At 59.0% G+C, this 57,671-nt stretch carries 50 protein-coding genes (2 of these 50 only partly in view); 22 read left to right on the top strand and 28 right to left on the bottom strand.

The genetic code is table 11. The features are described 5' to 3' along the window. Together UM93_RS03125 and UM93_RS03120 are read left to right on the top strand one after the other, a co-directional pair. A protein-coding gene (locus tag UM93_RS03125) for a M56 family metallopeptidase (protein WP_045073604.1) crosses the window boundary here: on the top strand, positions 1-816 show its 3' portion. 177 nt of this gene lie to the left of the window's left edge; only the last 816 of its 993 coding nucleotides appear in the window; the start codon falls outside the window, past its left edge; the stop codon is at positions 814-816. Positions 817-1,062: 246 nt separating this feature from the next. After that, the gene (locus tag UM93_RS03120; protein WP_045073603.1) at positions 1,063-1,785 is read left to right on the top strand and encodes a class I SAM-dependent methyltransferase; all 723 of its coding nucleotides are present in this window, start codon (positions 1,063-1,065) and stop codon (positions 1,783-1,785) included. 50 nt (positions 1,786-1,835) lie between these two features. Here the strand turns inward: UM93_RS03120 and UM93_RS03115 are convergent, their stop codons facing one another. Next, positions 1,836-3,947 (bottom strand): DNA gyrase/topoisomerase IV subunit B, encoded by a 2,112-nt coding sequence (locus UM93_RS03115; protein WP_045073601.1) that lies wholly within the window; start codon positions 3,945-3,947, stop codon positions 1,836-1,838. Between the two features lie 397 nt (positions 3,948-4,344). On the opposite strand from UM93_RS03115, the gene UM93_RS03110 reads away from it, so the two are divergent. Continuing rightward, complete coding sequence (locus tag UM93_RS03110) at positions 4,345-4,569, top strand: DUF7455 domain-containing protein (protein WP_045073599.1); 225 nt, start codon at positions 4,345-4,347, stop codon at positions 4,567-4,569. Between the two features lie 169 nt (positions 4,570-4,738). On the opposite strand, the gene UM93_RS03105 is transcribed toward UM93_RS03110, so the two are convergent. The 3 genes from UM93_RS03105 to UM93_RS03095 form a co-directional block, all read right to left on the bottom strand. Continuing rightward, on the bottom strand, positions 4,739-6,115 hold the full coding sequence (locus UM93_RS03105; RefSeq protein WP_045073598.1) for an RNA polymerase sigma factor: 1,377 nt from the start codon (positions 6,113-6,115) through the stop codon (positions 4,739-4,741). Between the two features lie 274 nt (positions 6,116-6,389). Then, the gene (locus UM93_RS03100) at positions 6,390-7,622 is read right to left on the bottom strand and encodes a DUF4192 domain-containing protein (RefSeq protein ID WP_045073596.1); all 1,233 of its coding nucleotides are present in this window, start codon (positions 7,620-7,622) and stop codon (positions 6,390-6,392) included. A 183-nt stretch (positions 7,623-7,805) separates the two neighbouring features. Beyond that, positions 7,806-8,750: a proteasome assembly chaperone family protein gene (locus UM93_RS03095; RefSeq protein WP_045073595.1), complete on the bottom strand. Its 945-nt coding sequence runs from the start codon at positions 8,748-8,750 to the stop codon at positions 7,806-7,808. Between the two features lie 204 nt (positions 8,751-8,954). On the opposite strand from UM93_RS03095, the gene UM93_RS03090 reads away from it, so the two are divergent. The 5 genes from UM93_RS03090 (at position 8,955) to UM93_RS03070 (ending at position 16,558) form a co-directional block, all read left to right on the top strand. Further along, entirely contained in the window at positions 8,955-10,493 is a 1,539-nt protein-coding gene (locus tag UM93_RS03090; RefSeq protein ID WP_045073593.1) for a leucyl aminopeptidase, read from the top strand. 259 nt (positions 10,494-10,752) lie between these two features. Continuing rightward, positions 10,753-12,168, top strand: a complete 1,416-nt coding sequence (gene lpdA / locus UM93_RS03085) for a dihydrolipoyl dehydrogenase (RefSeq protein WP_045073591.1) — start codon at positions 10,753-10,755, stop codon at positions 12,166-12,168. Positions 12,169-12,246: 78 nt separating this feature from the next. Further along, positions 12,247-14,058, top strand: coding sequence for a 2-oxoglutarate dehydrogenase, E2 component, dihydrolipoamide succinyltransferase (gene sucB / locus UM93_RS03080; RefSeq protein ID WP_045073590.1), 1,812 nt, complete (start codon positions 12,247-12,249; stop codon positions 14,056-14,058). Positions 14,059-14,268: 210 nt separating this feature from the next. After that, positions 14,269-16,044, top strand: coding sequence for a M14 family zinc carboxypeptidase (locus UM93_RS03075; RefSeq protein WP_045073588.1), 1,776 nt, complete (start codon positions 14,269-14,271; stop codon positions 16,042-16,044). Between the two features lie 163 nt (positions 16,045-16,207). Next, complete coding sequence (locus tag UM93_RS03070; RefSeq protein ID WP_045073587.1) at positions 16,208-16,558, top strand: hypothetical protein; 351 nt, start codon at positions 16,208-16,210, stop codon at positions 16,556-16,558. Between the two features lie 37 nt (positions 16,559-16,595). Here the strand turns inward: UM93_RS03070 and UM93_RS03065 are convergent, their stop codons facing one another. Further along, positions 16,596-16,940 (bottom strand): VOC family protein, encoded by a 345-nt coding sequence (locus tag UM93_RS03065; protein ID WP_045073585.1) that lies wholly within the window; start codon positions 16,938-16,940, stop codon positions 16,596-16,598. Positions 16,941-17,017: 77 nt separating this feature from the next. Here UM93_RS03065 and UM93_RS03060 point away from each other — a divergent pair, with 77 nt between their 5' ends. Further along, positions 17,018-17,446: an OsmC family protein gene (locus UM93_RS03060; protein ID WP_045073583.1), complete on the top strand. Its 429-nt coding sequence runs from the start codon at positions 17,018-17,020 to the stop codon at positions 17,444-17,446. Positions 17,447-17,550: 104 nt separating this feature from the next. Here UM93_RS03060 and UM93_RS03055 read toward each other — a convergent pair whose 3' ends face one another. Further along, entirely contained in the window at positions 17,551-21,075 is a 3,525-nt protein-coding gene (locus UM93_RS03055; RefSeq protein WP_045073582.1) for a S41 family peptidase, read from the bottom strand. A gap of 60 nt (positions 21,076-21,135) precedes the next feature. Here UM93_RS03055 and UM93_RS03050 point away from each other — a divergent pair, with 60 nt between their 5' ends. After that, positions 21,136-22,038: a TIGR01777 family oxidoreductase gene (locus UM93_RS03050; RefSeq protein WP_045073581.1), complete on the top strand. Its 903-nt coding sequence runs from the start codon at positions 21,136-21,138 to the stop codon at positions 22,036-22,038. A gap of 4 nt (positions 22,039-22,042) precedes the next feature. Here the strand turns inward: UM93_RS03050 and UM93_RS03045 are convergent, their stop codons facing one another. Continuing rightward, positions 22,043-23,638, bottom strand: coding sequence for a serine/threonine protein kinase (locus tag UM93_RS03045; RefSeq protein ID WP_045073579.1), 1,596 nt, complete (start codon positions 23,636-23,638; stop codon positions 22,043-22,045). Positions 23,639-23,730: 92 nt separating this feature from the next. Here UM93_RS03045 and lipB point away from each other — a divergent pair, with 92 nt between their 5' ends. The 3 genes from lipB to UM93_RS03030 all read left to right on the top strand — a co-directional run bounded on the left by lipB (position 23,731) and on the right by UM93_RS03030 (position 26,391). Further along, on the top strand, positions 23,731-24,432 hold the full coding sequence (lipB, locus tag UM93_RS03040; RefSeq protein WP_045073578.1) for a lipoyl(octanoyl) transferase LipB: 702 nt from the start codon (positions 23,731-23,733) through the stop codon (positions 24,430-24,432). Further along, a complete protein-coding gene (lipA, locus tag UM93_RS03035) occupies positions 24,429-25,439 on the top strand; it encodes a lipoyl synthase (protein ID WP_045073576.1) in 1,011 nt (336 codons plus the stop codon). Before lipB ends, lipA begins: the two co-directional genes overlap by 4 nt. Positions 25,440-25,629: 190 nt before the next feature. Then, a complete protein-coding gene (locus UM93_RS03030) occupies positions 25,630-26,391 on the top strand; it encodes a DUF4191 domain-containing protein (protein ID WP_045073575.1) in 762 nt (253 codons plus the stop codon). A gap of 138 nt (positions 26,392-26,529) precedes the next feature. On the opposite strand, the gene UM93_RS03025 is transcribed toward UM93_RS03030, so the two are convergent. Further along, the gene (locus tag UM93_RS03025) at positions 26,530-26,988 is read right to left on the bottom strand and encodes an RDD family protein (protein ID WP_045073573.1); all 459 of its coding nucleotides are present in this window, start codon (positions 26,986-26,988) and stop codon (positions 26,530-26,532) included. A 210-nt stretch (positions 26,989-27,198) separates the two neighbouring features. Between UM93_RS03025 and glnA the strand changes: the two genes are divergently transcribed. Then, positions 27,199-28,623, top strand: a complete 1,425-nt coding sequence (gene glnA / locus UM93_RS03020; protein ID WP_045073572.1) for a type I glutamate--ammonia ligase — start codon at positions 27,199-27,201, stop codon at positions 28,621-28,623. A 108-nt stretch (positions 28,624-28,731) separates the two neighbouring features. Here glnA and UM93_RS03015 read toward each other — a convergent pair whose 3' ends face one another. Continuing rightward, complete coding sequence (locus tag UM93_RS03015) at positions 28,732-29,781, bottom strand: hypothetical protein (protein WP_052663566.1); 1,050 nt, start codon at positions 29,779-29,781, stop codon at positions 28,732-28,734. Positions 29,782-29,998: 217 nt separating this feature from the next. After that, positions 29,999-30,961, bottom strand: a complete 963-nt coding sequence (locus UM93_RS03010; RefSeq protein ID WP_157874082.1) for a MetQ/NlpA family ABC transporter substrate-binding protein — start codon at positions 30,959-30,961, stop codon at positions 29,999-30,001. Between the two features lie 223 nt (positions 30,962-31,184). On the opposite strand from UM93_RS03010, the gene UM93_RS03005 reads away from it, so the two are divergent. The 4 genes from UM93_RS03005 (at position 31,185) to UM93_RS02990 (ending at position 35,963) form a co-directional block, all read left to right on the top strand. After that, the gene (locus tag UM93_RS03005; protein WP_045073569.1) at positions 31,185-32,207 is read left to right on the top strand and encodes a methionine ABC transporter ATP-binding protein; all 1,023 of its coding nucleotides are present in this window, start codon (positions 31,185-31,187) and stop codon (positions 32,205-32,207) included. After that, entirely contained in the window at positions 32,204-32,866 is a 663-nt protein-coding gene (locus UM93_RS03000) for a methionine ABC transporter permease (protein ID WP_045073568.1), read from the top strand. Before UM93_RS03005 ends, UM93_RS03000 begins: the two co-directional genes overlap by 4 nt. A gap of 226 nt (positions 32,867-33,092) precedes the next feature. After that, the gene (locus UM93_RS17385; protein ID WP_082056999.1) at positions 33,093-35,483 is read left to right on the top strand and encodes a glycoside hydrolase family 84 protein; all 2,391 of its coding nucleotides are present in this window, start codon (positions 33,093-33,095) and stop codon (positions 35,481-35,483) included. Between the two features lie 36 nt (positions 35,484-35,519). Beyond that, positions 35,520-35,963 (top strand): SRPBCC family protein, encoded by a 444-nt coding sequence (locus UM93_RS02990; protein ID WP_045073566.1) that lies wholly within the window; start codon positions 35,520-35,522, stop codon positions 35,961-35,963. Here the strand turns inward: UM93_RS02990 and UM93_RS02985 are convergent. From UM93_RS02985 to UM93_RS02970, 4 genes are all read right to left on the bottom strand, one after another. After that, positions 35,960-36,367 carry a VOC family protein gene (locus UM93_RS02985; RefSeq protein ID WP_045073565.1) on the bottom strand — a complete coding sequence of 136 codons (408 nt, stop codon included), beginning with the start codon at positions 36,365-36,367 and terminating at the stop codon, positions 35,960-35,962. The two genes, UM93_RS02990 and UM93_RS02985, sit on opposite strands and share 4 nt — an antisense overlap. Before the next feature lie 32 nt (positions 36,368-36,399). Then, entirely contained in the window at positions 36,400-36,615 is a 216-nt protein-coding gene (locus UM93_RS02980) for a hypothetical protein (RefSeq protein WP_045073563.1), read from the bottom strand. Between the two features lie 65 nt (positions 36,616-36,680). Next, positions 36,681-39,707, bottom strand: coding sequence for a bifunctional [glutamine synthetase] adenylyltransferase/[glutamine synthetase]-adenylyl-L-tyrosine phosphorylase (locus UM93_RS02975; protein ID WP_045073562.1), 3,027 nt, complete (start codon positions 39,705-39,707; stop codon positions 36,681-36,683). Positions 39,708-39,731: 24 nt separating this feature from the next. Continuing rightward, the gene (locus UM93_RS02970; protein ID WP_045073560.1) at positions 39,732-41,072 is read right to left on the bottom strand and encodes a glutamine synthetase family protein; all 1,341 of its coding nucleotides are present in this window, start codon (positions 41,070-41,072) and stop codon (positions 39,732-39,734) included. Between the two features lie 121 nt (positions 41,073-41,193). Here UM93_RS02970 and panB point away from each other — a divergent pair, with 121 nt between their 5' ends. Beyond that, positions 41,194-42,060, top strand: a complete 867-nt coding sequence (panB, locus tag UM93_RS02965) for a 3-methyl-2-oxobutanoate hydroxymethyltransferase (protein ID WP_045073559.1) — start codon at positions 41,194-41,196, stop codon at positions 42,058-42,060. A 29-nt stretch (positions 42,061-42,089) separates the two neighbouring features. On the opposite strand, the gene UM93_RS02960 is transcribed toward panB, so the two are convergent. Further along, on the bottom strand, positions 42,090-43,178 hold the full coding sequence (locus tag UM93_RS02960) for a DUF4185 domain-containing protein (protein WP_045073557.1): 1,089 nt from the start codon (positions 43,176-43,178) through the stop codon (positions 42,090-42,092). A 164-nt stretch (positions 43,179-43,342) separates the two neighbouring features. Next, entirely contained in the window at positions 43,343-43,507 is a 165-nt protein-coding gene (locus UM93_RS17635; protein ID WP_157874081.1) for an SPOR domain-containing protein, read from the bottom strand. A gap of 138 nt (positions 43,508-43,645) precedes the next feature. Here UM93_RS17635 and map point away from each other — a divergent pair, with 138 nt between their 5' ends. From map to UM93_RS02945, 3 genes are read left to right on the top strand one after another with little or no spacing between them, the layout of a single operon-like run. Next, positions 43,646-44,512: a type I methionyl aminopeptidase gene (gene map / locus UM93_RS02955; protein WP_045073555.1), complete on the top strand. Its 867-nt coding sequence runs from the start codon at positions 43,646-43,648 to the stop codon at positions 44,510-44,512. 42 nt (positions 44,513-44,554) lie between these two features. After that, positions 44,555-45,346, top strand: a complete 792-nt coding sequence (gene ppgK / locus UM93_RS02950) for a polyphosphate--glucose phosphotransferase (RefSeq protein ID WP_045073554.1) — start codon at positions 44,555-44,557, stop codon at positions 45,344-45,346. Next, positions 45,343-46,104 carry an SDR family NAD(P)-dependent oxidoreductase gene (locus UM93_RS02945; RefSeq protein WP_045073552.1) on the top strand — a complete coding sequence of 254 codons (762 nt, stop codon included), beginning with the start codon at positions 45,343-45,345 and terminating at the stop codon, positions 46,102-46,104. The genes ppgK and UM93_RS02945 overlap by 4 nt, the downstream gene beginning before the upstream one ends. Before the next feature lie 76 nt (positions 46,105-46,180). Here the strand turns inward: UM93_RS02945 and nrdR are convergent, their stop codons facing one another. The 12 genes from nrdR to UM93_RS02885 form a co-directional block, all read right to left on the bottom strand. Beyond that, the gene (gene nrdR / locus UM93_RS02940; protein WP_045073550.1) at positions 46,181-46,660 is read right to left on the bottom strand and encodes a transcriptional regulator NrdR; all 480 of its coding nucleotides are present in this window, start codon (positions 46,658-46,660) and stop codon (positions 46,181-46,183) included. A gap of 82 nt (positions 46,661-46,742) precedes the next feature. After that, on the bottom strand, positions 46,743-48,062 hold the full coding sequence (gene hisD, locus UM93_RS02935) for a histidinol dehydrogenase (RefSeq protein ID WP_045073549.1): 1,320 nt from the start codon (positions 48,060-48,062) through the stop codon (positions 46,743-46,745). A 24-nt stretch (positions 48,063-48,086) separates the two neighbouring features. Then, positions 48,087-48,653, bottom strand: a complete 567-nt coding sequence (locus tag UM93_RS02930) for a hypothetical protein (protein WP_052663562.1) — start codon at positions 48,651-48,653, stop codon at positions 48,087-48,089. Next, on the bottom strand, positions 48,654-52,130 hold the full coding sequence (dnaE, locus tag UM93_RS02925) for a DNA polymerase III subunit alpha (RefSeq protein WP_045076779.1): 3,477 nt from the start codon (positions 52,128-52,130) through the stop codon (positions 48,654-48,656). It abuts the gene before it with no gap. A gap of 101 nt (positions 52,131-52,231) precedes the next feature. After that, complete coding sequence (locus tag UM93_RS02920) at positions 52,232-53,323, bottom strand: M48 family metalloprotease (RefSeq protein ID WP_045073548.1); 1,092 nt, start codon at positions 53,321-53,323, stop codon at positions 52,232-52,234. Between the two features lie 100 nt (positions 53,324-53,423). Next, positions 53,424-54,365, bottom strand: coding sequence for an RluA family pseudouridine synthase (locus UM93_RS02915; protein WP_045073546.1), 942 nt, complete (start codon positions 54,363-54,365; stop codon positions 53,424-53,426). After that, complete coding sequence (gene lspA / locus UM93_RS02910; RefSeq protein WP_045073545.1) at positions 54,358-54,963, bottom strand: signal peptidase II; 606 nt, start codon at positions 54,961-54,963, stop codon at positions 54,358-54,360. The genes UM93_RS02915 and lspA overlap by 8 nt, the downstream gene beginning before the upstream one ends. Positions 54,964-55,041: 78 nt before the next feature. Continuing rightward, on the bottom strand, positions 55,042-55,776 hold the full coding sequence (locus tag UM93_RS02905) for a DivIVA domain-containing protein (protein ID WP_045073543.1): 735 nt from the start codon (positions 55,774-55,776) through the stop codon (positions 55,042-55,044). Between the two features lie 146 nt (positions 55,777-55,922). Then, complete coding sequence (locus UM93_RS02900; protein WP_045073542.1) at positions 55,923-56,213, bottom strand: YggT family protein; 291 nt, start codon at positions 56,211-56,213, stop codon at positions 55,923-55,925. Positions 56,214-56,230: 17 nt separating this feature from the next. Then, complete coding sequence (locus UM93_RS02895) at positions 56,231-56,755, bottom strand: cell division protein SepF (protein WP_045073540.1); 525 nt, start codon at positions 56,753-56,755, stop codon at positions 56,231-56,233. Between the two features lie 40 nt (positions 56,756-56,795). Continuing rightward, positions 56,796-57,527: a YggS family pyridoxal phosphate-dependent enzyme gene (locus tag UM93_RS02890; protein ID WP_045073539.1), complete on the bottom strand. Its 732-nt coding sequence runs from the start codon at positions 57,525-57,527 to the stop codon at positions 56,796-56,798. A gap of 7 nt (positions 57,528-57,534) precedes the next feature. Then, positions 57,535-57,671 carry the 3' end of a purine nucleoside phosphorylase YfiH/LACC1 family protein gene (locus tag UM93_RS02885; RefSeq protein WP_045073537.1) on the bottom strand. The gene runs 565 nt beyond the window's last position, so only the last 137 of its 702 coding nucleotides appear in the window; its start codon lies beyond the right edge, outside the window; it ends in the stop codon at positions 57,535-57,537.

Here is a 57,671-nt window from a genome sequence, read left to right as displayed (position 1 = left end):
ATGCTGACGTGGGGACTGGCTCCTTTAGGAGACAATCTGCTGTCCGCACTGGAGCGACTGTTTCGGATCGTTTTTCTCAATGGCTCCGTTGAGGGCCTCTTGTTCTGGCATGCTTTCGCGCTCAGTGCGGCCGCACTGCTTGGAGCCCATCTGCTTTTCACCCTGGCCCTAACCTATTTCAGAATCGCCCGGCAACGTCGCCGCCACCGAGAACTATTGCTGCTGCTTTCCTCCCCCGCAGAACAACCCGGCACGGTGGTGATTAATCACGCAGCGCCGGTGGCCTACTGCCTGCCTGGCGGCGCACGCTCGGTGACAGTGCTTTCGGACGGGCTTCTAAACTTGCTTTCATCCCAGGAACTGCAAGCGGTACTCACCCACGAGAACACCCATCTTTTACAACGCCACCACCTGTTGCTCTGGGCCTTTGCAGCCTGGAAATCCGCATTGCCGTGGCTCCCCACCTCAAAGCTGGCGCAACGCTCAGTCAATGAACTGATCGAAATGCTGGCCGATGATGCGGCACTTCGGGTGGTCGCGGAACCAACTTTGGTTCGTTCCATCGCCTTGGTCGCCTCGGGCACCACCAGCTTAGATACCGAACCGCCTCTTGCAGGAAAGGCTGGTCTAACTCCGTCTAACGCCACCCCGGACAATGTGCTACCGGCCCCCGAGGACGCAACCGCGGCACGACTTGAGCGCTTACTGCATCCGCAACCCCCACTGGGCCAAATCGGCCGGGCTGGGATCTTACTCCTTTCGGCCCTGCTACTGGCCGCACCCACCGCACTCTTAGTGCTGCCGACACTCTGGTAAAAATATTCAAATGCGGTAGATTTACTCTCTCAAATTAATTTGAGATTTCTTATCACTTTAGCCTAGGGGCATGAGTGTTTATTCTTCGTAAAGTGTTCAGTTCTCTGCTCACGCTTCCGCTTCTTGCCGGTTTTTTGCTCGTTAGCACGCCGTCAGTGGCGAATCACTAAGTCAGCTACCGAACAATAAAGTAACCCGGGTCAATAGTCAGCGGAGACTCAACCCACTGCTGCTTAGACTGGTCAGATGGCAACCAACGACGAACAACTCGCTGAACTCTATGACGCCCAGAACCTGTGGGCTGCGGACGATGACTTCTTTCTCGAGTTCGTCAATCAGCAGTCGGCCAGCCGAGTACTCGACCTCGGCTGCGGGACCGGACGTTTGACGCTGGCACTGGCCGCGGCTGGCCACCAAGTGTACGGTGTCGATCCGGATAGCGGAGCTTTGGCCGCCGCACGCCGGAAGCCCGGGGCTGAGCAGGTGACCTGGATCGAAGGCACTTCGGCGCAAATCCCTGAGCTAGCCTTCGATAGCGCTGTAATGACTGCGCATGTCGCACAGCACATCACTGACCAGGCCGGCTGGCAGCAAACCCTGCGTGACCTGCATCGCGCGCTACGCCCCGGCGGGCGACTCGCCTTCGACTCGAGGAACCCGGAGGCCAGAGCGTGGGAAACCTGGAACCCAGAACAGACCAGGGAAACCCAACAACTCTCCGATGGCTACCTGCTGGAATCCTGGCTGGAATCCGAACCGGTCGCCGATGGCTTGGTAAACCTCACCGAGTACCGCATTCTGCCCGACGGTTCCACCGAAACCCAGAGCAGCGCTTTAGTCTTCCGCAGCGCGGAACGATTGACCGCCGATCTAGAAGCCGCTGGTTTCAGCGTTGAACAGATCTATGGCGGCTGGCAGCGAGAGCCGGTGGCCGGGAACCGCGAGCTGATCGTACTGGCCCGAAGCTAGCAACGACGTCTGGACTGCTGTCTGCCCCGGCTGGCTCGCAGCTCTCGACCTCACGCGTCGATACGTTCGGGATCCAGATCGGCAGCACCGGCAATGATGAACTCCTTGCGCGGCGCGACATCCGAACCCATCAATAGTTCGAAAGTGGTTTCCGCCATCGCGGCGTTTTCAGCGGTAACCCGTCGCAAGGTGCGATGCCGCGGGTCCATCGTGGTTTCGGCTAGCTGATCCGCGTCCATCTCGCCCAGGCCCTTATACCGCTGAATAGGCTCCTTGTAGCGTTTGCCATTCTTCTGTAATCCGGCCAGCAGGGTTTTTAATTCCTGCTCGGAGTAGGTGTAAATCAGTTCGTTAGCCTTCTGACCCGGGTTGATCACCTCGACCCGGTGCAGTGGCGGCACCGCGGCGAAAACCCGCCCCGCGTCAATCATCGGTCGCATATAGCGGAAGAACAGAGTAAGCAGCAGGGTGCGGATGTGCGCGCCGTCGACGTCGGCATCGGTCATCAGGATCACCTTGCCGTAACGGGCAGCTTCTAGGTCAAAGGACCGGCCCGAACCGGCACCCACCACCTGGATTAAGGCCGCGCATTCGGCGTTGGAGAGCATGTCCCCCACCGAGGCCTTTTGCACATTCAGAATTTTGCCGCGAATCGGCAACAGCGCCTGAAAATCCGAGGAACGGGCTAGCCGTGCCGTGCCCAGGGCACTATCACCCTCGACGATGAATAGTTCGGTGCGTGCCACATCATCGGAACGGCAGTCGGCCAGTTTAGCGGGCAGTGACGAGGTCTCCAGCGCATTCTTACGACGCTGAGTTTCCTTATGCACCCGGGCGGAGATTCGCGATTTCATCTCCGAAACAACTTTTTCTAGCAGCAGGGCGGACTGCGCTTTGTCATTTCGATTGCTCGAAGTGAGTTTCGCGGTGATTTCCTGCTCCACCACCTTGGCGACGATGGCACGCACCGCGGGCGTGCCGAGCACCTCTTTGGTCTGTCCCTCAAACTGAGGTTCCGCCAGACGCACGGTTAGCACCGCGGTGAGACCAGCCAGAACGTCATCTTTCTCGATTTTGTCATTACCGGCCTTGAGCTTTCGAGCATTTGCTTCAACGACCTTGCGGAAGGTTTTTAGCAGCGCTTGCTCGAAGCCTTCTTGGTGTCGGCCGCCTTTGGGGGTGGCAATAATGTTCACGAAGCTGCGCATCGTGGTGTCGTAGCCAATCCCCCAGCGCAAGGCAATATCTACTTCACAGTCACGCTGCACTTCGGTGGAGGCCATATGACCGTTGGCATCCAGCATCGGCACGGTTTCTTTGAAACTGGAGGTGCCGTGCAGGCGCCAAATATCTGTCACCGGCGCATCAGCAGCGAGGAAATCGACGAACTCCGAAATACCACCATCATGGTGGAAAACCTCTTCGTGCGGGCCGCTTTCACCGGGAGTGCCGGCCAAACCTCGTTCATCGCGGATGGTGATTTTAAGTCCGGGCACCAAAAACGAGGTCTGTCGAGCTCGGGAGATCAAATCGTCATAGGAGAATTTGGCGTCAGCGGTAAAGATCTGGCGGTCCGCCCAGTATCGGGTCCTGGTGCCGGTGACGCCGCGCTTTGTGCTGCCAACAACCTCGAGCACCGATTTCGACACAAAAGGTTCAAAGACCGCGGTCGGGCTGAGGTTCTTTCCAGCGTCCTTGAAAATGCCTGGCTCGCCGCGCCGAAAAGACATTTGGTAGGTTTTGCCGCCGCGATCTACCTGCACGTCCAGTCGGGACGATAGTGCATTGACCACCGAGGCGCCGACGCCATGCAGACCACCAGAGGCAGCGTAGGAAGAACCGCCGAACTTACCGCCGGCATGCAGTTTGGTCATCACCACTTCGAGGCCGCTCAAGCCGGTCTTAGGTTCGATATCGACCGGAATGCCACGACCGTCGTCATGCACCTCGACTGAATTGTCCTTGTGCAGGATTACCTTAATGTTCTGTCCGAAGCCAGCCAAGGCCTCATCAACCGAGTTATCGATGATCTCCCAAAGACAGTGCATTAAGCCCCGGGAGTCGGTGGAGCCGATATACATGCCAGGCCGCTTGCGGACCGCTTCTAAGCCTTCGAGGACAGAAAGGTGCCGCGCGTTATAGTCCGAATTCTGCTGAGCCACCGCATAAGTCTATCTTCCGAGGGCCCCGAACTTCGGGAGGTACGACCGGAGTTCGGGAGGAAGATAGACGCTATCCCCACGTTCTCCCCACAGCTCGTGCCTCGCCGCGGGTCCCCTGAACGCGTGGCCCCATTCCGAGGGCCCCGAACTTCGGGCCCCACGCTGAGGGCCCCAGCAGAGCCCGGCGAATGAGGTGTTTCGATGGGCAGGGACAGTTTGCCCCATCGAGAGCCCTGTTTCACCGGGGAGGGCCATCGAATACTCCTCTGACGCTCAAGAGGGTTATCAAATTGCAATACGCGCAGAGCGAAAGGATGGCCAGCCTGGGACGGTTTTGCCACGAATAATGGTTGTATTGGTATATCGCACCACATGAAGAGTTAAGAGGAGGACAATCATGACAACCGCAACCGTAAGTCGTGAACTCAATGCACTAGACCGATGCGACCGCTGTGGCGCTCAGGCCTACGTCCGAGTTGTATTGGAATCCTCCGGTGGGGAATTACTTTTCTGCGGACACCACGCCCGCGCCGTGGAAGCAACGCTCAAGCCACTTTCCTCGGAATGGCATGATGAGACCTCCCGGCTGCTGGAAAAGGATCCAGTGCTAGTAGACGACTAGAGCTTAAATGGCTGAGGCCCACACCGCTTGGTGTGGGCCTCAGCCATTTAAGACGTTCCCGTTGAGTTCGGCGTTCCCTCTCGGATTCGCTAGTAATTACTAGCGAATCCGAGACTAAACCGCGAACTCAGGCACCGGGGCGGCGAAGTAGGACGGAAACCTTTTCGCTTTAGTCGAGGTAGTCGCGCAGTACCTGCGAACGCGAAGGATGCCGTAGCTTCGACATGGTCTTCGATTCGATCTGTCGGATTCGTTCGCGAGTGACGCCGTAAACCTTGCCGATTTCGTCTAAAGTCTTCGGCTGCCCGTCGGTGAGCCCGAAACGCATTGCGACCACGCCAGCTTCACGCTCGGAAAGCGTGTCGAGTACCGAGTGGAGTTGCTCCTGGAGCAGGGTGAAGCTCACCGCGTCGGCAGGAACCACGGCTTCCGAGTCCTCGATCAGATCGCCGAATTCAGAGTCGCCATCCTCACCCAGCGGCGTGTGCAAGGAAATCGGCTCTCGACCGTACTTCTGCACCTCGACCACCTTCTCAGGGGTCATATCGAGCTCCAGGGCCAGCTCTTCCGGCGTTGGTTCACGGCCCAGGTCCTGCAGCATCTGGCGCTGCACCCTGGCGAGCTTATTGATCACTTCGACCATGTGCACCGGAATACGAATGGTCCGAGCTTGATCAGCCATCGCCCGAGTGATGGCCTGACGGATCCACCAGGTGGCGTAGGTCGAGAACTTGAAGCCCTTGGTGTAGTCAAACTTCTCGACGGCACGGATCAGGCCCAGGTTACCTTCCTGGATAAGGTCCAAGAAAAGCATGCCGCGGCCCGTGTAACGCTTGGCCAGCGAAACCACGAGTCGGAGATTGGCCTCCAGCAGATGGTTCTTGGCGCGCTTTCCATCATGGATAACCCACTGGTATTCGCGCTTGAGCTTCTCGGCAATTTTGCCGTCATCGGCGGCCAGCTTTTCTTCAGCGTACAGGCCCGCCTCGATGCGTAGCGCCAGGTCGACTTCTTGCTCCGCATTGAGCAACGCCACTTTACCGATCTGCTTCAGGTAGTCCTTGACCGGGTCAGCGGTGGCACCCGCCGACATTACCTGCTGGACCGGCGCATCGTCATCGTCGGCGTCTGAATAAACAAAACCCGAGCCCGTCGCTTCTTCAGCAACTTCAGCGACTTCTGCGAGGCCCTCTTCGGTTACTTCTTCCGGTTCCTCAGTCTCTTCACTGACTTCGAGATCCTCTACCTTGACCTCGGCCTCTTCGCTCTCCGAATCAGCCTTTGGCTTACGGCCTCGGGTGGCCTTAGGGGTTTCGGTGTCGGCAGTGGTTTTCTTAGCCGCTGCGGTTGCGGCACGTTTCTTCGCCGGAGTGAGTTTCTCCGGGGCTTCCTCGACGGGAACTACCTTGCCCGCGGGCTTCCGTCCGGCCGGAGTGACAAGAGCCTTCGGCGCATTGCTGGTTCGAGTTGTCGTCTGCTTCTTGGCAGGTTCTTCGGGGGTAGCGCTCACGGTGGCTGTGCTGGCCTTACGTGCGGTTGGAGACACTGAGTACCTTTCTGCTGCTCTCTGTGGTGCCACCTGCGCGTAACACCACTATGACCCTGTCAAGTCCGTGATCACTTAAATCGGCGATCACCACCTGAAGGGTCTATAGATAGAACTACAGAAACGTCCTGCTTGTTCCCAGATTCCTCAAAGGAATCTCAAGCAATCACCAACCAGGTAGTGGCAGATCATTCACGGACCCAACCGGGTCGTTAGATCATTGTCTCACGGAACGCCGGGCTTAGAGAACCAAACACACCCTAAGCGACGGTGATCAGTCAGCTTCAGAAGCGGATCGCTGCCAAGCGGTAGCCGCTGATTTAGCCCACTTGCACAATAGGCCGCTTCCCAGCACCTCGGTCAGCAATTCCGCCAGGCGGTAGCCGGGAAGCACCTCCAGCGCTGCTTCGAGATATGCTCCGGCCCGACTGCCCCGGCCCCTACTCCATTCGATCCACCCTAATAAGCTGTAAGAAGCAGCTACTGCCTGCTGCAGCTCTGTTGCGAACTGCTCTGTCGCGAGCTGCGGTCGCTCCGGCTCTGAAACACCGTCCTCCTTGGCTCCCCAACCTTCCAGAACAGGCACAAAATCGTGCATAGCTGACATCAGTCGGAGGAGCTGCCGTAAACCGTTCAACGTCCGCCAAGGTGGTCGGAAGTCGGTGTTGCCGAGAAGCAGGTCCGCGATCTCGACTTTCTGGTCCGGCGCAGCATCACACAGCGCCAAAAGCAGCACGGCATCCCGGAATCGGGGGCACTGCAAAATAGCCATTAAGCCGCCCCAGCGCTCCCAGGGCTGTGCCTCTCCGCCTGCCGCACGATTGCCGCCCCAGGCGGCCGTGCGGGCTCTACCGAGTCGCCGCATTTCCGCACTCCAGTCGCTGAGAGTGTGCTCAAGCGGCTGTCGAGCCATCGCCTCACCCAGGCGAAGCATGTTGCGGCTAAAGCCTCGATACATCGCCAGCTGCTCCACTCGGCTTAACGTTGGAGCCTGGGTTGCTTCACTCAGATCTGAGAAATAGCTGCTTCCCCGGAACACCAATTCAGTGTTCAGCCGACTGCTTTTCAGCTTGCTCAAAAGCACCCCTGGAGAGGGGCAGCATCGCTCATCGCGGCATAGATAGTTCCGAAAATATCGTTCGCCTAGCCACCAGGCTTGGCAGACCGGCTTACCGCGGAGCTGCAAAGCCTCACGTAGACAAAGCATCAGCCGATCAAAACCGGGATCTTCACCATCAAGCCAATCAACACCGGTGAACAACGCCAGCACGCTAGCATCGGCCAAGCGATCCACCGCTAAACATTCAGCCACCGTTTCCGAGAATTCGCGGCACTGCTCAAGCGAGCTATTGACGTCTGGCAGATCGACCCGCACCGTCCCACCAATAGTCTTACCCCGCAGACCAACAACCATCAGCGAACGTTCCGGGAAATAGCCAAGCGCATGCGGTAAATAGGCCAGCAACTCGGCTGGCTCGGCGATGGTGAGAGGTGTCTGAGCAGTCATCCTCACAGCATCCGGGGAAGCCTTCGCAAACTACAGGGGCGGCCACTCCGTTGTGAGGAAAACACCAGAAAAAGAACTCCGGAAGGAGAAGTCAGATAAGGAAAAGTCAAGTGACGTCAGAGAACCCAGCCAGCGAAAAACCCCGGCCATCCTCATCCTCTATCAGCCTAGAACTAGCAGTTCCTAGCTTTCCGGCTCATGATCTTGATTAGCCAAATAAGCCTCAATGGCGGCGCCCAGCTCATCGGCATCAGGCAACTCATCACCCTCACCAGCGAGCAAGGACCTCACCGGCATGCTCTGCTGCCGCTCATCGTACTGCTCCTCGAGCTTACTCACCACGCCTTGCACCTCGATCGAGGCCTGAACCTGGGCCGCTATTTGCTGTTCAACATCACGTCCGGCCTCCCGAAGCCGATCGGTCGGCAGCATGAGTGAGGCCGCGGCGCCCAGGTATTCAAGAGCGGCCACGGCCGCCCTGGGATATTCAGCATCGGCCAGGTAGTGGGGCACGTGCACGGCATATCCGGCAATATTCCGGCCGGCTTCGGTCAGCCGCAACTCAAGCAAGTGGCCAATCGCTGAAGGCAACTGCACGGTGGCCTTCCACGAAGACATCCCTTCAATCAGATCCGGACGGTTGCCGTGCACCGTTACGCCAATAGGGCGGGTGTGCGGCACCGGCATCGGAATCGAATGCACCCAGGCCACCAAGTTAACGTCCAAGCGACGTACCAGCTCAATCACGGCGGCGCTAAAACGTTCCCACTGCAGATCAGGCTCGTTTCCCGTCAGGTAGAGGAAGGGCTGACCCAAGCCGTCAACCAGCTTAAAAAGCGCTAGCCTCGGTTGCTGGTAGTCGCTGAGGTGATCTTCAATGAAGCTGATCTGCGGACGTCGCGACCGGTAGTCAATAAGTTGGTCGATATCAAAAAAAGCAACTGGTTCGGCATCGAGTTGTTCAAGCAGTTCGGCACTGATCTGGCTCACCACATGCCCGGCGTCAGCAAAGCCGCTGAAGCCCATCAGCAAATTGAGCCCTTTAAGTTCGGCGGCACCGAATAGTGCGTCATTCGTGGCATACAGGCTCGACGGGTCCAAAAATGGTTGGTATTGAATATCTTTCATCCCGGTTCCTCCGTACCTCCGATGCAGCCGCCTTAGGGCGCTACCAACTAGCTTCCCTCAAGTAACGTCACTGAAGCCGCTAAACATTCCGCATCATCAATAAATTCTCCGGCAGCGAACACGCCAGCAGCGAGTCACTGCCATTGCGGCTACGATCAAAAGACGATCAAAGTAGCCACAACCCCAATAGTGAGGAACCTCTTAATGGTTGACAATAGTGTTGTTTCACTCAGCTCAGTGAGCAGCAAAGCGGGAATCGTCGCTTCGCTGGATAGTGATGCCTTGGTCATCGCTGTCGGTCAAGGATCAGAAGGTCCGGTACTACTCAATAACCCGCTGAGCGAGCAGGAAGCTAGCGCGCTGAGTGACTCCCTGCAGTTGCTCGGCATTAGCGGCGCGGCCGACGAACTGCGGCGGTTGCCGGCCCTGCCCGATGTCAAGGCCAAGGTCCTAGTGCTGGCCGGGGTCGGACCGCTCAAGGATGGAACCAATGATGGATCCATCAGCAATGAAGCGCTGCGCCGGGCCGCTGGCTCAGCAATTCGCCAATTGAGTGGGCTCGAAACCGTGGCTCTTGCCTTCCCGGCGTCCTCGGTGGCCGAATTGGTAGCGGTGGCAGAAGGGGCGGCCCTCGGCGCTTACAGCTACGCGGCGCGTCGTAGTTCAACTGATGCAGTCAAAGCTGCGGTCAAGAATGTCAAGATCATCACCTCGGTGAACGCCAAGGCGGCTAAGACCGTACTCGACCGCGCAAGTGTGCTCGGCAAAGCGGTTAATGCTACGCGCACCCTGGTCAACGAACCGCCCAGCCACCTCTACCCGGAAACTTTCGCGCAGGCCGCCAAGGAACTGGCCAAGGGTCTGCCGGTCAAGGTCACTGTGCTGGACGAGAAGCGCTTGGAAAAGGATGGCTACGGCGGCATCTTAGGCGTCGGTAAAGGCTCCTCTCGGCAGCCCCGACTAGTCAAGGTTGAGTATTCTCCGGCCCGGGCCAAGCGGCATTTGGCCTTGGTCGGCAAGGGAATCACTTTCGACTCGGGAGGGCTTTCTCTCAAGCCTGCCACCGGCATGATGACGATGAAATGCGATATGGCCGGTGCCGCGGCGATCTTGACGGCGACCTTGGCGGCAGCTGAACTCGGCGTGCCAACCAAAATCACCGCTTGGCTCTGCATCGCCGAAAACATGCCTTCTGGTGCCGCTGGTCGCCCCTCCGATGTCATCACCATCTTTGGCGGCAAGACAGTTGAAGTACTCAACACCGACGCTGAAGGTCGTTTGGTGATGGCGGATGGGCTGGCCGCTGGCTCAGCAGAGCAGCCGGATGTCATTCTGGACGTCGCCACGCTGACCGGCGCGCAGATGATCGCGCTCGGCAACCGCTACTCGGCGGTGATGGGTGACGACGAGATCAGTGCCTCGATTACCGCTGCCGCTGCCGCAGCCGGTGAATTGTTCTGGCAGATGCCATTGCCCGAGGAGCTACGCCCCAGCCTGGACTCGCCGGTGGCCGATCTGGCCAATATCGGCGAGAAAATGGGCGGCATGATGACCGCCGCGGTGTTCCTCAAAGAATTCGTTGGCAAGGGTAAAGACGGCGAACAAATCCCGTGGGCGCACCTGGATATCGCTGGCCCAGCCTTTAATGAGGCCGGCGCCTATGGCTACACACCGAAACAGGGCACCGGCGTCTCCGTACGCACCCTACTGAGTTATGCCGAGAGCCTCGGCCACGGTAAATAGCAGCCGTCCCACCAAGGGTTCAATGCAGTCATCTCAGCCGCTGCCAGAGCTGCGGCTGAGGTGACTGACGCTCTCCGGGCGTCCTGTGCATCACAATCCCACGTGAATCGCACCACAACAAGGCGCTCGAGGGCCGTCACGGCTGGAGACGGAGTGCGCCGAACGCTAAGGTAAATGCTGAAGGTATTCAGCAAACGACTAAAGTTGCCAGCTTTCAGATCAAAGTCTGGCGGCAGTCTCTACGCGAGGGAGCGTTTACGTGAGCGAAAATGCGGCTCAGCCGGCTCAAGGTACGCAAGAGTTCGACATTCTGATCCTTGGCGCCGGTAGCGCTGGCTATGCCACTGCGCTGCGCGCGGTTCAGCTTGGCCTCACCGTTGGCTTGGTGGAGAAGAGCAAGCTGGGCGGCACCTGCCTGCACACCGGCTGCATTCCAACCAAGGCTTTGCTGCATTCAGCAGAGCTGGCGGACCACGCTCGAGACTCCGCCAAGTACGGCGTGAACGTCGAACTGCAAGGCATCGACATCAACGCCGTCAAGGCTTATAAGGATGGCATTGTCGCTGGCAAATACAAGGGTTTGCAAGGACTAATCAAGTCCAAGAAGGGCATCACCGTTATTGAAGGCGAGGGCAAACTCTCCTCGCAGAACACCGTAACCGTTGCCGGTCCCAGCGGAGAAAGCACAGTTTACACCGGCAAGAACATCGTGTTGGCCTCGGGCTCGTTCTCGAAGACGCTGCCGGGCCTGGAGATCGGTGGCCGGATCATCACCTCCGAAGCAGCGCTCAACCTGGACTTCATCCCGAAGAGTGCAATCATCCTCGGCGGCGGCGTCATCGGTTGCGAATTCGCCTCGGTCTGGAAGTCCTTCGGCGTCGACGTCACCATCGTTGAAGGCCTGCCGTCGCTGGTTCCCAACGAGGACGCCACCATCATCAAGACCCTTGAGCGCTCTTTCCGCAAGCGTGGCATTAACTTCTCCACCGGAACCTTCTTCCAGAGCGCTGAGCAGAACGACGACGGCGTCAAGGTCACCCTGGTAGACGGCAAGACCTTTGAAGCAGAGGTACTTCTGGTAGCCGTTGGCCGTGGACCGAACACCGCAGGCCTGGGCTACGAAGAGGCTGGTGTGCCGATGGATCGCGGTTTCGTCTTGGCGAATGAGCGTTTGCACACCGGCGTCGGCAATATCTACGCGATCGGTGACATCGTGCCCGGCCTGCAGCTGGCGCACCGCGGATACCAGCAGGGTATTTTCGTGGCCGAAGAGATCGCCGGCCTGAACCCGGTGATCGTCGAAGACGTAAACATCCCCAAGGTTACCTACTGCGACCCCGAAATTGCTTCGGTTGGCTTGACTCAGAAAGCTGCCGAGGAGAAGTTCGGCGCCGAGAACGTGCAAGCTCAGGAATACAATCTGGCCGGTAATGGCAAGAGCTCAATCCTGGGCACCAGCGGTCTGGTGAAGATGGTCCGTCAGAAGGATGGCCCCATCGTTGGTGTGCACATGATTGGCGCTCGGATGGGTGAGCAGATCGGTGAGGCTCAGTTGATGGTGAACTGGGAAGCTTACCCGGAAGATGTCGCGCAGCTGGTGCACGCGCACCCCACCCAGAACGAATCCCTCGGAGAGACCGCAATGGCCCTGGCCGGGAAGCCGTTGCACGGTTAATCGCCGCTAAGCACTAGGCTCTAAGAAGCGTGAAAAGCACAATGATGTTCGTGAAGAACAAGGAGAAACGGGAACGACATGTCTGAATCCGTGAATTTACCGGCCCTCGGTGAAAGTGTCACCGAGGGCACGGTTACCCGCTGGCTCAAGCAGGTTGGCGATCGAGTCGAAGTAGACGAGCCGCTGCTGGAGGTTTCCACCGACAAGGTCGACACCGAAATCCCCTCCCCCATCGCGGGCGTTATTGAGGAGATCTTGGTCGCCGAGGACGAAACCGCTGAGGTTGGCGCACCATTGGTGCGGATCGGTTCGGGCGACGGCGCTGCTGCGGCCCCCGCCGCCGAGGAGCCGGCTGCCCCAGCCGAGGCGCCTGCGGCGGAGGCGGCGGCTCCGGCTGAGCCCGCTGCCGCCGAGGCTCCGACGCCAGTTGCTGAAGCAGCTCCCGCTGCTGAAGCTCCCGCTGCCGATTCCGGGGCTGCTGAAGGCCATGACGTCGTACTTCCTGCCTTGGGCGAGAGCGTCACCGAAGGCACGGTCACTCGTTGGCTCAAGGCCGTCGGTGATTCGGTCGAGGTCGATGAGCCGCTGCTTGAGGTCTCCACCGACAAAGTTGACACCGAAATCCCCTCACCGGTGGCTGGCACGCTGTTAGAAATCAAGGTCGCCGAGGACGAGACCGCTGAGGTTGGCTCGGTGCTCGCGGTGATTGGTTCGGCTAACGCCGCTCCTGCTCCCGCTACTGAAGCTCCTGCGCCTGCTGCGGAGGCTCCTGTCGCCGAGGCACCAGCACCTGCACCCGCTGCTGAGCCAGCTGCGGCTGCTCCTGCCGCTGAAGTTCCGGCTGCCCCCGCGGCTCCCGCATCAGCTCCCGCCGCTCCGGCCACTGAAGTTCCTGCTGCGCCCGCTGCCACCCCAGCCGCAAGCGGTAACGAGTCGAACTACGTCACTCCCCTGGTCCGCAAGCTGGCGAATCAACAGGGCGTTGATTTGGCTTCGCTGACCGGTACCGGCGTCGGCGGTCGAATCCGCAAGCAGGATGTTTTGGCAGCCGCCGAGGCAGCGAAGGCTACTGTTCCTGCTGCAGCAGCACCGTCGAGCCCCGCGCCGAGCACCCCAGCTGCGGCTCCGGCGGTATCCACTGCGCCCTCGGCTGAGGCCGCAGCGCTACGTGGCACCGTGCAGAAAGCTCCTCGCATCCGTCAGGTAATCGCCCGCCGGATGCGCGAATCCTTGGACACCTCGGCGCAGCTCACCCAGGTACACGAGGTCGATATGACCAAGATCGCGAAGCTCCGCAACGTCGCTAAGGGTACTTTCCAGGCCCAGAATGGCGGCGTGAAGCTGACCTTCTTGCCGTTCATCGCAAAGGCAGTAGCCGAGGCGCTCAAGCAGCATCCCAAGGTCAATGCTTCCTACGACGAGGAAAAGCAGGAGATCACCTACCACGACGCCGAGCACCTGGCGATTGCGGTAGATACCGATCGTGGTCTGTTGGTCCCGGTGATTTCCGACGCCGGTAACCTGAACCTGGCCGGGATGGCCTCGAAGATCGCTGACGTCGCCTCACGAACCCGGAACAATAAGATCGGCCCGGATGAACTCTCCGGCGGCACTTTCTCGATCACCAACTTCGGTTCGGTCGGCGCGCTGTTCGACACCCCGATTATCAACCAGCCGCAGCTAGCCATCCTGGGGGTTGGCTCGATCGTGAAGCGCCCCGTCGTGGTCACCGATATTAACGGCGATGACACCATCGCGATTCGTCAGATGATGTATTTGTCGATGACCTACGATCACCGTTTAGTGGACGGCGCCGATGCAGGTCGCTTCCTGCAGACCTTGAAGGCCCGTCTGGAAGAAGGCGCTTTTGAGGCAGATCTAGGCCTCTAAGCTAGCTTTAACTGACTGAGTCACAGACCAAAGCGTCTGTGACTCAGTCAGTTAAGCGACAATTAAAGCGATAATGAGGATCCCGAGCCGGACGGCCTGGAGCCTGCGACGTCATGATGCGACATCCGAGTTAATCATCAGTAACCGTTAACCGATAACTCCCAGGGATCTCCCCCGATATCTCCATTTCGGCTGCCTAGAGTTTGGCCCATGAAAAAATTACCTCTCCAATTGCTCGCCACCGCAGCAACCCTGACGGTCGGTTTGAGCGCAATGGGCTCGGCGGTCGCCACCGAGAAAACCCTCGCACCGACTAACTCGGACACAGTGGTTCAGAACATCGAATTCCGCGCGGACCTATCTTCAGCCACCGTCAAGGCAGCCCTGCAAGGCTACGATGTTGAGCAACTTTCAAATCACACCGGATCGTTGCTCGGCACCCATCAAACTGCTCAAAAACTTGCCGCCAAAGGCATCGTGATCACCAAGGAAAGCCCCTACGGTAGCGACTTTTCCGCGGCTCCGGAAGCCGCAGCAACACCCTCACCGCTACCGAATCGAGTCAAAAACAATAGCTACGAGACCTACTTCGGCGGCTACAAAACCATCGCCGCTTATCAAAAACTGGCAACTGACATTGCCGCGGCCTACCCGGAGTTCGCCCAATACGTCGATTACGGTGACTCTTGGCAAAAAGCCAAGGGCCAGACCGGGCACGATCTGTTCGCATTACGAATCACTGCCAATGCCCAGCAGAGCAGCGACTGGCAGAATAACACTAACCACAAGCCGCGCTTCGTTTTCAGTGGACAAATTCACGCTCGTGAAATCATCGGCAGCGAGTTCGTTTCCCGATTTACCGCCGATATTCTCAATGGCTACGGCACCGATCCGGAAGCCACTGCACTGCTCGACTCGACCGAAGTTTGGGTGGTTTTTGGCTCCAATCCGGACGGCATCGCCACGGTAGAAAAGGGGCTCAAAACCGCCGCCACCACCTCAAGCGGCGACGGCAACCCAGCGGCCAATAACACCGCCTGGCAGCGCAAGAATATGGACACTGACGGCTACACCGGCGGTAGCAGCGACTACACCAGCAGCCAGCCTGGCGTCGACTTGAACCGCAACTGGCTGACCGGCTGGGGCGGCCAAGGGACCTCCACTGATCCCTCTGATCAGTCCTACCGCGGTAAGAGCGCATTGTCCGAACCAGAATCGAAGCAGCAAGCAGACTTCTTCACCCAGTTGTTCGGCAAGCACCCGGTCAGTAATAGCAGTCCAGCGCCTAGCACTACCCAGGGCACAGTGCTCAATCTGCATAGCTACTCAAACTTGGTGATCTACCCCTACGCCTATGACAACACGGTGATCCCGCCGAACATCGCGGCTATTAAAAACCTAGGCTTCCGGCAGAGTTTCTACAATAACTTCGCCACCGGTGCGGCTGGCGATGTGATTTACAACGCAGCGGGCGGAGATATCGACACTATCTACCAGCAGAACGGCGTGCCCGCCTACACCTGGGAAATTGGCACCTCGAGCCAGGGTGGCTTCTTCCCCGCTTTCTCGCGCACTGAAGGACTCTACAACAAGTACCGGGGCGGCATCTTCTATACCGCCAACGCTGCTGCGGCACCGTATAAAACTCCCGCAGGGCCAACCGTGACCACCCTCACCGCCACCCGCAATGGCGATAAGTCGGTGTCGATCAAGGCAACCGCCAATGACAACGCTTTCGGTACCAACCCTTCGAACAGCAAGCCCAGCGCGCAGAACGTTACCGCCGCTGAATACTCGATCGGTACCTTACCCGCGGCTGCAGGCAACGGTACCTCGCTCAGCCTCACCGACGGCACTGCGAACTCGACGACCGAATCATTCAATGGCACCACCGCTGCACTTGCCGATGGCAAGCAAACCATTTTCGTGCGCACCAAGGACGCTGATGGAAACTGGGGGCCGGCGAAGGCGATCTTCGTCTCGTAGCTCCGAGGCACGCACTCAGCTGACGCTATAGCGTGGTGGGCTAGTCACTCCATGACTAGCCCACCACCCTATTTTTGCTCAGCCCAGCGAATAATCATCAAAAGCAATCAATTTTATGGACGACCTGTCACCAAAAACCTTCTACGTACCGTAGAATAATCACATGGACTTCCTCAAATATTTGCTGATTTTCCTTCACATCCTCGGCGCCGCGGCCGTCGTCGGAGGCTGGTTCGCCACCTTCAAAAAGCCCACTGTGCTGCCGATCCAGCTCTGGGGCGCGATTGCCCAACTAGTTACCGGCCTAGCCTTAGTAGGCCTCGCCGGAGCCAACCACGACCCACTGAACTACATTAAAATCACCGTTAAGCTGGTGATTGCCTTGCTCGTGGCGGTGCCCGCGATTATTGGCTACCGCAAAGCGAAGAAGGGTGAACCGGTCTCGACCGGTCTGGCTCATGCCGTCGGCGGCATGGCCCTGATCAACATCGGCGTGGCAACGCTCTGGCACTAAAGCCTCTTGTCCAAGCGACGCTTCGGTCAAAAGTTAGTCATTCGGCCGCTGAAATACAAAATTCGTTGCCTTCCGGGTCGGCCAAGACCACCCAGTGAAATGATCCGGCCCAATGATCCTCCAACTGGCTCGCGCCCAAGCTCAGGGCGCGGGCCAGCTCTGCTTCCGGATCCTCGCTAGTGAGGTCCAAATGCAGGCGGCGACGCCCTTCAGTGGGCTGATCGATCTGCTGGAATGCTAAGCGAGTTTGGCCTTCGGTCGGCTTCAGCCAGATAAATCCCTCGTGTTCGAAAGCCACGTCGGTTTCTAAGAACTCAGACCAGAACTCGGCGAGGCGTTGCGGCTGATGAGCATTCACCGTGATGGAGGAAAGTTTGACCATAGCGACATGGTAGCAAGCGACGGATTCTGCCTAGGATGGTTCAGTAGCAGAATCCCCCACTCAAGGAGAGCAGCATTATGGCGACAGTTCGTTCAGCACATACCGTTTGGCAGGGAAATCTCCCCACCGGCAGTGGCCAGGTCACTCTGGATAGCTCCGGCTTAGGCACCTATGACGTGACCTGGAAGGCCCGGGCCGAACAAGCAGAGGGCAAGACCAGCCCGGAGGAATTGATCGCAGCAGCTCACTCCGCCTGCTTCTCAATGGCTTTTAGCCATGCGCTCGGCGAAGAGGGAAAAACTCCGGAGACCGTGAACACCTCGGCAGACGTCACCTTCCAGCCCGGCGAGGGAATCACCGGAATTAAGCTCACTTTGCGGGCCAAGGTACCCGGTCTGAGCGAAGAAGATTTCCAGCGCATCGCTGAGGGGGCTAAGACCGGTTGCCCGGTTTCTGCTGCTCTCACCGGCACCACCATCACTCTGGAAGCAAGTTTAGAAGCCTAGTCAGCTGGCCGCTCGCTCGGCTGAGGGGCCGAGTTGGCGTTACTGGTAGTAACTAGCCGTGGAGCCGTCCCCCTCAAGGGGACGGCTCCACGGCTACCTCAGGGCTAATCGGCCTGCGGACGCGGCGGCAGACTGCCCGGTTTGAGATTGCGATACCCGGCATGCTCGGGAGCACGATCGGTGGGGATTTCGCTCAGCATCTCGCTCAGCACACCAAGACCGTACTCCAGTTGCGGGTCTTCGCCCGCCCCATAGGCGTGCGGCGGGAAGGTCACCTCGATATCCGGATCGACACCGTAGTTTTCCACGCCCCAACCGACACCACCGGTGAACCAGAAGGCGTAGCGAGGCTGGGTGACTCCGGTGCCATCGGCTAGCTCGAAGCGGCCGTCGATGCCGACCACGCCACCCCAAGTTCTGGTACCGATCACTGGGCCGATGCCGCGTAGCTTGGAGACCTGAGTGATGATATCGCCGTCCGAACCAGCGAACTCGTCGGTCAAGATGACCACCGGGCCACGCGGAGCATGCGCCGGATAGGTGGTGTCCTGCACGCCTCGTGCCCGGTTCCAGGCGGTAACTTTCCGCCCGATCAACTCGGCGACCAATTGCGAGGTGTGACCACCACGGTTGTGTCGAACGTCGACGATCAACGCGTCGAGGCCGGTCTCGCTATCCAGATCGCGGTGCAGCTGAGCCCAGCCGACCGCCATCATATCCGGCACGTGTAAGTAGCCGAATCGTCCTTCGGAAGCCTGCCGCACCAGTTTCCGGTTCCTCGCCACCCAATCCTGATAGCGCAATCTACCTTCGTCCTTGATCGGCACAATGGCCACTCGGCGGCTTTCACCGACGGCACCCGGATGCCCCTCACCGTTGACAACCGTGAGTTCAACAACCTTTTCGGCAGTGCCCGCCAAGAGCGGCTCAGGACCGGACTGCTGTATGGGAGTGCCATTAATGGCAAGCAGTAGGTCACCGACCCGAACATTGCTGCCCGGCGCAGTGAGCGGCGAGCGAGCCTGCGCATCCGAGGACTCGCCCGGCAGGATGCTCTGCACCTGCCAGCCCTGGGGGGTGTGGCTAAGGGTGGCGCCCAGCCGCCCTTGAGCGGCGCTGCCAGGCTCGCTCGTCGCCTCAGCCCGCACATAGGCGTGCGAGGTACCAAGTTCACCGTGCATTTCCCAGAGCAGATCGACCAGATCATCGTAGCTACCCAAACGCTCGACAATTGGCCGGTAAGTATCGTAAACGCCAGTCCAGTCGAGCCCGGCCAGATCCTCGGTCCAGAAGAAATCTCGTTGTAAGCGCCAGGCCTCATCAAAGGCCTGCCCCCAGACCTTGACCGGGTCCAGCTGTACCCGGACCCGGCTGAGGTCAACCGAGACTTTGTCCTGCGACTTCTCTTCGGCCTTCTTATCGCTGGGGACCACCGTGACTTTGCCGGCCTTAATGACCACAATGCGTTTACCATCTCCGCTGAGTAGATAGCTGTCGAGATCGTCCACCAGTACGCTGACCTCGCGGCTATCGAAGGCAAACCGCTCCAGCCGCTTCGCACCAGCGTCGTCGGAAATGCTAGCCCGACCGTCACCGGTTTCGCCTTCTAAGTCTCGGTTGAGCCAGAGCAAGGCCCCTTCGACGGAACGCAACTCATCGTAATTGCCCTGCGCTACCGGAACCGCGATCAGCCGATCAGCAATCCCCTCGGGGTCAACTACGAGCTGAACCGCCCCGTCTTTGCCCTTATCTGTTGCTGACTCATCGTCAGCGGCGGGTTCCCCAACCACCGGCGTACCATCAGCGGATGGCCCGAAGGGTGAGGGTGTGGTTGCCGCGAGCGCCAGCAAATAAGGCTTAATCGCGCTGGGGAAGGCCAGGTCAAAGCTTTGAGTGTCATAGACCGGATCGAAGCTGCGCCGGGAGAGGAAGGAAACAAACTTACCGTCCGGGGTGAAGCTGGCAGAGAAATCGCTAAATCGACCGTCAGTGAGATCGAGAATGGCTTGCTCAGCGGCTTCCACAGCAGCCAGCCGCAGCTTGCTCCGCCCTGAGTCGGCTCCGGTGTACTCGGACCAGAGCAACCATTTAGAGTCCGGGCTGAAACTGATTTCATGCACATTGGCCGCACTGCTATTCGACAGTTCCCGCAGCTCAGCAGTCTCCAGGTTCAGCAGATACACCACGCCATATTCCGTGCCGACCGCGGCAAAGCGCCCGTCGGGGCTAGTCTCCAGGGCGGCTACCCGGGTCCGAGCCGGAAAATCAAACCGTTGCTCAGCGCTGTCATCGGCAGATGTCAGCTCAACTGAAGCTTTCGCCGCTTGCGCAGCCGACTGAACGTCACTAGCCACGCCAGCTGCCTGCTGATCAGCGATCGGCTGGCTAACGGAGTTCGCTTTGGCGCCTCGATCAATTGAAGAGATCGCGGACACTGGCTTAGGCAAGTCACCCGATTCTTCGCTCGGCTGATCTTTATTCGATTGCCCTGGATCGGCGGGGGTCGGATTGGCTACTTGCTGCTTCGAAACCGCCGCGGGTAGCAACGGCTTGAGGTAAAGCGCTTCCTCGCCGCCGTGATCTGCCAGGTAGATGACCCGATCCGCGCCGAGCAGCCGCGGTAACCGGGCACGGACTCCCGGCACCGAAACGATGCTGCGCGAAGGACCATCACGATGGGTCAGCAGATGAACCGTGCCATGGGTCTCTAATAGGCTGGCGCGACCGGTGGCATCCGGTCGAACCTCGTTGAGGTGCTTTGAAACATTGAGCGGCCGCTTGCGCCGCCCAGTTGAAGCGGAACCAAGGGTGATCGAGAGCTGTACCGGTTCGGCGTCGAGCCCGTCCAGGAGGAAGAGGTTTCCGGCGGACTCGTAGACAACTCGCTCGCCATCGGTGGCAGCGTGACGGACATAGAACCCTTCGTGATCGGTATGCCGCCGCAGCTTCTTGCCGTTCGGCTTCACCGAGTAGAGATTGCCGTAGCCCTCGTGATCGGAAAGGAAAGCGATTCGGTCGCCGATCCACATCGGATCAACCAGGTTTCCATCCAGTTCCGGCACCAGCCGGGAGAATTCACCTGAACCGTCGCGGTCAATCCACAACTTCCCGGCGGTACCGCCTCGGTAGCGTTTCCACCAGGCTGGCTCCCGTGAATACACCGAAGAGAGCACTACTGGTTTCTCATCCCCCACCACCGGCCCATAGGCGACGGTGTCGACCGGACCGTACGGTAAGACCCGGCGCGAGCCGTCAAGCGGGGAAACCGCGTAACCAAAAGTATGCGAAGAGTGTGGCTGCTCGAAGGAGCTAGCCACCATCGCCGAGCCGTCCGGGGTAAAGCCACGGAACTTAGTGCTCAGGCTGCCGAACCAGGTGTGCTGCCTGAAATCACCGCCATCAACAGCGGCGCTTACCAGTTCGGGGGCGGTGCCCTGCACCACTGTCCAGAACAACCGGGAACCATCCGGCGAGAAACGCGGATTCTTCGCCGGTAGACCTAGGGAAGAAACTCGCCAGGCACGTCCACCGCTCAACGGGGCAACCCAGACATCATCCTCGGCGACGAAAGTCAGTAAATCGCCATGCAGATGAGGGAAACGAAGATATTGGGAGTTCTCAGCACTCATGAATCGATCTTAGTCACACCGGCTGACGGCGGGACAATAGACAAAGTGGTGAAATAGAGAATGCGAGTTTTAATCTCAGGTGCATCTGGAATGCTAGGCAGTGCGCTCAGCCAGGCACTCACCCTACGCGGCGATCAAGTGATTGCCCTGGTCAGACGGGAGGCGCAGCACGCCGCCGAGATTTCTTGGGACCCGGCCGCGGGGGTCCTCGACCCGGCAGCATTGACCGGGATCGACGCGGTGGTGAATCTCTCCGGTGCCCCGCTGATTCAGATTCCACGGCGCTGGACACGAAGTTATATTGAGGAGCTTTACGCCTCTCGGATCGGACCCACCCGTACCCTGGCCGCGGCGATCGCCAGTGTCGATGAGCCGCCTAAGGTGTTGATCAGTCAGTCCGGCGCTGGATATTACGGTTCGCACGAAAGCAGCGTCTATGACGAGTCAGGCCCACAAGGCGAGGGGGTTTTGGCTGATCTTTGCGGGCTCTGGGAGGCAGCAACGGCTCAGGCTAGCGATGTCACCCGAGTAACCAGGATGCGTACCGGGGTGGTGCTCGGCCCGCGCGGTGGAGCGCTGGCTAAACTGCTCGTGCCACTCAAATGGGGCGTTGGCGGAAATCTTGGCTCTGGCGAGCAATACTGGCCCTGGATCTCGCAGCCCGATCTGGTAGCCGCGATAGTGTTTCTGCTGGATCAACGGCTCGACGGAGCAGTGAACCTGGTGGCACCGGAACTGGGCACCGTGGCTCAACTGGTTGAGGAGTTAGCCCGAGCCCTCCATCGGCCACACTTCTTCTCCGTTCCGGCTCCGCTGCTAGAACTCGGTCTGAGTAAGGCAGCAGCCCGGGAGGTATTGCTGACCAGTACTAAAACACGCCCAGCAGTGCTCCTGGAGCAAGGCTTCAATTTCCAGCACCCTGAGCTGCGTTCCGCGAGTGAATGGGTAGTTTCCCAGCTCTGAAGCTCTAGATCGAGTGAATTTCTGAAATCAACCAATGGGCGCGATGGGCTACCAAGAGGAAGCGTAGCGTCTGCTCTTGCGCGGTGTTATGGCGGATTACCCGGCCAGCAACGGCCCGCACTGAGTAGGGGCTGAAACGTACTTTGGCGGTAATGATCAGTTGCCCCACGGCGTTGTGCTGCTGTGCCAGGGTGGTCGTTGAGATGGAGAAGCCGTCGAGCAGCTGGCGCTGTTGAAGTAGCGCAGCCAGGCTCAGTCGGTCGTTCTGTAACGCCACCGAGCCGGGCGCGTCAATATCGTCGAGCAGCTTGAGTTGCCCGCTTCGAAATGCCTCCGCACGCAGGCGGCACAGTGCTGCGAGCAGCTCGGCGGGAGACTGCGCCGAGGCCGAAGGCACCAGCAGTTTTGCATCGGAACCCCCGGTATCGACCCCGAGCTGCGGTCTTGGTACTGCTTTTTGTTGAGTGTTCTGCGCTGCTCCAGGCTCAGAGTGAGCAGCTCGAGCGGCTGTTGTCGCGGCGTCCTCGCCGACGCCATGCGACAGTCCGAACAGCAGCACGAAAACCAGCATCACACTGCTCAACAGCTGAGCGAACGGGCGAAGCAACACCCGACCTCCGCGGAAAGAAAGCCACCAGCCAGCGGCTCGGCTGCCGGGAAACCGAAAACGCCACGGCCCGGTTCGGCTCGGCTGTTCCGCAATCGATACCTGCTTCGACCACGCTGACCGGCGTACCCGACGCCTGGTCAGTAGCTGCGGCAGCACGCTGGGGTGCACTGCGGCGATCAGATCGACCGGCAGTGCAGCAGCAGTGGCAAAGATTTCACTGGCCAGGTTTGCCGCATCGGGTCGCAGTGCGGGTTCGGCGGCCAGACCGGAGCGTAAAGCTTCAGCTAAACGGGCTGGCACGTTTGACGGAAGTGCCGCTAGTCGACGACGTTGCCCTGGAGACTGACCGCTCAGACACCACCAGCCCAGCGCACTGAGCGCATAGACATCGGCCGCTGCGGGTTCAAATAATGTCTGACGCCGCACCGGGTCAATAAATCCCTCGGTGCCCTCCCGGGGTAGCTGCGACCGCTCGCCTCGCCAATGCGCCAAGCCCAGATCGGCGAGGAGCGGCTCGCCGGTCACGGAGAATAAGATGTTGCCCGCCGAGATATCACCGTGCTGGATGCCGTGGCTATGCAGGTAGTCGAGTACCTGAAAGATCGGCGTCAGTATGGTGATCGTCTCACCAACGCTCAGCCGGTGCCGCACCGCCAGTAAATCAGCCAGCGAACCACCGGGAGCGTAATCCATCAGCAGCGCCGTCATACCCGACCAGTCGGCTGTGAGTTTGACCACATCATGAAGCCCGATCAGGTGCTTATGTTGAAAGTTCTTCAATACCCTCAGTTCACGACGTAAACCCGGATGCTGCCCGAACGAATGGCCAACCGCCATTGCTACCCCAGCGGCCGCGAAGCATTTCAAGGCGTATTGTTCGCCTCTTTTGGTGCTAACCAGCCAGACTTGAGCGCTTCCGCCCTGCCCCAGTTTCCGCTGCACATGCAACCCCTCGGCGCTTGGAGGCTGTGCTGGGTAGAGATTCTGCATGCCTCAGTGATACCCGATTTCCAGATCCCCTGCAGAAGTTATCCACAGGTAACAGATTTAGCTGTGCCGATTAACAGGTCTACGCTGGACGCATGACGCTTGAGTTCTCCGAGGTCGGGTTTGCGCCACATTTTGTGGACTATCAGCAGGCCTGGGATCTGCAGCAGAAAATCCACGATGATGTGGTGGCAGCTAAAGCCCCGAGTACCGTGCTGCTGCTTGAGCACGCAGCAGTCTATACCGCAGGTAAACGCACCGAAGATCACGAGCGCCCCTTTGATGGCACCCCGGTGGTCCCGGTTGATCGCGGCGGCAAGCTCACCTGGCACGGCCCCGGGCAATTAGTCGGCTACCCGATCCTGGCCTTGCGTGATCCACATGCCATTAGAGAGTACGTACACCTGATCGAGGATGTGCTGATCGCTGTACTCGCCGAATACGGTATCAACGGTCAACGGGTTGAGGGAAGGGCTGGCATCTGGTTGCTGGCCGATACCAAAGGACCCGATCGGAAAATCGCCGCAATCGGCATCCGAGTGCATAACGGAGTCACCATGCATGGCTTCGCCCTGAACGCTAATAATGACCTGGCACCGTATCAGCAGATCATCGCTTGCGGGATAACCGACGCCGGAACCACAACGATGAGCCAAGAACTCGGCCGCGAGATCACTCCAGCCGAACTGGCCCCCAAGATTCGCCGCGAACTTATCGCCCGAGAGGCGGAACTGATCGGCGCCGCTGATCCCGCCGCTGAAGCCCAACCAGCTGACAGAGAAGGAGTGCTCCAGTGACCCTGGCACCCGAAGGCCGCAAGATGCTCCGTGTTGAGGCCCGCAATGCGCAAACCCCGGTGGAACGCAAGCCCGAATGGATCAAGGCCAAAGTTAATATGGGCCCGGAATACGTCGGGATGAAGAACCTGGTGAAGAAAGAGGGGCTGCACACCGTCTGCGAAGAGGCAGGCTGTCCCAATATCTTCGAATGCTGGGAGGATCGTGAGGCGACCTTCCTGATCGGCGGTGCACAGTGCACCCGACGCTGCGACTTCTGCCAGATTGACTCCGGGAAGCCCTCGCCGCTAGACCGTTTCGAACCGACCAAGGTAGCCCGCAGCGTGGTCAAGATGAATCTGCGCTACGCCACCGTCACCGGCGTAGCGCGCGACGACCTGGAGGACGAAGGCGTCTGGCTCTACGCCGAGACGATTCGCAAGATCCACGAGCTCAACCCGGGCACTGGCGTTGAAATCCTGATCCCAGACTTCTCCGGTAAACCGGAGAACATTCAGGCGATCTGCGAGGCCCAGCCTGAGGTCTTCGCACACAATGTCGAGACGGTGCCCAGGATCTTCAAGCGGATTCGTCCGGCCTTCCGTTACGAGCGCTCAATGGACGTCATCACCCAGGGGCATGACCTCGGCATGGTTACCAAGTCCAATCTGATCCTTGGCATGGGTGAGACCCGCGAAGAGATCTCCGAAGCTTTGCGGGACTTGCACGAGGCCAAGTGCGATCTGATCACCATCACCCAGTATTTGCGGCCCAGTGAACGTCATTTGCCGGTGGACCGCTGGGTCAAGCCGCAGGAGTTCCTGGAACTGCGCGATGAAGCCGAAGAGCTGGGTTTCCTCGGTGTTATGAGCGGGCCCTTAGTGCGTTCCTCCTACCGGGCTGGCCGACTGTGGGCCACCGCAATGCGCAAGAAGGGCCGCGAAATCCCGGCCGAATTGGCGCATATTGCTGAGGGCATCGAAGATTCCGGCCATACCCGCCAGGAAGCCGCTTCACTGGTCGGCTAGTCTTTTGCTTCGCTGTTCAAGGTGCTGCTCAAGATGACGTTCAAAATTCGGGATAGCCCGTTAATACATCGTGGGGCTATCCGGAACTCTTTGGACTACTGCGAACCCCCGCAAGGCCAGATTTCGCTCTGCGAGAGCGGCGCGCAGCTCGGCGCCGAGGACGCAATTGAACGGATAGAATATAGGCACTATGGCCAAAACCTCTGATTCTGCGAGTAACGCTCCCAAAGAGCGCCGCAATTTGTTCTCCCGCAAACCGAAGACTCCAAAGCCGGACAAGCAACCCGGTCGGATGAAGCAAATGCTGGACGTCTTCAAGATGACCAGGCGCTATGACCCATCGGTGGTCTGGCTGATGCTACTGGTCTTCCTGGGCGTTATTGCGCTGGCCCTGATTATTTCGTTCTTCTTTTTCAACAACAACTGGATCACCGCGCTCATCCTCGGCATTCCGCTCGGCTTGCTGGGTGCCCTGTTAATCCTTTCCCGTCGAGCGGAGAGGGCTGCCTTCTCGCAAATCGAAGGTAAGCCCGGGGCGTCGGGCGCGGCGTTGAATACCCTTCGCCGTGGCTGGGTGATTGAAGAACAACCGGTCGCCGTCAATCCGCGCAGCCAGGACGCGGTCTTCCGGGCGGTTGGCCGCCCTGGCGTCGTACTGGTGACCGAGGGAGCCCCGCACCGAGTGCGCACCCTGGTGGAGGCGGAACGCAAGAAGCTGGGCCGGATCCTGCCCAATGTTTCCGTTCATGTTATTCAGTCCGGCCGGGAAGAGGGCCAGGTTGAACTGAGCAAGGTCGCCAAACAGGTCAAGAAGCTCAAGAATGAGCTGACCAAGGCCGAGGTCAATGCGGTCAGCAAGCGCATCGCTTCGCTGGGCGGGAAATTGCCAATCCCGAAAGGCGTCGACCCCTATAAGGCTCGACCCGACCGCAAAGCAGCCCGCGGGCGCTAAATCCGCGACTGAGGTTCTTGATATTGCTGCCCACTGAATCTGCCGATTCGGTGGGCAGCGTCGTCCCTGCCCGTTCAAGCTTCAAGCACAGTTCGCTGGCCGAGAAACAGTGAGCTAACTCATCAGGGAGCCGACCTGCTAGCCTCTGCGCACCAAAATGGTGTTCATCGCCTTATCGTGCAGGCCGCGGTGGTCTGGATCGGTAATCACGGCCGGAATGAGCAAACACAGCAAAAGCCCGCGGACGACGCCGGCCAGCAAGCCCGCAGCAGCAAATTCGGTTGTCCCTGCACGAGCCTGCCGCACCACGTGAATATTCACGATCCGATGCCCCACGCTATAGCCCAAAGTGCCCACCAAAACGATCTGCTCCACCAAGAAGATACCCAAAGTGGCCAGCGCGGCACCCTGAAACAGGAAATAGCCGATCAGCATGCACAGCGCCCAGTCGATGATGAGCGCAAGAATTCTTCGGCCGGCCCGCGCTATCGATCCGACTCCGGTTTCCGGCAGACCAAGCCGTTCTCCCGGGTATTTGGAGATGTGCGAAGTGTCCGGTCCGGACATCCAGGAGCCAAGGTCTTTACGATCTACCACCCTTCAAGGCTACCGGGAGCTTGGGTAGTTCTCATATCTGCTCCGCGGCGGCTGGCTGGGAACGCCGAAGAGCCAATCACGGCTGCGACCGTAACCTGCCGGAAACAATCACGATACCGCCGAGAAATCCGCTCTGACTATGCTGTTAACAGTTGGGATTGCTGCGCATCAGCAGATCCGGCCATTGCCTACGTGCTAAAAGGAGCATAGATGTTCAAGAATGCGGACGAAGTCCTCAAGTTCATCAAAGACGAAGATGTGAAGTTCGTCGATATTCGTTTTACCGACCTTCCCGGCGTGCAGCAGCACTTCAACGTTCCGGCGCAAAGCGTCGATGCTGACTTCTTTGTCAACGGACAGCTCTTCGACGGCTCATCGATCCGCGGCTTCCAAGGCATTCACGAATCAGATATGCAGCTCATTCCGGACGTCACCACGGCCTTTGTCGATACTTTCCGGATTGAGAAGACCCTCGCGCTGAACTTCTCCATCGTGAACCCACGAACCGGTGACCCTTACCATCGCGATCCGCGCAGCGTCGCGGAACGTGCTGAAGCGTACCTAGCTTCGACCGGCATTGCCGATACCGCATTCTTCGCGCCCGAAGCCGAGTTCTACGTTTTCGATAATGTGCAGTTCGAATCTTCGCCGCAGGGTTCCTTCTACAAGGTGGATTCCATTGAGGCGCCCTGGAACTCGGGCCGCAAGGAAGAGGGCGGCAACCTTGGTAACAAGACGCCGTTCAAGGGCGGTTACTTCCCGGTTGCTCCGGTTGACCACCAGGCTGATTTGCGTGATGCAATGTGTGTCGCCTTGGGTGAAGCTGGCCTTGAGGTGGAGCGTTCGCACCACGAAGTCGGTGCCGCTGGCCAGGCCGAAATCAACTACAAATTCTCAACCCTGGTCCACGCAGCTGATGACTTGCAGAAATTCAAGTACATCATTAAGAACACCGCCGCCGAATGGGGTAAGAGCGTCACTTTCATGCCCAAGCCGATCTTTGGCGACAACGGCTCCGGCATGCACTGCCACCAATCGCTGTGGAGCAATGGCGAACCGCTGTTCTACGACGAAAAGGGTTACGGCGGCCTGTCTGACCTGGCTCGCTGGTACATCGGCGGGGTGCTGAAGCATGCTTCGGCGATCCTGGCCTTCACCAACCCGACGGTGAACTCCTACCGACGCCTGGTCAAGGGTTTCGAGGCGCCGGTCAACATGGTCTACTCGCAGGGTAACCGCTCGGCCGGCATCCGGATTCCGATCACCGGCTCCAACCCGAAGGCTAAGCGGATCGAGTTCCGCGCCCCGGACCCCTCCTCCAACCCTTACCTGGCTTTCGCGGCTCAGCTGATGGCTGGCCTGGACGGCATCCGCAATCGGATCGAGCCACCCGCACCGATCGATAAGGACCTCTACGAGCTGCCGCCGGAAGAAGCCAAGGACATCCCCAAGGCTCCGGGTTCGCTCGAAGAAGCTTTGGACGCCCTGGAAGCCGATAACGAGTTCCTGCAGGCCGGCGGAGTCTTCCCGCAGGACTTGATCGACACCTGGATCGAGTACAAGCGGGAGAACGAGATCAAACCGCTTGCGCTGCGCCCGAACCCGTACGAGTTCGAGCTTTACTACGGGGTGTAGCCACTCAGCAGATAGCAGGCAGCCCGCAGAGTCACCGCTAGGCGACTCTGCGGGCTGCCTGCTATCCCGGCCCAGGCTGTGGCGTTAGTTGAGTCATCACACCGAAGGCTAGCCGCAGTCCGCCACACTCTGAGGATCGAGCGAGTTATCGGTGAGAATCTTTTCGACCGCCGCCGTGTTAGCCAGGCCAGCAGCTGGTCGGGCCTGATAGTACTCGCTGAAACAGCTCACTACCTTCCCGGTCATCAGCGAAATGGTTTTATCCCAGCTGCCGGCGTCTGGCCCAGCCCATAATTGCAGTAATGCAGCCGCCACCCGGCCCTGCACGGCAGCTCCCTGCTGCCACTCCGGATGACCGACCAGATCAATGTATTTGCCGTCATCGAAGACATAGCGGGTGTCGCCGAGAGCCCAGGCGGCCACCGCGTCAGCCCAGCCTTCGGTCCACGCACAGCTGGTCGAGGTTGCCTTGGCGTGAGTATGTTCCGCGCAATTTGTCACCACTGGAAAGCTACCGTTCAGCATTTCCTGCCAGGCATGACCCGCTTCATGGACAATGGTGTGTTTTGATCGGATGCTGTTGCTGCCGACCACGACATACTTGCTTCCGCTGTCAGGTCCGCGATAGTCCCAATAACCGGTGTCTTTGCCGCCCTCGTCCTTATCGTTATCGATGGCGCTCCCCCAGGCAAAAGTGAGCGGCTTGCATTGTCCGGGACTCTCAAAAGCCGCCCAACAGGCTGAGCTGCTATTGGCTCGCTTCGCCCATAATGAGGAAAGCGTATCGACAATTTTGAAGGCTGCGGCTTGATCCTCGGGTACTTCGAGAGCACCGAAGTTCTGCCCTTCGAGGTTGTGGTCATTGGTATAAGTTGTTGCGGCGGCGTCATTGGCCTTTACCGTCCGCCACAGCCCGGATCTCGCCGACTCAAATTGGACCTTTACCGCGCTGGAAGACAGTGAAGCGTCGAAACAGGCTTCGAACGCGGCACTGCTAGGGTCGGTAATCCCCTCGCCGAGCACTTCACCTGACGCTTTATTGAGCAGCTTCCAATTGATATTTCGCGCCAGAGATTTCGTGATCGGCAACGATTTCGGAGTGGTCTCCGGCGCTATCTGCTCGGCCGCGGCCTCGGCGTCTGGGTACGAGTACGACAAAGTCCCAGTAGCGCACTTCTTTGCCGTCTGCGGCGCCGTAGTGGAGCAGGCGGCTAGGGTTGCTCCACTGGCTAACACGAGGACCATAGATAGTGCCGCTAGCGGCCTTTGCTGGGCCCTCTGGGCAACCCTTTTCATCTGCGTTCTTTCATTCGGCGGCAACTGAAACTTTACCGTCCGGCAGCAAGGATCGCCGCCCCACTAACGACGGCCTCGCTTAGGAGAACTGCTTCTGCTGCTCAGCTAACACCGCTTTAAGTTCGCTCACCGGTACGTCGCTGCGGAAAACCGCATCCTGACCTTTCTCACTGTGGATGGCCTGTTTGATCTCATCCGACTGATAGATCTTAACCAGAGTTGCTATTGCGGGGTTATCGGCATCTTTGGCCTTGGCGACGAAGATATTAATGTACTGCTGCAGATCGTCACGTTCAGCCGACTCCTTGTAGATTTCTTGCTGTGCCGTGAGCTTGGCATTCGCCGCGAACTGGGAATCCACAAAAGCGATATCGACGCTGTCCAAGGATGCAGCGGTCTGGGTGGGATCGATTGGGGTGATCTTACCGATCCGCGACTTAGCGTAATCAACATCGGCCAAAGTAGCTTTCCAGCCAGGATCTCCCTTGAAGACGACCAGTCCAGCCTCCTTGAGCGCCAGTAAGGGGCGAACTTGATTGGCCGGGTTATTGCTCAACGCCACCTCGGCGCCCTGCGGTACCTCAGCGACCGATGACCACTTCTTCGAATAAAAACCAATCGGGTAGATCTCGCCGGAGCCTACCGGCACCAGGTCCTGCTTTTGTGAGGCATTGAATTGAGCTAGGTACCGAAGATGCTGGAACTTATTAACATCGATATCACCAGAAACCAATGCGGGGTTCGGTGTGCTGTAGTCAGTAAAGCTAACTAACTCGAGCTTCACGCCCTGTTCTTCGGCGCGCTGAGCGACTAGCTTCCAGTAAGCCGAGCCGGCATCGTCCACACCCAGCTTGACCGTTGCGGTGCTGGTTGAAGCAGGCTTATTGCCGCTGATCCAACTGGGGATCGCTATTGCCGCAGCGGCCACCACGACGACCACCCCGGCGGCAATGGTCAATTTTGGCCAAAGCTTTCGCTTCGGCTTGCTGGGTAAAACAGGGGCAGCTTTTTCTGGCTGCTGAGGAAGCTGGTGCTCTGACATTTCGTCCTTTTTCGGTACCGAGTGATTGCGTATCGCACCAACCCTAGGAGCGAGGCAATCGGAGACAAATTTGCGCTGCATTTTTCGCAAGAAAACGACGCCCAGATTCATTTTTCTACTCGCTGGGTAACCAGAATTTGCCAGCTCCGGGGCAGTTGTTAAGTTGGCAAAGCGAACCACAATTGCCTCCGCAGATTTAAGCAGATTTAGGAAGATCCATCGGTTGACCAGCATTATTGAATTCCGGCATGTCAGCAAAACCTTCAGTTCCCACGGCCGTCAAGTCAGCGCCCTGGACGATCTGAACCTCAGCATTGAGCAGGGAGAAATATTCGGCATTATTGGTTACTCGGGGGCCGGCAAAAGCACGTTAGTTCGGCTGATAAACGGCTTGGAACGCCCCAGCGGTGGCAGCATCCGAGTTGAGCAAACCGAGTTGACCGGATTGTCCGAGGGTGCACTAGCCAAGCTCCGGCTGCGGATCGGAATGATCTTCCAGCAGTTCAACTTGCTCCGTTCGCGAACCGTGGCAGGGAACGTTGAGTTCCCGCTCTGGGTCGCCAAAGTGCCACGTGAACAACGCAGGAGCCGGGTTGCTGAATTGCTGGATTTTGTCGGCCTGCTAGATCGTGCACATGACTACCCCGAGCAGCTCTCCGGCGGCCAAAAACAACGGGTTGGAATTGCCCGGGCGCTGGCAGCCTCCCCAGTCATCTTGCTCGCTGACGAAGCGACCAGTGCCCTGGATCCGGAAACCACTCGGGACGTGCTCGCGCTCTTACGCAGGGTAAATCGTGAGTTGGGCGTGACAGTGGTGGTGATCACTCACGAAATGGAGGTGATTCGTTCGGTGACCGATCGGGTGGCGGTGCTCGACGCCGGTCAGATTGCTGAGATCGGCAGCACCTTCGAGGTCTTTGCCACCCCCCAGCACCCGGTCACCAGAAGATTCCTCGACGGCGTGGTGCACACCAGACCTGACGCTGAAGACTTAAAGCGGGTCTCGCGACGGCACCCGGGCAGGCTGCTCATCGTGACGATTAGCGACCTTGACGACTTCAACCAAAGCCTGAGGACAGCACGCGAGGCCGGGGCACAGGTCGAGATCGCCTTTGGCGGCATTGACTCCATCCAAGGGCGGGACTTCGGCACCCTCACGCTGGCACTAAACGGCACCAACGAGCTAGTCGAGCAGGCGATTTCTGAGTTTCGTGCCGTGGCGACGGTAGAGGAGGTGAACCGATGACTTCGGACTGGGGAAGCATTCTCGGCTCGCTACTAGAGAATCTGTGGATCACTCTCTACATGGTTGCTTTCACCCTGTTGCTCGCCGGGATACTAGGCCTCGCTCTGGGCTTGGTGCTCTACACCACTCGTCCGGGAGGCATCCTGGCGCACAGGTTCAGTTACGCGGTAATCAACGTGATTCTCAATATTGTCCGGCCGATCCCTTTCATCATCCTGATCGCTGCCCTGCAACCGGTGACTCGGGCCATCGTTGGCACTCACATCGGCACCAACGCGACGATCTTCGTGATGGTGGTGGCAGCAACCTTCTCAATCGCGCGGGTAGTCGAACAAAATCTGGTGAGCATCGACCCGGGAGTGATTGAGGCGGTTCGGGCGGCCGGTGCCAGGCCGCGACACATCATCTTTGCGGTGCTCATTCCTGAAGCACTCGGCCAATTGATTCTTGGCTACACCTTCATCGTGGTTGGCATCGTTGACATGTCAGCTCTGGCCGGCGTGATTGGAGGCAAGGGCTTAGGCGACTTCGCCCTGGTGAGCGGTTATATGGTCTTCCGCTGGGACGTCACGCTCTTAGCGACCGCGACCATTATCGTGATCGTGCAGCTGGTGCAGTTCCTCGGCAACCGATTGGCTCGGAAAGCATTGCGACATTAGAGTGCGATCGGTGCTTAACCGGTTAATGAAACGTTTTCACGGCGTGTTGCCGCAACACGCCGTGAAACGGCCCTATCGAGACGCGCGGCGAGGGCGCAGGATGCCTCCTGTTCTGTGAATCTCACATTCCGATGATTGAATCTGATCCTTGCTGTGGATTTCGGCACCGATCTGAGCAAGGATGCTTGGCAACGCCTAGTGGAATTCAACAGATCGAAGGATCCTCATGCCACGTCCAGCCAGCCAGTCATCCTCAGATTCAGTCGATCAATCAGCCGCTGCGTATCGGCCACGCTGGCGAAAAGCCGTCGCGGTGCTGACCGGCGTGCCGCTGATCCTCGCCGTATTGTCCACCTTCTCCCCCGCATCTGCAGGAGCCGCAGTGCCATTTGCCCCCTCGTCCGAAGCAGCCAGCAATCCGGTGATCGTACCGACCCCGCAGCAGCAACAATTTAGTGGCAGCCCGCTGTCCCTTACCGCGGTCGAGGTGGTGGCCGGCTCAGACACCGATCCGGCCGCGAAGGCACTGCTGTTGCAAAGCCTGCAGGCAAGCGGTATTAGCAACACCGTTGGTGCCACTAAGTTGTTCCTCGGTCCTGGCACCCGCAGCGATATCGCCAATGTGCTGGGCAGCAACGCAACCCCGCAGAAACCCGAAGGTTATGCGCTCAAAGTTAGCGCGAGCGGCATCGCGATTGGCGGCTTCGACGCTGCCGGTCAGTACTACGGGGTGCAGAGCTTCAGACAGCTGCTGACCGGAAACAAGGTCGCCCAGGCCAGCCTTGTCGACTGGCCGGCGATGCCTATTCGCGGCAGTATCGAGGGGTTCTACGGCATGCCGTGGAACCAGCAAGAACGCCTCGATCAGCTCGCCTTCTACGGCGATCTGAAGATGAATACCTACATCTACGCACCCAAGGACGATCCTTACCACCGCAGCAAGTGGCGTGATCCTTACCCGGTCGATAAACTCGCCGAACTCAAGGCACTGGTCGATGAGAGCCAGAAGCACCACGTCCGCTTCACTTTCGCGCTCTCCCCTGGCGAATCGGTCTGCTTCTCCTCGCAGGCAGACCGAGAGGCTGCTATTGCCAAAATGCAGGCGATGTATGACGTCGGAGTGCGCGCTTTCTCCATTCCGCTCGATGACATTTCCTACACGAAGTGGAACTGCAGTGCGGACCAGACCGCTTACGGCACCCCCGGCTCCGGCAATGCGGGCAAAGCCCAGGTGTCCCTCCTGAACTACCTGAATACCAACTTCATTAAGACTCACAGCGGCACCTTCCCCCTGCAAATGGTGCCTACCGAGTACTCCGATATCAAGACCTCGCCCTATAAGCAGCAGTTCAAGGCGAATCTGCAATCGGACATTGTGATCATGTGGACGGGCACCGACGTGGTCCCGCCCTCGATCAGCAACGCCGATGCCTCGGCGATTGCTGCGGTGTGGGGGCGCAAAGTCTTCCTCTGGGACAACTACCCGGTCAATGACTTCGGTCAGACCACTGGCCGGCTGTTGATGGGTGCCTATGACAAGCGCGAAGCCGGGCTATCTGCCTCGCTCCTCGGAGTAGTGTCTAATCCGATGAATCAGTCCTCCGCGAGTAAACCTGCGATTGCCGGAGTGGCTGGCTTCTCCTGGAACGATACGAAATACGATGCTAACTCCACCTGGTTGTGGTCGCTTAACTATCTTGCGAAAGGCAATGCCGAGTTAGCTGCCGCGCTGCAGACCTTCGCGGATCTGAACTTTGCCGCGCCGACCTTCGGCCCAAACTTCTGGTTACCGCAGTCTCCCGCGCTCGGCAAGCTCAGCGACGCTTTCAAAGCTGCACCGAAAACTGCCGATCTGAGCGCTTTGAAGAACTACGCAAACTCAATGGTGTCCGGTTCCAGCCTGATACCGGCCAAACTCAGCGACAAGATTTTTGTTCAGGATGCGGCCGCCTGGTTGACCGCGGAGAAACCGTGGGGCGTCGCCCTGCAGAAGGCGATAGCCGCCGTCGAAGCAGCCCGGTCCGGCCAGCAGGACGCCGTGCAAGCCCTGGTTGACGCTTCAAATGCCGCCGTCGATCAGGCCAGGGCCGTGAAAATTACCGATCAGAAGAATACTTGGAGTGCCTCGGCAACGCCGGCACCAAAATTAGGCGACGGCGTGCTCGACGTTTTGATCAACCTTTTGATTAAAACCGCCAGCAATGGTGGCGAAAACTATGCCCTAAACTCCCCCGAGGTGAAGGCCAGCGGCGTCGAACCGGGCACCAGCTTCGTCGCGAAGAATGCGGTAGACGGCGTCGCCACCACTCGCTGGGCTTCCAATTACGCCGATAATGCTTGGATTCAAGTGAAGCTCACGCAACCGGTGCTACTGAGCACCGTGAACATCAATTGGGAGACCGCCTGCGCCACCGCTTATAAGCTGCAAACCTCCGTGGACGGTGTGAGCTGGAAAGATATTGCCGTCGATAAGCCGGTCTGCAGTGGAGTGCAGAAGATCGTGGTGAACAGCACGACAGCGGTCAACTACCTCCGAGTTCAGGGCATTAAACGGGCAACTCAATGGGGTTACTCGATCTTCGAGATCGAGGCCTATGGCGTGCCGGCAGCGAGCTAGTCACCGCCGGAACCCGGCTCGGGCTATCCTGCAATTATGAGTTTCGTGGTCACCTTACGCAATGAGTCGACGCTGGCCCAAGCTGATCTCTTCGACGCCTCCCTGAGTATCGATGCCCACCTTGAGTCAATGTCGGCCAGCGATGAAAAGGCCATTGCAGGGGTCACTCAGGGAAAGATCGCGCTCGGCGAAACGGTGACCTGGCGGGCGAAACACTTCGGCATCTGGTGGACAATGACCTCAAAGATTGTCGAGCTGGACGCACCCCACCACTTCATTGACGAACAACAACGCGGGCCGTTTAAGCGCTTCCGCCACTTGCACCAATTTGAAACGCAGGGAGCGGTGACCGTGATGACTGATACTCTCACGGTCACCGCTCCCTGCGGGGTGCTCGGGCTGATCGCCGAGAAGCTCTTTCTTAAGAGCTATCTCCGCAAGCTGATCGAGCAGCGAAATCGATACTTACTGGGTGCTTAAGCTTCGCCCATTTGGCTCATGTCCATGAAGAAAACTTCCCAGTGATGACCGTCTAGATCGAAGAAACTGCGCTGGTACATGAAACCTTGGTCCATGGTCTCACCGGCCACCGTTGCACCGCTAGCTAGTGCCTTATCCACGAAGGTATCCACGTCCTCGCGGCTATCGACGCCGAGGGCGTAGATAGCTTGATCAGCGGCCTTCGGGTCACCGACCGGCTTGGCGGTGAAGCTCTGAAAATACTCTCGGACCAGCAGCATGAAATAGGCGTCCTCGCCCACCAGCATGCAGGTGGCGTTCTCATCGGTAAATTGTGGATTGAAGCTGAACCCAAGACCGGTGAAGAATTCCACCGAGGCATCGAGGTTAGCAACCGGAATATTAACAAATAATTTGTGTGACATGCCCTAAAACTAGCAAGGTCACCACCGCGGTACTAGGCTTTGCCGAACTTTTTGTGCACCGCCTGTTTGCTGACTCCCAGACAAACGGCGATCATCTCCCAGGAGAACCCGGCCAGCCTGGCTCGACGCACCAGGGCAGCCTCAGTACGACCGACTTCCTTCTGCAGCTCGGCCAAGGCAAAAAGGGCCTCACTAGGGTTATCAGCATCCATATCGCCGATTAGTGTTTTCATCCGCTCCACCTCCATACGTCAACCTTAGTTGACGAAACAAGAGGCGTCAACTAAGGTTGACGCCAATCGCGGGATGCAGACTAACTGGCGTAGAAGTACCGCTCAAAAACGATCCGGGCCTGTCTGGTGAGTCGCAAATAATCTTCCTCCAGCGCGCCGCCGTGTCCCGCCGGATAACCGCACCAGCGTGCCACCGCTTCCAGATCGCGCCGCGAGGACGGCAACAGATCGGAGGCTTTGCCGCTCCAGAGCACATTTGCCGAACGAATCCGGCTGGCCAGCTGCCAAGCGCTGCCCAGCAACTCAGCGTCGTCGGCAGCCACCAGGCCGAGATCGGCAAGCGCGGCCAAGGCTGGCAGCGTCGAACTGGTGCGCAGCTGAGGGTACTGCCCGGCGTGTTCTAGCTGCTTCAATTGGACCAGCCACTCCACATCGCTCAGCCCGCCGCGACCCAATTTAAGATGACGGGCGGGGTCTGCTCCCCTGGGCAGACGTTCCGACTCAACGCGTGCTTTGATGCGGCGAACTTCCCGACGATCCTGCTCACTCAGTTGCGCCGGGTAACGGATCGGATCTATCAAGCTGAGGAAATCTTCAGCGAGCTTATCGGAACCGGCCATCGGCCGCGCCCTGAGCAACGCCTGAGCCTCCCAGATCAGCGACCAACGCTGATAGTACTCGCGGAACGAGTCGAGCGACCTCACCATCGCACCGTTCTTACCTTCTGGACGCAGATCAGCATCGATCTGGAGCACCCGTTCGGCGAGCACGGCTGGCTTCAACGGCTGGGTGAGCAGGCTGGAAATCTGCGCAACAATAGCGAGGGCTTGCTCCTGGGCTTCGGCTTCCGTAGCTCCCGGCAAGGCTCGGTGCACGTACATCACGTCAGCGTCCGAGCCATAGCCAATCTCCCGGCCACCCTGGCGCCCCATCGCGACCACCAGGATTTCGGTCTTCAACTCCCCCACCGCCCCCTCGGCCACGTGTAGGGCGCCGAGCACGGCGGCCCGGTCGACGTCGGCGAGCGCCTGGCCGATCTGTCCCTGGTCAAGCAGCCCAGCACCATCGGCAATCGCAATCCGCAAGATTTCGCGGCGACGGATCAACCGGATCAGCCGGATCGACTCAGCAGGCAACGGGTGCCGCGACATCTTAGACTGAATTTCCTGCCACTGAGCCTCAAAACTGAGTGGTTGCAACTCCTTATCGGAACCCAACCAGGCGGTTTCCTCGGGAGAGACTTCCAACAAATCCGCGATCAATCGCGAGCTGGAGAGCACATGGCAGAGCCGCTCCGCTGCGGCTTGCGAGTCCCGCAACATCGCCAAGTACCAGTGCGTAGTGCCCAGCGATTCACTGAGCCGGCGGAAGGCGAGCAGCCCGCCATCCGGGTCAACACCATCGGCCAGCCAGCCTAGCAGTACCGGCAGCAGCTGCCGTTGCAGCGCCGCCCGGCGAGAAACCCCGGCGGTCAGTGCCTCAATATGTCGCATCGCACCGGCGCCGTCTTGGTAGCCCAGGGCGGCCAGCCGTGCTTGAGCTGCCTGCGGGCTGAGCGCAGCCTCCGCAGCGCTCAGATGGGCAGCGGTGTTCAACAGCGGGCGGTAGAAAATACGCTCGTGCAGGGCCCGTACCCTGCGCTTCACGCCCTGCCATTCACTCAGCAAAGTATCGGCGCTAGGCCGACCGCGTTCAAAGGATCCCCTTGACGACCTGGCCAGAGCCTTGAGCGCAGGGGCGGCGAGCGGCATCAGGTGTGTGCGACGCAACTGTACGAGCTGAATCCGATGTTCGAGCACTCTGAGGTATCGGTAGGCGGCATTGAGTTCGGCGGCGTCACTACGGCCAATGTAGCCTGCATGCGATAGTGCTTCGATGGCGCCAGTGGTATCGCGGCGATGCAAGTGCTGATCGGTCTTGCCGTGCACCAATTGCAGCAGCTGCACGGTGAATTCGACATCACGCAAACCGCCGACCCCCAGCTTGATTTGGCGCTCCTGCTCACCGGGGGGAATGTGATCACTGACCCGACGGCGCATCGCCTGCACCGATTCCACGAAGCCCTCACGTTCCGAGGAACTCCACACCATCGGCGCCACCGCGAGCTGATAACGCTCGCCCAGCGGGCGGCTTCCCGCCACCGTCCGCGCCTTGAGCAGGGCTTGAAATTCCCAGCCCGAAGCCCAGCGCCGATAATACTCAAGATGTGACTCAAGGGTCCGCACCAAGGGCCCGTCTTTGCCTTCGGGGCGTAGGTTGGTGTCGACCTCCCAGAGCCCTGGTTCTCGCGCCGGAGCGTTAATAATCCGCGAAATGGCAAGTGCCAATTGCTCGCCAATCGTCATCGCCACCACTTCGTCGAGTTCCACCGCCTCAATCAGGTAGATCACGTCGACATCCGAAATATAGTTCAGTTCCCGGGCCCCACATTTACCCATTCCGATCACCGCAAGGTCAACAGCATTGACCTGTTCTGCGGTCCAGGCAGAGGATTCGGCACTCAGCTCAGCCCGAGCCACGGCGAGCGCGGCATCCAGCGCGGCACCGGCCAGATCGGCAAGTTCGGCACCGACAATCGGCATCACATCGGTTGGCGAGGCAGCCGATAAATCCCTGATTGCGAGCTCCGCGAGATGCCGACGGTACTGGGTACGTAGCGCCGGAACCGCCTCGAGCGGTGGTCGGCTCGCAATCGGCCGGTGCGCCTCGGGGTCGGCTCCGACGCTCTTCAGCAGCGAGCTCCGCAGTTGCCAGGCGGGCACTCCATGGGGTTCCGGTGTCACCGGCGTGCGCAGTAATTCGGCGTGTTCGGGATGACGGATCAGGAAGTCAGCGAGCGCCTCGGAGGCGCCGAGTAAGCGGAACATCGGCTCGCTCGCCTCGCCGCCTTGCGCCACTAGGCGATGCACTTCGGAACGCAGCGGCTCTGCGGCTGCCAGTAGCCGGACTAACGATTGCAAAGCCAGATCAGGGTCGGCGGCGAAGCTCAGTCCCGCAAAGAGCCGCTCTTGGTCAATACCCTGCAGTTCGGGGGCAGCCAAAAAGCGGCTACTTTTCTCCAAATCGGCAAAACCGTTGGCGATCAGGGTTCGCTGCAGACTTTTCACAAAGCAGTCCCTGCTGCGCGGGTTTTAGAGGATCCCCAAGTTGCGCTGCAACTCGTAGGGTGTCACCTGCAAGCGGTAATCCTGCCACTCGGCGCGCTTATTGCGCAGGAAGTGCTCGAAAACTTGCTCCCCAAGGATCTCAGCCATTACCTCGGAATCCTCCATAATCCGGATCGCATCGTGCAGGCTGGAGGGCAGCGGATCGTGGCCCAGCGCACGGCGCTCAGCCGTGCTCAGCGCCCAGACATCATCCTCGGCGGCCGGCGGCAATTCGTATCCTTCCTCAATACCCTTCAGGCCCGCGCCGAGCAGCACGGCATAGGCCAAATAAGGGTTAGTCGCCGAATCGATACCGCGGTATTCGATCCGGGCGGATTGGCCCTTACCCGGCTTATAAAGCGGTACCCGGACCAGGGCCGAACGGTTATTGTGCCCCCAGGACAGGTAGCTTGGCGCCTCGCCGCCACCCCAAAGTCGCTTATAGGAGTTCACAAACTGATTGGTGACCGCGGTGAATTCGGGGGCGTGTTTGAGGATACCGGCGATGAATTGCCGGGCCGTGGTGGAGAGCTGGAATTCTGCACCGGCTTCGAAGAAAGCGTTGGAATCGCCTTCGAACAGTGAAAAGTGCGTGTGCATACCGGAGCCGGGATGATCTGAGAACGGCTTCGGCATGAAAGTAGCGTAGGTACCCTGCTGCAGCGCGACTTCTTTGATCACGGTGCGAAAGGTCATGATGTTATCGGCGGTCTGTAGAGCATCGGCGTAGCGCAGATCTATTTCGTTCTGCCCGGGGCCACCTTCGTGATGACTGAACTCCACCGAGATGCCAACGTTCTCCAGTGTGGTCACCGCGGTACGGCGGAAGTCCTGCGCCACTCCCCCGGGTACATGATCAAAATAACCGGCATGGTCCACCGGCACCGGAATGCCGTCAGCTCCAAGTTCTTCGGATTTGAGTAGGTAGAACTCGATCTCTGGGTGGGTGTAGCAGGTGAAACCCATATCGGCGGCTTTGGCCAGGGTCCGTTTGAGCACATTGCGTGGGTCGGCGGTGGAAGGCTGCCCGTCCGGGGTCAAAATATCGCAGAACATCCTCGAAGTCGGTTCGGTTTCTCCGCGCCAGGGCAGAATCTGGAAGCTCGAAGGATCCGGTTGCAGCAACATATCGGACTCGAAAACCCGGGCCAATCCTTCAATTGCGGAGCCGTCGAAGCCCAGTCCTTCCTCAAAAGCACCCTCCACTTCGGCCGGAGCAAGTGCCACCGATTTGAGCGAACCAACCACGTCGGTGAACCAAAGCCGAACAAAGCGCACATCACGCTCTTCAATGGTGCGGAGAACAAATTCCTGCTGGCGATCCATCGGGTTTCCTTCTGCTCTGCTTGCCCTGGGGCACCTGCGCTAACGCGCCCTGCGGTAATAACTCTACCGAGAGTTCAGCCACAAAGGACTCAGCCCGCTAATTTCCAGTAGGCTCTGATCCATGAGTTCCGCCGAAATCCCAGCACCCTACGGAAATGGCCCGAAGGCCGAGGCTAGTTCCGCTACCTCGGGAGTGCGCCGTATTCGTACTCACCACCTGCAGCAGGCCAAAGAGCACGGCGAGAAGTTCGCCATGCTCACCGCCTACGAGCAGTACTCTGCCGAAATCTTCGATGAGGCGGGAATTGAAGTGCTACTAATCGGCGATTCAGCCGCGAATAATGTTTACGGCTACGAAACCACTATTCCGATCACCATGGATGAGATGTTGCCGCTCTGCCGTGCCGTCTCCCGGGCTGCCCAGCGCGCCCTGGTGGTCGCGGATCTGCCCTTCGGCAGTTACGAGGCAAGCCCGGAGCAGGCAGTGGCCGCAGGAGTCAGATTACTGAAAGAAGGCCTGGTCGCCGCGGTCAAAATGGAGGGCGGTAAGCGCTTCGCCGGACATGTCCGAGCCATGGTCGATGCGGGCATCCCGGTGATGGCACATATCGGCTTCACTCCGCAGAGCGAGCATGCGCTCGGCGGTTACCGGGTGCAGGGTCGTGGTGATGCCGGTCAGCAGGTAATTGACGACGCTGTTGCCCTCGCCGAGGCTGGAGCGTTCAGTGTGCTGATGGAGATGGTGCCAGCAGAAGTCGCCACCGCCGTGGACGCCGCGATCAAGGTGCCAACAATCGGTATTGGCGCGGGCAATGGAACCACTGGCCAGGTGCTGGTCTGGCAGGACATGGCCGGCCTACGCGGCGGCAAAGCGGCCAAGTTCGTCAAACAATACGCTCAGCTACGGGAAACTCTCGGTGAGGCGGCTAAAAGCTATGCTGCTGAAGTGCGCTCCGGAGCCTTCCCGGGGCAACAGCATTCCTTCTGAGCTAGCTCCGCTGAGCAGCCGCGGCTCAGCTACGAACTGCCGAAACCTTTGACTCGGAACTGCATCACCCGGTAGGGCCAATTAGCGCTGGTATTCCACTGGCTGACTGAAAGATGCAAGTCATCCAGCGTGGAACCCGGAATCACGTATCCTCCGTAAAGCTGAGCAACATGGCTATCGTCCTCGCTGCCCCAATCGGCGTGATTGATCAGCGTCCTGCGCTTGGCGGTGTAAAGATTTGAGGTTGGGCTGTCCATGATGATGCCGTCGATCCGCCAGTTATCGTCATCCGAGCAGAACCAGGTGAGGATCCATTTCCCGCCGAGCGGGCGTAGGCTCATTTCGCCGAATTTACCGTTCAGAATCGGCGTTGGCGGATTCCCCCAGCCCCAGCTACCAGCCGCGTAGCCCCAGGGCTGGTATGCGGCGGGGTTGGCGATGTCCTGACTCTTCACCCGGTGCATAATGATGGGCTTATCGCGCTGGAAACCGGTCGAGTAAATGTAGACGTAGCCGTCGTTGCCGAGGCCCCAGGTGAGCAGCTGGAAGAGTCCGCCGTGCAGGTCGGAGGCGAACTTGGCCCCGGTGTGTACCCAATGTGCGCCACTGTCGTCGCTGCGCCAGATCTCCGTCCACACCACATTACCTAGGCCTTTATTGACCATCACGTGCAGGTACATCGAGTTCCCGATGGTGATCACATCGGAGGGCAGCACGGTGGAGAACACCGCATTATTGTGCTCGTAGGCCCACAATTGTTCGGCAGCTGCACCGCCCACCGCGCCCGACCAGGTGACGCCGGAAGCAAGGTCGGTGGTGTTGGACCAGAGCGCCACCGGTGAGCGCCACCAGCCGCCACCAACATGTGCTTGCTCAAAAGTGTCGCCAAAGACATAGAGCGTACGGCCATCCGGAGTCCGAGCCGGGATGCCAAGGTCGGTTGCCTCCATCCGATAAGCGGTGGTCAGCCCTGGCCCGGTGAGATCCTTTACCTTTTTGACCACAATGGGTCCGGCCGCCTGCGCTGGCGCAACTGCGCTCGCGCCCAGTCCGACGGCGGCAAGGCTGCCGGCGGCAGCTGTCACGAAGGCTTTACGGCTGATCGGGGTGGATGGCATGCTGTCTCCTCGCTGAGAAATCGATTACATCGATGCCTCATGTTTAGCAGCTTCCCCGCGGTAGAGGCAAGGGATCCCAGAATATTCTCAGCAAAATCCGGAGTTACCGGCTACCCCGGCATCGGCTTGAGCGGCGTCATCAACTTCAAAGTAGAAGCCTCGACTCAGTCCTCCTCGGCGGCGTCCCAAGCCTCATTGCGTTGCCGGACTTTCTCCAGCGCTTGTTCGGCCTCGGCCCGGGTTTCATAGGGTCCGATCAACTGAGTCCAGTCAGATTGCGCGTCCTCTTCGACTTCGTGGGTTTTCACGTTGTACCAAAACTGCGGCATAGCGGCTCCTCTTCGACTCGGTAGTAACTTCGACTGATGGCAGTACCTTGAGCCTATCGCTCGATCGCCACGCTCAACAGAACCCCTGGTAACCGCGCGAGTTCTCCGTGCGGAAGCAGTGATGGCTAGGATGGATTCATGCCTCATGCCCCACTCAGAACTCTCACCCCAGGACAGCTCAGTCCTCGCCGCGACGTGCCCAGCTCAATCCCACGGCCGGAGTACGTCGGCAAGCCGGCACCGGCGAAATTTACCGGCTCCGAGGTCAAAACAGCTGAGACCATTGAAAAGATTCGTGAGGCTTCGAAGATTGCCGCGCAGGCAATTGTTGAGGTCGGCAAACACATTGTGCCCGGCGTCAGCACTGACGAACTGGACCGAATAGGTCACGAGTTCCTGCTCTCTCAGCAGGCCTACCCTTCGACCCTGGGCTACCGCGGTTTTCCGAAATCGCTTTGCTCATCGCTCAATGAAGTGATCTGCCACGGCATTCCGGATTCCACCGTGGTCAAGGACGGCGACATTATCAATATCGATATCACCGCCTATAAGAACGGTGTGCATGGCGACACCAATTACACCTTCCTGGTCGGCAATGTCGACGAAGAATCCAGACTACTGGTGGAACGCACCCAAGAGTCGCTTCGTCGGGCCATCAAAGTTGTCGCGCCGGGCCGTGAAATCAACGTGATTGGCCGGGCGATTGAATCTTATGCCAAGCGTTTTGGTTATGGCGTAGTTCGCGACTTCACCGGTCACGGAGTGGGCGAGGCTTTTCACACCGGACTGATCATCCCGCATTATGACGCCGCGCCGGCCTACAACACTGTGATCCAGAGCGGCATGACGTTTACTATCGAACCAATGCTCACCTTGGGCGGTATTGAATGGGATATGTGGGATGACGATTGGACGGTGGTCACCCGTGATCGCAAACGCACCGCGCAGTTCGAGCACACCTTGCTAGTCACCGACACCGGTGCCGAAATCCTCACCTTGCCCTAACCGCACGCTTTACAGTTCTGCACGATCAGCTACGGAGTCCTCATGTCTAAGAATCCCGCTAAGTCCCATCACGCCATCGGTATCGACATCGGCGGCACCGGTATCAAGGGCGGCATTGTCAACCTCAAAAAAGGCGAATTAGTCGGCGAGCGGTTCCGGATCGACACCCCACAACCCTCCACTCCGGAAGCCGTAGCTGCAGTGGTGAAGCAGATCGTCGATGAATTGATGAGCCGCCCTGAGGCGCCCAGCGCGGACAGTCAGGTCGGCGTTGACTTCCCCGCGATCATTTCGCACGGGGTTGCTCATTCGGCGGCGAACGTCGATAAGAGCTGGATCGGCACCGATGCGGATGCCCTGCTCACCAAGGTACTTCAACGACCGGTACACGTCATGAACGACGCCGACGCGGCGGGTGTGGCTGAAGCAAAATACGGCGCTGGCCGTGATCAGGACGGCACCGTACTGGTCATTACCCTGGGTACCGGCATCGGCTCAGCATTCATCTTCAATGGCAAACTGGTGCCAAACGCCGAGCTAGGCCATTTGGAGCTCGACGGCTACGATGCCGAGAGCCGCGCCTCAGCCACCGCTCGCGAGCGTGAGAACCTGAGCTGGGAACAATATGCCGAACGGCTGCAGCGCTACTTCTCACACGTCGAGTTCTTGTTCTCCCCTGAGTTGTTCATTATTGGTGGTGGGATCTCCAAGCGCAGTGAAGATTTCCTGCCGCAGCTTAAGTTGCGCACCAAAATCATTCCCGCCCAGCTCAAGAACAATGCGGGCATCGTTGGCGCCGCGCTGCAAGCCTCTCGGCACTTCAAAAGCAAGTGAGTCAGCAGCCGGCCAGGCCCCCGGTAATTATTGTCACCGGAGCAAGCCGCGGCATTGGTGCTGCAGTGGCACGGCAGGCCGCGACCGGTGGATACGCTGTGGTGGTCAACTATGCGCGGGACGTCGACGGGGCCGAAGCCGTAGTGGCAGAAATCACCACTGCGGGCGGCCTCAGCCAAGCAGTTCAGGCGGATGTCGCCGATCCAGGGCAGCTATCTCGACTCATTGACGCGGCCGCGGAACTCGGCGAGCTTTGTGCTTTAGTCAATAATGCCGCCATCACCGGCAACTCTCCTGGGACCTTCGTCGAGCTGCCGGATCATTTGCTGGCCGAGACTTTCGCCACGAACGTGCTGGGCAGTATGCGAGCAAGCCAGGCCGTGTTACAGCACTGGCAACGGTCCCCGGCAAGCCGAATGTCGATTATTAATATTTCCTCCACCGCGACCAAAGCTGGTTCACCGGGAGAATGGGTGCACTATGCCGCCACTAAGGGGGCTATTGATGTGTTTACCCGGGGCCTGGCCGCTGAAGTCGCCCAGCAAGGCATCCGAGTCAATGCGGTAGCTCCAGGTCTTACCGACACCGGTCTGCATCAGGAGGCGGGGATGCCGGACCGGGTAGCACGACTCAGCCCGACCATTCCGATGGGCCGCGCAGCGACTCCTGAAGAAGTGGCCAACGCCGTGCTCTGGTTACTCTCGGACCAAGCCTCGTACATCACCGGCAGCATCTTGCCGGTGAGCGGCGGACGATAAACCCTGCCGGATTCAGTGGTACCGGTGGTGGCCCGGGCTTCCCCTCCCTGACCACCACCGGAGTCTAGTTACCCGGCTAGGCGTCCTGCCGAGCCGCAGCCGATTTCAACTCGGCTTCGTGACGGAGCAATTCAATGGCATGTTCAAAGTCTTCAAGCGATTCAAAGGCTTGATAAACACTTGCGAATCGCAGATAAGCAATCTTGTCGAGCTTCTGTAGCGGACCGAGAATGGCGAGGCCAACCTCGTGCGCTTCAATTTCAGCGCTACCGGCACCCCTAATGCTCTCTTCGACTTCTTGCGCCAGTAATGCCAGGTCGTCCTCGGTAACTGGCCGACCTTGACAGGCCTTACGCACTCCGTTGATCACCTTGCCGCGACTAAACGGCTCGCCAATCCCGGAACGTTTGATCACCGTCAGACTGGTTGTCTCCACCGTAGTGAAGCGCCGCTCACATGACGGGCACTGACGACGACGGCGAATCGCCGAACCATCGTCGGCAACCCGCGAGTCAACCACCCTGGAGTCGGGATGTCGACAGAACGGACAGTACATGCTGCTACTTTACAACTAGATATGGGAAAATTACAAGAAGGTAATTACCATATGTAGTGTTTTCTTAGGTTTTCCGCTCGGACTAAGCTTCAGTCGACGAAGGCTTGAAACGAATCGAGACAGCATCCCCATGAGCCGGTAAATCCTCGGCCCGGGAAAGCGCCACAATATGCTCAGCTAGCTGCGCCAAAGCGGCCCGGTCATAGTCAATCACCTGGATGCCCCGCAAGAAGGTCTGCACGCCCAAGCCTGAGCTAAAAGCTGCGGTACCGCTGGTGGGCAGAACGTGGTTCGACCCGGCGCAATAATCACCGAGGCTAACCGGCGAGGAAGCACCAATGAAGATCGCTCCGGCACTGTGCACCTGGGCGGCCACCTCGGCGGCATTCTCGGTAATCACCTCAAGATGCTCGGCTGCATAGGCATTCACCACATCGAGTCCCTGCGCAAGATCATCGACGAGCAACACGGCAGATTGCCCACCGCCCAACCCTTGCTGAACGCGATCAGCATGCTTGGTAGTCGCCAGCTGAGCCAACAGCTCACGCTGCACCTGTTCCGTCAATTCCACCGACGGGGTGACCAGTACAGCGGCAGCCGCCGGGTCATGCTCGGCCTGGCTAATCAGATCGGCAGCGACAAAGGCCGCCTCTGCGCTGTGGTCGGCAAGGATGGCGATTTCAGTCGGCCCGGCCTCAGAATCGATACCCACCAAGCCCTTCACTAGACGTTTGGCGGTTGCCACGTAGACGTTACCCGGACCGGTGATCAAGTCCACTGGTTCTAGTTCGTCCTCGATCCCGTAAGCGAAAGCAGCGATCGCCTGCGCTCCGCCAATGGCATAGACCTCGTTCACCCCTAGCAGGGCAGCGGCAGCCAGAATGGTGGGGTGCGGTAACCCGCCGAAGGCCTTTTGTGGCGGCGAGGCGAGGGCGATTGAACCGACGCCAGCAGCGAGCGCGGGCACCACATTCATCACCACCGAGGAGGGATACACCGCCAGCCCGCCAGGAACATAAAGGCCAACCCGGCGCATGGCTTGCCAGCGCAGTGTCACCTCAGCACCCCGGGCGAGTTGCACCGGCACATCCTGGGGGCGCTGCGCCTCAGCCACTCTGCGCGCCCGAGCAATTGATTCTTCCAGGGCCTGCCGAATATGAGGGTCGAGCTCGGCCAGCGCGCTTGCCAACGCTTCCTCGGGCACCCGCGGATGTTCCTGGCTTACCCCATCGAACAACTCTGCATACTCGCGCAGGGCGGATAAGCCGTCGCTCTGCACGTTTTGCAGAACCTCACGGACTCGTTGTTCGGCTATCGCGGTGTCCTCACCGGCCGCACGCGGCACGACACGACGCAATTGCGCCAGAGTAAGTTGTTCACCGCGCAGGTCAAGAGTGCGCATTAATTGCTTGGTCACGAAGCTAGTTTAGTCGTCCGCCAGGCTCTCCGCGGGCGGCGAACGCAAGAGCGAAGCCAAAGTGAAGACAAAGAACACCAAGGCGCAAGCAAAGGGCCAGAGCAGCAACACAGTGTAGCTACGCAGTGAAAAAGCCACTGATTCGCTCAGATTTCCCGAACTGCTAGGCCCCCAAAGCACACCGGCAAAGGTGCCAATCAGCCAGGCCACCACGGCGCCGAGAGCGCCACCGAGCAAAGCGGCCAGCAGCTTCGTCCAGGCGGCCTTGCTGCGACGCTGAGGTAATAAGAGCAGTCCGCTGACCAGTCCGGCGATCAGACACAGCAGCCCGAGCATCAGGTCTCGCGGTAGCCAGACCGTGGCGTCAGTCCCCTTGCCATAGAACGCCCCACCAGGGGCCAACAACCACCACAATAGGCCGACCACTACCCCGGCGGCGGCCGTCGAACTGAACCAGCGCAGCAGAGAAGCCGGCGGAGCAGTTCTCAGACCTTCCTGTTGACTCAGTCCATAAACCTGTTGCGGCGAACCATAGGCGGCCTGAGGGTCAGCCATCTCGCGCTCGTAGTGACTCACTCATGCCTCCAGGCAGGTGGGTCCCAGCAAAACCTTGAGATCTCCAAACAGTGCGGGGTTGGGGTTCACCCTGCGATGCAATGGCAGTTTCATCACCTTGACCGCCGAAGAGCCGGTCAAATGCAAGCGCACTTCGGAGTTCCCCGGATGAGTACCCAAAACGTCTGCCAAGGCGGTGATCACGGATTCGGTGGCCTTGTATTCGAGCAGCGAAATAACCACTGGACCGGAGCCATCGTCGCTGACATCGGGCACCGTAAGTTCCATCGCGTTCAAGGTCGTTGAGCCGTCATCACGCTTTTGCACTCGGCCCTTCACAGTGACAATCAGGTCTTCAGCCAGCACACTGGCGATCGGCCCATAAACCTGTCCGAAGAACATCACTTCCATTGAGCCGCCGAGATCTTCCACCTCGGCGCGCGCATAGGCATTGCCGCTGGCCTTGGCAATCCGGCGGGAAAGCGAGGTAATCATCCCGGCGATCGTAACTATCGCTCCGTCGCCCGGTCCGTCCTCTCCCATTAGGTGAGTCACGGTGTGTTCGGCGTGCTGACTCAGTACGCCCTCCAAGCCGCGCAAGGGGTGATCGGAGACGTAAAGCCCGAGCATATCGCGCTCAAACGCCAGTTTGTCCTTCTTTTCCCATTCCGGCAGGTCCGGGACGTCAACCGCCAGGCTGCTGTTCTCGGAGGAATCCTCGAAAGCGCTGAACAGATCGAACTGATTCGCCGCTTCATTGCGTTTCAGCACTACGACCGAGTCGATGGCCTCTTCGTGAACCATGGCGAGCGCCCGACGCGGGTGGCCCAGCGAGTCAAAAGCGCCGGCTTTGATGAGCGATTCAATGGTGCGCTTATTACAGACCACCGCCGGCACTTTCATCAGGAAGTCGCTAAAGGACTCAAAATTGCCCTTCTCCTGGCGCGCTTCAATCATTGCCGAAACGACGTTCGCCCCCACATTGCGCACCGCTCCCATGCCAAAGCGGATATCGCCGCCGACCGGGGTGAAGTTGAGCGCCGATTCATTGACATCCGGCGGTAATACGGTGATGCCCATTCGACGGCACTCATTCAGATAGATCGCCGAGCGATCCTTATTATCACCAACAGAGGTCAGCAGCGCGGCCATGTACTCAGCCGGATAATGTGCTTTGAGGTAGGCGGTCCAGTAGGAGACCAGGCCATAGGCAGCAGCGTGAGATTTATTGAAGCCGTAGTTCGAGAAGGGCACTAGGGTGTCCCAGAGTGCTTGTGCGGCCTTCTCGGAATAGCCGCGCTCGGCCATCCCGGCGAAGAAGCTAAGTTGCTGTTTGTCCAGCTCTTCTTTTTTCTTCTTACCCATCGCACGGCGCAAAATATCTGCTTGGCCAAGCGAGTAACCGGCCAATCGCTGCGCGATTGCCATCACCTGCTCTTGGTAAACCAGCAGGCCATAGGTTTCACCGAGTAGCTCTTCGAGCACTCCGGCGAGCTCCGGGTGAATGTGCTCGACTTGCTGACCGCCGTTTTTCCGCAATGCATAGTTGACGTGCGTATTGGTACCCATCGGACCGGGTCGGAACAGTGCGCCGAGCGCGGTGATGTCGGAGAACTGATCGGGTTGCAGCATCCGGCAAAGCTGTTGATATCCGGAGGAGTCAAACTGGAAAACACCGAGAGTTTCACCCCGGGAGAGCAATTCGTAGGACGCTTTATCGTCCACCGGCAAATGCTCAAGATCCAGGTCAAAGTCCCGGTTCATCTTAATGTTCTCGATGGCGTCCGAGATGATGGTCAGATTTCGCAGCCCCAAGAAGTCCATCTTGATCAGGCCGAGACCTTCACACGTCGGGTAATCGAACTGAGTGATCACCTGACCGTCCTGCTCGCGACGCATGATCGGGATGATATTAATCAGCGGATCGGAGGACATGATCACCCCGGCGGCATGCACCCCCCACTGCCGCTTCAGGCCCTCTAAGCCCAGCGCGGTCTCAAAAACTTTCTGCGAATCAGCGTCGGTGCGCAGCAGTTCGCGCATTTCCTCTGCCTCGCCGTACCTCTTGGCCTCCTTATTGTGCACATCGGTGAGCAGGATGCCTTTGCCCATCACATCCGGCGGCATCGCCTTGGTCAACCGCTCCCCCGTCGAGAAGGGATAGCCGAGCACCCGAGAGGAGTCCTTGAGCGCTTGCTTGGCCTTAATGGTGCCGTACGTGACGATCATCGCGACGCGTTCATCACCATACTTTTCGGTGACGTACTTGATCACCTCGCCGCGACGCCGATCATCGAAGTCAACGTCGAAGTCAGGCATCGAGACGCGCTCCGGGTTGAGGAATCGCTCGAAGAGCAGACCGTGCTGGATCGGGTCCAGGTCGGTGATTCGCATCGCATAGGCCACCATTGAACCAGCGCCAGAGCCACGACCAGGCCCCACCCGGACACCATTGTCCTTGGCCCAGTTAATGAAGTCGGCAACCACCAGGAAGTAACCGGGGAACCCCATCTGAGTGATCACCCCGACTTCGAAGTTCGCGCGCTCACGTACCTCGGTGGGAATTCCCTTGGGATAGCGGTAATGCAGTCCCTTCTCAACCTCCTTGACGAACCAGGACTGCTCGTCTTCGCCCTCCGGGGCGGGGAAACGAGGCATATAGTTCGCTTTGGTATCGAACTCGACCTCGCAACGCTCGGCGATCAATAGCGTATTGTCGCAAGCTTCCGGGAAGTCGCTAAACAACGCCCGCATCTCCTGCGGAGATTTGAGGTAGAACTCGTCAGCGTCGAATTTGAACCGCTTTGGGTCGGCCAGGGTGGATCCCGATTGCACGCACAACAACGCAGCATGGCTAGAGGCGTCCTCGGCGTGTGTGTAATGCAAGTCATTGGTGGCCACCAGCGGCAGCTTCAGTTCCTTGGCTAACTTGAGCAGGTCGGCCTTGACATTGCGTTCAATGCTGAGGCCGTGGTCCATCAGCTCGCAATAAAAATTGCCTTTACCGAAAATGTCCTGGAAATCACTGGCCGCTTGCACTGCCTCTTTGTAGAGGCCAAGACCTAGCTTGGTCTGAACTTCACCCGAGGGGCAACCGGTAGTGGCGATCAGGCCCTTGCCGTAGGTTTGCAGCAGATCGCGGTCCATTCGAGGCTTGTAAAGATAGCCCTCCAGCGAAGCTAGCGAGGACATCCGGAACAAATTATGCATACCCTCGGTGGTCTCTGACCACATTGTCATATGCGTGTAGGCACCCGCACCCGCCACGTCCTTGCCGGAGCCATCACCCCATTTGACACGAGTGCGGTCCTGGCGGGCGGTGCCTGGGGTCAGATACGCTTCGACGCCAATGATTGGCTTAATTCCCGCTGCCTTCGCCTTGGACCAGAAATCGAAAGCCCCGAAGACGAAGCCATGGTCGGTAGTCGCCACCGCGTCCATGCCAAGTTCGGCCGCGTGCGAGAACAAATCGCCGAGCCGCGCGGCTCCGTCCAGCATTGAATACTCGGTGTGATTGTGAAGGTGAACGAAAGAGTCAGAGCGAGCCACTCACCCATTCTAGAACCGTTGTGAGGGGATTCAATTCACCGCCACAGTGCTTACTGCAGGTCCATCACCAGCAAGCCGGGTTGTGTCGCAGTAAACTGCTGCAGCGCACCGATGAATTCACCGTACTGCGGGAAAATCTTGATCATCTTGGCGTGGTTCAGCCCGAGCAGGAACTCGGCTTTGCCGCCGTCTAGCTGTTGTAGACGGAGTTTCTGCTGTTGGCTTATCCCATAGTTCGGCGGTGTGGCCTGGATGCGTCGCAGGCTGCTGAACGCGAAATAGTGTTGATCGACATAGAGACCTTGACTGTCTAGGCCGAGTTGCTGCGGAGTGCGTCGACGCTGTCGGCTCAGTGAGGCGGCAGACAGGAGACCCGCTAACAGGAAAATAATGCCGATGCCCACCGCGAGGAAGAGCCAGATGCTGAGGTCGAAGAAATCTTCCGATTCGCTGCCCCAGAACAGCGCTATTAATACACCGGCAAGCAACGCGATCACTCCGCCCACCACGCCGAGGATGGTCAATCCGGTCACTCGGCTGGAGAAGACCGAAGGGTCCAGTTGAAAAGTCAGTCGCTGCTTGGCAGCTTGCTGGTGTCCCGAAGGCTGCTGAGCGGCCTGCTGCGCTTCCTCACTGAGCGCAAAGCTCTGTAGGTGCGCGACCAGTTCGCTGAAGGTTTTCCGACTGAACTGTTTGCAGCTGAACTGCTGCTCGAGGCCCTGAATGCTGATGATCAAACGACGTACCGTGCCGGAGGGGATGCCGTTGGTGGACTGCTTGACCACTTGGCTGCTGACCCGCGCCATCCGAGCATCGAAGTGTCCGATGGTTCGATACGCCTTGATCACGGTTACTTCGCTGCCGCTGATCACTACTTTGAATTGATCCCGCCAGAGCACGCTGCCGAGGATGAGCAGCAGTACTAAGCTACCGGCACCGAAGGCGAGCAGCAGGATCAGCTGACGGTTCTGCCGCATTGGAATACTGATTCCGGGCAAAAACAGCAGGGCCAGCACGGTGGCTATAGTGGCAGCGATCAAAGCACCAATAACTGCCCGGGCGACCAGCCCCGGGGATCGGCCATAGGAATGCGAGGGCGCAATCCCCGGCTGTTGGTAATAACCATTTTCGTGAAAGCTCACAGTTCTCCCTCGCTGAGGCGTCAGCATTGCTGAAGCAAAATTAGCAGAAAGTGAGTAAAGTTGAGCAATCGATCAAGAAAGTGTTTCCTTAGCGGGCAGGCTAGCCGCGAAGCGCCTCCAGGGCGTAGTCCAGATCCGCCGGGTATTCACTGCTCACCTCAAGCCATTCACCGCTGATCGGGTGCGCGAAGCCCAGCATCTTTGCGTGTAGCCATTGCCGGGTCAGGCCAAGTTCCGCCGCCAGGCTGGGATCAGCCCCGTAGGTCAAATCGCCCACGCAGGGATGATGCAGGGCGGAGAAATGCACCCTGATTTGATGAGTGCGGCCAGTCTGCAAATGCACCTCGAGTAAAGCGGCTCGGCCAAAGGCCTCTAGCACCTCATAGTGGGTGATCGAGGGCCTCCCCCCTTCGATCACTGCGAATCGCCAATCATGACCTGGGTGCCTGCCAATCGGCGCATCGATGGTGCCCCGCAGGGGGTCGGGCAAGCCTTGAACCACTGTGTGGTAGATCTTCTCCACGGTGCGCTCCTTGAAGGCCCGTTTCAGTACCGTATAAGCCTGTTCGGTCTTCGCCACCACCATCACTCCGGAGGTGCCGACGTCGAGCCGGTGCACAATGCCCGCCCGTTCGGGTGCTCCTGAGGTAGAAATTCGATACCCTGCGGCGGCCAGCGCACCGACGACGGTCGGGCCGACCCAACCGGGAGAAGGGTGCGCCGCTACCCCCACCGGTTTATCAATCACCACAAAGGACTCATCGTCGAGCAGAATGTGCAGATTTTCCACGGGTTCAGTGTCAATCGCCAGCGGATCGCGTTCCACTGGCACCTGGATGTCGAGAACCATGCCAGTACTCAGCTTGAAGGACTTACCCAAGGCCTTGCCGCCCAGCCGTACGCGTCCGGCTGCTAGCATTCCAGCGGCGGCGGACCGTGAAACCCCGAGCAACTCGGCAAGTGCAGCATCTGCCCGCCGATCCGAAAACTCACTCGGCACCTCTAGCCGAGTGAGTCCGGTGTCGGCCGCTGGATCAGTCATCAGCAGACTCAGCTGCCGCGGCGCTATCCGTGGACTTATCAGCGTCGCGCCGGGCGTCCTCGCCCACCCGACGTGGGCCGCCGCGGAACGGCACGCCAATCAGGGTCAGCAGGCAAATCACTATCACTCCGCCAACCACTGCGGAGTCAGCCAGGTTAAAAATCGCGAAGTTCGGCACCGAGATGAAATCGACAACGTGCCCCATCCCGAAAGAAGGCGGCCTGAACAGCCGATCGGTGAGGTTGCCCAGCGCGCCACCAAGCACCATGCCCATCGCGATTGCCCACCAAACCGAGCCGACCTTCCGAGCCAATACGATGATGGCAATCGACACCACTGTCATCACGATGCTGAAGATCCAGGTGTACCCCTCGCCAATCGAGAAGGCAGCACCGGAGTTCGTAATGTAGTACCAGCGCAGCACCGGTGGCCATACCTCGGTCACCTGACCGAGGGTCATCGTGCTGGTGACCCAGAATTTTGTCAATTGGTCCAAGCCGTAAGCGAGTACTGCCAGGCCAGCCAAGCAGCAGATCAAAATCCAGCGGGCAGTGTTCGCCGAGCTCTTCCGCTCGGCGGGGGCGGGGTTTTCAGTCATGAGCCTTATGAGTTGCCGGGAACGCCGAAGCCGGTGGTTGGGCGGACCCAACCACCGGCTTCGGCGTTAAGGAGGTGCTTAGGAATCAGCGTTGTTGCTGTTTTCCGAGACATCAGGAGCGGCCACCGAAGCACGAGCTTCGAGATCGCGCAACTGGCCTTCGATGTAGGTCTTCAGGCGAGCACGGTAGTCACGCTCGAAGCCGCGGAGCTGCTCAACCTTGCGCTCCAGCACCGAACGCTGCTGCTCAAGAGCACCGAGGGTCTTGCGGCTCTTCTCCTGGGCATCGTTGACCAAGCTAGAGGCTTCAATCTGAGCTTCGGCGATGATCTTATCGCGCTGCTCAACACCAGCGTTGACGTACTCGTCGTGCAGTTTCTGCGCCATGGTGAGCACGCCAGCGGCGGACTCGGCGGTCGGGGTGACTCCGGCGGCAGGCACCGCGGAGGTTACCGGGGCAGCAGTAGCAGCCGGGGCGGTAGCCGCAGGAGTGGTCGCGGCGAAGGAGGAAGCAGCAGGCTTCTCCTCAACAACCGGCTTTTCATCCTTAGCTGGCTCTTCCTCGGCGGGCTTCTCTTCTTCAGCCACGGGGGCGCTAGCCGCCACCGGGGCAGCAGCCGGAGCCGAAGCAACAGGAGCACCGGATTCGAGTTCTGCGACCTTCTTACGAAGCTCCTCGTTTTCCTGGTTCAAGCGGCGAAGCTCAACCACGATTTCATCGAGAAAGTCATCGACCTCGTCCTGATCGTAGCCTTCGCGAAATTTCGTCGGCTGAAATCTCTTGTTGACAACATCTTCTGGCGTCAGAGCCATCTAGTCACCTCGTTGGGTTAATGGGTTCCGGCCATTGCTGACCGGCACAACTACGATACCTAATAGGTTATCTATCGGTAAATCAGTACTTTCAATACGTTCGTGAAACACAATATAACTATTTGGGCACGAAAACTAACTCCGCCTCAAGCGGCGAAATTTCCAACAATCACCATAGCCACCCAGATGGCTACCCACAAGATGATCCAGGCGAGATCCAAGGACACTCCGCCCAGGTTCACCGGTGGCAGAATCCTGCGTAGCAACTTCAATGGCGGGTCGGTCACTGAGTACACCCCGGTGGCAGCGATCAAGGAGACTCCACTGGGGCGCCATTCTCTCGCGAATTGCTGTACTAGATCAAAGATCAGACGCACCACGAGAGTCAGGTAGAACAACAGCAGCAGCACCGAGAGCAGCGTAAAAATCAATCCCACAAGGATAAGCTTATGCGCTAGCTCTGGTTGAAGAAGCTGGCCTGGTTCTCACTGGCTTCGGAGTCCGCCCCAAGCACCTGCACAAAAGCCGGTGAGAGCAAGAACACCTTATTGGTCACGCGCTCGATGGAACCGTGCATGCCAAAGACCAAACCGGCTGAGAAATCAACCAACCGCTTAGCGTCGGCTTCACCCATATCCGTGACGTTCATAATCACCGGAATGCCGTCGCGGAAGCTTTCACCAATCAGCTTCGCGTCATTGTAGGAGCGGGGGTGCACCGTGGTGATCTGGCGCAAACCAGCGGATTCATCACGGCTCGAAGCGGCCCGTTTGATCGGCGTCACCGGCGCCCGGTACTCACCTTCCGGGTGAGTTTCTGCTTCAGCATGACGGTTGTCGTATTCCACTGAATAATCCTCATTCTTCGGGGTCTCTTTGGCTGCAGTGCGGACAGGCTTTGAATCTAGTTCAGCCTCGTACTGCTCTTCGCCATCGGCGAGACCAAGATAAACCATTGTCTTGCGCAGAGCGCCAGCCATTTTTTGCTCCTCGGTTAATAGTTCTGCTGCAGTTTTGACGCTACCGCACAGCGGGGCGCGCACCGAGCACATCCGAACCAATCCGCAGGTGTGTCGCGCCGTGCGCCACAGCGACTTCCAAATCGGAGCTCATCCCCGCCGAAATCGCCTGGGCCTGCGGGTAGATTTCTCGCAGTTCTTGGCTGAGTTCGGCGAGCCTTCGGAACGCAGCATCCGGGTCAGCGCTGCTGCCCTGTTCACCGAGCGGCGCCACCGCCATCAAACCTGCCAACTCGAGTCCGGCGGTGGAGGCAATCTGATCCGCAAGGCCTAGCATCTGACTCGGGCTCGCCCCACCACGCTGCCCGGTCGACTCGGCGGCCAGGTCTATCTGGACAAAACATTTCAGCGCGGGCCGCTCCAGCGAGGCAACCGCCCGCCCCAGGGCGTCAACCAGACTCTGCCGATCCACCGAGTGCACTGCCTCGGCATAATGAGCCACCGATTTCGCTTTATTACTTTGCAGCTGGCCAATGAAGTGCCATCGTAAGTGAACTCCCTGAGCAGCGAGTTCAGCTTGTTTAGCGGCCGCTTCCTGATCGCGGTTCTCCCCCACCTGCTCGACTCCGAGCTCCGCTAAGAGCAACACATCGGCTGCCGGGTGAAACTTTGTCACGACGATCAGCTCTGGCCGATCACTACGACCCGCGTGCTGCACAGCCCGGTCGATGCGTTGCCGAACCGCTTGCAGTCGTTGGGCAAGTTGTTGTTTGCGCTCCACCGATTGCTGCATTAACTCCCTATCTTTGCCTGGTGCGGTAGACCAACCCGGCGAAGCGACCCTGCTGTCGTCCGGTCTGTTGACTTGCTCGATGGGAGAAAAGTCCTGGCTCCTCGCGGGTGCATACTTCGACCTGATTGACCAGCACGCCAGCTC

This window comes from Psychromicrobium lacuslunae, assembly GCF_000950575.1.
In the GTDB taxonomy this organism is placed as follows: Bacteria; Actinomycetota; Actinomycetes; order Actinomycetales; family Micrococcaceae; genus Renibacterium; species Renibacterium lacuslunae.
The sequence above is the reverse complement of the archived record's forward strand: the minus strand, read 5'-3'. Positions and strand labels throughout refer to the sequence as shown.

Coding starts and splice junctions, on each gene's coding strand:
- UM93_RS03120 (WP_045073603.1), top strand. CDS start 1,063: ATGGCAACCAACGACGAACAACTCGCTGAACTCTATGACGCCCAGAAC.
- UM93_RS03110 (WP_045073599.1), top strand. CDS start 4,345: ATGACAACCGCAACCGTAAGTCGTGAACTCAATGCACTAGACCGATGC.
- UM93_RS03100 (WP_045073596.1), bottom strand. CDS start 7,622: ATGACTGCTCAGACACCTCTCACCATCGCCGAGCCAGCCGAGTTGCTG.
- UM93_RS03095 (WP_045073595.1), bottom strand. CDS start 8,750: ATGAAAGATATTCAATACCAACCATTTTTGGACCCGTCGAGCCTGTAT.
- UM93_RS03090 (WP_045073593.1), top strand. CDS start 8,955: ATGGTTGACAATAGTGTTGTTTCACTCAGCTCAGTGAGCAGCAAAGCG.
- sucB (WP_045073590.1), top strand. CDS start 12,247: ATGTCTGAATCCGTGAATTTACCGGCCCTCGGTGAAAGTGTCACCGAG.
- UM93_RS03075 (WP_045073588.1), top strand. CDS start 14,269: ATGAAAAAATTACCTCTCCAATTGCTCGCCACCGCAGCAACCCTGACG.
- UM93_RS03070 (WP_045073587.1), top strand. CDS start 16,208: ATGGACTTCCTCAAATATTTGCTGATTTTCCTTCACATCCTCGGCGCC.
- UM93_RS03065 (WP_045073585.1), bottom strand. CDS start 16,940: ATGGTCAAACTTTCCTCCATCACGGTGAATGCTCATCAGCCGCAACGC.
- UM93_RS03060 (WP_045073583.1), top strand. CDS start 17,018: ATGGCGACAGTTCGTTCAGCACATACCGTTTGGCAGGGAAATCTCCCC.
- UM93_RS03055 (WP_045073582.1), bottom strand. CDS start 21,075: ATGAGTGCTGAGAACTCCCAATATCTTCGTTTCCCTCATCTGCATGGC.
- UM93_RS03050 (WP_045073581.1), top strand. CDS start 21,136: ATGCGAGTTTTAATCTCAGGTGCATCTGGAATGCTAGGCAGTGCGCTC.
- UM93_RS03045 (WP_045073579.1), bottom strand. CDS start 23,638: ATGCAGAATCTCTACCCAGCACAGCCTCCAAGCGCCGAGGGGTTGCAT.
- lipB (WP_045073578.1), top strand. CDS start 23,731: ATGACGCTTGAGTTCTCCGAGGTCGGGTTTGCGCCACATTTTGTGGAC.
- UM93_RS03030 (WP_045073575.1), top strand. CDS start 25,630: ATGGCCAAAACCTCTGATTCTGCGAGTAACGCTCCCAAAGAGCGCCGC.
- glnA (WP_045073572.1), top strand. CDS start 27,199: ATGTTCAAGAATGCGGACGAAGTCCTCAAGTTCATCAAAGACGAAGAT.
- UM93_RS03010 (WP_157874082.1), bottom strand. CDS start 30,961: ATGTCAGAGCACCAGCTTCCTCAGCAGCCAGAAAAAGCTGCCCCTGTT.
- UM93_RS03000 (WP_045073568.1), top strand. CDS start 32,204: ATGACTTCGGACTGGGGAAGCATTCTCGGCTCGCTACTAGAGAATCTG.
- UM93_RS17385 (WP_082056999.1), top strand. CDS start 33,093: ATGCCACGTCCAGCCAGCCAGTCATCCTCAGATTCAGTCGATCAATCA.
- UM93_RS02990 (WP_045073566.1), top strand. CDS start 35,520: ATGAGTTTCGTGGTCACCTTACGCAATGAGTCGACGCTGGCCCAAGCT.
- UM93_RS02985 (WP_045073565.1), bottom strand. CDS start 36,367: ATGTCACACAAATTATTTGTTAATATTCCGGTTGCTAACCTCGATGCC.
- UM93_RS02980 (WP_045073563.1), bottom strand. CDS start 36,615: ATGGAGGTGGAGCGGATGAAAACACTAATCGGCGATATGGATGCTGAT.
- UM93_RS02970 (WP_045073560.1), bottom strand. CDS start 41,072: ATGGATCGCCAGCAGGAATTTGTTCTCCGCACCATTGAAGAGCGTGAT.
- panB (WP_045073559.1), top strand. CDS start 41,194: ATGAGTTCCGCCGAAATCCCAGCACCCTACGGAAATGGCCCGAAGGCC.
- UM93_RS02960 (WP_045073557.1), bottom strand. CDS start 43,178: ATGCCATCCACCCCGATCAGCCGTAAAGCCTTCGTGACAGCTGCCGCC.
- UM93_RS17635 (WP_157874081.1), bottom strand. CDS start 43,507: ATGCCGCAGTTTTGGTACAACGTGAAAACCCACGAAGTCGAAGAGGAC.
- map (WP_045073555.1), top strand. CDS start 43,646: ATGCCTCATGCCCCACTCAGAACTCTCACCCCAGGACAGCTCAGTCCT.
- ppgK (WP_045073554.1), top strand. CDS start 44,555: ATGTCTAAGAATCCCGCTAAGTCCCATCACGCCATCGGTATCGACATC.
- nrdR (WP_045073550.1), bottom strand. CDS start 46,660: ATGTACTGTCCGTTCTGTCGACATCCCGACTCCAGGGTGGTTGACTCG.
- hisD (WP_045073549.1), bottom strand. CDS start 48,062: ATGCGCACTCTTGACCTGCGCGGTGAACAACTTACTCTGGCGCAATTG.
- dnaE (WP_045076779.1), bottom strand. CDS start 52,130: ATGCTGGACGGAGCCGCGCGGCTCGGCGATTTGTTCTCGCACGCGGCC.
- UM93_RS02915 (WP_045073546.1), bottom strand. CDS start 54,365: ATGACTGATCCAGCGGCCGACACCGGACTCACTCGGCTAGAGGTGCCG.
- lspA (WP_045073545.1), bottom strand. CDS start 54,963: ATGACTGAAAACCCCGCCCCCGCCGAGCGGAAGAGCTCGGCGAACACT.
- UM93_RS02905 (WP_045073543.1), bottom strand. CDS start 55,776: ATGGCTCTGACGCCAGAAGATGTTGTCAACAAGAGATTTCAGCCGACG.
- UM93_RS02895 (WP_045073540.1), bottom strand. CDS start 56,755: ATGGCTGGCGCTCTGCGCAAGACAATGGTTTATCTTGGTCTCGCCGAT.
- UM93_RS02890 (WP_045073539.1), bottom strand. CDS start 57,527: ATGCAGCAATCGGTGGAGCGCAAACAACAACTTGCCCAACGACTGCAA.